At 71.0% G+C, this 56756-nt stretch carries 58 protein-coding genes and 2 pseudogenes (2 of these 60 cut by a window edge); 37 read left to right on the forward strand and 23 right to left on the reverse strand.

The window, feature by feature from the left end; genetic code table 11:
* From J4557_RS39010 to J4557_RS39040, 7 genes are all read left to right on the forward strand, one after another.
* On the forward strand, positions 1-524 hold the 3' portion of the coding sequence (locus J4557_RS39010; protein ID WP_208271842.1) for a WxL domain-containing protein. 796 nt of this gene lie to the left of the window's left edge; only the last 524 of its 1320 coding nucleotides appear in the window; the start codon falls outside the window, past its left edge; its stop codon occupies positions 522-524.
* 59 nt (positions 525-583) lie between these two features.
* Positions 584-1600, forward strand: a complete 1017-nt coding sequence (locus J4557_RS39015) for a DUF916 domain-containing protein (RefSeq protein WP_208271843.1) — start codon at positions 584-586, stop codon at positions 1598-1600.
* Positions 1597-2712, forward strand: coding sequence for a hypothetical protein (locus J4557_RS39020; protein WP_208271844.1), 1116 nt, complete (start codon positions 1597-1599; stop codon positions 2710-2712). The genes J4557_RS39015 and J4557_RS39020 overlap by 4 nt, the downstream gene beginning before the upstream one ends.
* A 549-nt stretch (positions 2713-3261) precedes the next feature.
* A complete protein-coding gene (locus J4557_RS51935; RefSeq protein WP_208271845.1) occupies positions 3262-4512 on the forward strand; it encodes a P-loop NTPase family protein in 1251 nt (416 codons plus the stop codon).
* Positions 4509-5081, forward strand: coding sequence for a neocarzinostatin apoprotein domain-containing protein (locus tag J4557_RS51940; RefSeq protein ID WP_208271846.1), 573 nt, complete (start codon positions 4509-4511; stop codon positions 5079-5081). Before J4557_RS51935 ends, J4557_RS51940 begins: the two co-directional genes overlap by 4 nt.
* 26 nt (positions 5082-5107) lie before the next feature.
* Positions 5108-5755, forward strand: coding sequence for a neocarzinostatin apoprotein domain-containing protein (locus tag J4557_RS39035; protein WP_243777060.1), 648 nt, complete (start codon positions 5108-5110; stop codon positions 5753-5755).
* Positions 5752-6672 carry an alpha/beta hydrolase family protein gene (locus tag J4557_RS39040; RefSeq protein WP_208271848.1) on the forward strand — a complete coding sequence of 307 codons (921 nt, stop codon included), beginning with the start codon at positions 5752-5754 and terminating at the stop codon, positions 6670-6672. The genes J4557_RS39035 and J4557_RS39040 overlap by 4 nt, the downstream gene beginning before the upstream one ends.
* Positions 6673-6745: 73 nt before the next feature.
* On the opposite strand, the gene J4557_RS39045 is transcribed toward J4557_RS39040, so the two are convergent.
* The 5 genes from J4557_RS39045 to J4557_RS39065 form a co-directional block, all read right to left on the reverse strand.
* On the reverse strand, positions 6746-7564 hold the full coding sequence (locus J4557_RS39045) for an NAD-dependent epimerase/dehydratase family protein (RefSeq protein ID WP_208271849.1): 819 nt from the start codon (positions 7562-7564) through the stop codon (positions 6746-6748).
* 30 nt (positions 7565-7594) lie between these two features.
* Positions 7595-8260, reverse strand: coding sequence for an isochorismatase family protein (locus tag J4557_RS39050; RefSeq protein WP_208271850.1), 666 nt, complete (start codon positions 8258-8260; stop codon positions 7595-7597).
* Positions 8261-8378: 118 nt separating this feature from the next.
* Positions 8379-9842 carry an FAD-dependent oxidoreductase gene (locus J4557_RS39055; protein ID WP_208271851.1) on the reverse strand — a complete coding sequence of 488 codons (1464 nt, stop codon included), beginning with the start codon at positions 9840-9842 and terminating at the stop codon, positions 8379-8381.
* A gap of 23 nt (positions 9843-9865) precedes the next feature.
* Complete coding sequence (locus tag J4557_RS39060) at positions 9866-11089, reverse strand: DUF4437 domain-containing protein (RefSeq protein WP_208271852.1); 1224 nt, start codon at positions 11087-11089, stop codon at positions 9866-9868.
* 29 nt (positions 11090-11118) lie between these two features.
* Positions 11119-12612 carry a class I adenylate-forming enzyme family protein gene (locus J4557_RS39065; protein WP_307800463.1) on the reverse strand — a complete coding sequence of 498 codons (1494 nt, stop codon included), beginning with the start codon at positions 12610-12612 and terminating at the stop codon, positions 11119-11121.
* Between the two features lie 132 nt (positions 12613-12744).
* Here J4557_RS39065 and J4557_RS39070 point away from each other — a divergent pair, with 132 nt between their 5' ends.
* The 16 genes from J4557_RS39070 to J4557_RS39145 all read left to right on the forward strand — a co-directional run bounded on the left by J4557_RS39070 (position 12745) and on the right by J4557_RS39145 (position 28739).
* Positions 12745-13551 carry a FadR/GntR family transcriptional regulator gene (locus J4557_RS39070; protein ID WP_208271853.1) on the forward strand — a complete coding sequence of 269 codons (807 nt, stop codon included), beginning with the start codon at positions 12745-12747 and terminating at the stop codon, positions 13549-13551.
* A 41-nt stretch (positions 13552-13592) separates the two neighbouring features.
* Complete coding sequence (locus J4557_RS39075; RefSeq protein WP_208271854.1) at positions 13593-14111, forward strand: MaoC family dehydratase; 519 nt, start codon at positions 13593-13595, stop codon at positions 14109-14111.
* Positions 14108-15091 carry an LLM class flavin-dependent oxidoreductase gene (locus J4557_RS39080; protein ID WP_208271855.1) on the forward strand — a complete coding sequence of 328 codons (984 nt, stop codon included), beginning with the start codon at positions 14108-14110 and terminating at the stop codon, positions 15089-15091. The genes J4557_RS39075 and J4557_RS39080 overlap by 4 nt, the downstream gene beginning before the upstream one ends.
* Positions 15088-16293 (forward strand): CaiB/BaiF CoA transferase family protein, encoded by a 1206-nt coding sequence (locus J4557_RS39085; protein ID WP_208271856.1) that lies wholly within the window; start codon positions 15088-15090, stop codon positions 16291-16293. Before J4557_RS39080 ends, J4557_RS39085 begins: the two co-directional genes overlap by 4 nt.
* Positions 16290-17621, forward strand: a complete 1332-nt coding sequence (locus tag J4557_RS39090) for an MmgE/PrpD family protein (protein WP_208271857.1) — start codon at positions 16290-16292, stop codon at positions 17619-17621. Before J4557_RS39085 ends, J4557_RS39090 begins: the two co-directional genes overlap by 4 nt.
* A gap of 17 nt (positions 17622-17638) precedes the next feature.
* Positions 17639-18691, forward strand: a complete 1053-nt coding sequence (locus J4557_RS39095; protein ID WP_208271858.1) for a Rid family hydrolase — start codon at positions 17639-17641, stop codon at positions 18689-18691.
* Positions 18688-19179, forward strand: a complete 492-nt coding sequence (locus J4557_RS39100) for an FAS1-like dehydratase domain-containing protein (RefSeq protein WP_208271859.1) — start codon at positions 18688-18690, stop codon at positions 19177-19179. Before J4557_RS39095 ends, J4557_RS39100 begins: the two co-directional genes overlap by 4 nt.
* Complete coding sequence (locus tag J4557_RS39105; protein WP_208271860.1) at positions 19176-19571, forward strand: MaoC family dehydratase; 396 nt, start codon at positions 19176-19178, stop codon at positions 19569-19571. Before J4557_RS39100 ends, J4557_RS39105 begins: the two co-directional genes overlap by 4 nt.
* The gene (locus J4557_RS39110) at positions 19568-20710 is read left to right on the forward strand and encodes an acetyl-CoA acetyltransferase (RefSeq protein WP_208271861.1); all 1143 of its coding nucleotides are present in this window, start codon (positions 19568-19570) and stop codon (positions 20708-20710) included. Before J4557_RS39105 ends, J4557_RS39110 begins: the two co-directional genes overlap by 4 nt.
* Positions 20707-21066 (forward strand): Zn-ribbon domain-containing OB-fold protein, encoded by a 360-nt coding sequence (locus J4557_RS39115; protein ID WP_208271862.1) that lies wholly within the window; start codon positions 20707-20709, stop codon positions 21064-21066. The genes J4557_RS39110 and J4557_RS39115 overlap by 4 nt, the downstream gene beginning before the upstream one ends.
* A complete protein-coding gene (locus J4557_RS39120; protein WP_208271863.1) occupies positions 21066-22220 on the forward strand; it encodes an acyl-CoA dehydrogenase family protein in 1155 nt (384 codons plus the stop codon). The genes J4557_RS39115 and J4557_RS39120 overlap by 1 nt, the downstream gene beginning before the upstream one ends.
* Positions 22217-23032, forward strand: a complete 816-nt coding sequence (locus J4557_RS39125; protein ID WP_208271864.1) for an HpcH/HpaI aldolase/citrate lyase family protein — start codon at positions 22217-22219, stop codon at positions 23030-23032. Before J4557_RS39120 ends, J4557_RS39125 begins: the two co-directional genes overlap by 4 nt.
* Before the next feature lie 432 nt (positions 23033-23464).
* Positions 23465-24400 carry a PDDEXK family nuclease gene (locus J4557_RS39130; protein WP_208271865.1) on the forward strand — a complete coding sequence of 312 codons (936 nt, stop codon included), beginning with the start codon at positions 23465-23467 and terminating at the stop codon, positions 24398-24400.
* 472 nt (positions 24401-24872) lie between these two features.
* Positions 24873-25253 carry a flavin reductase family protein gene (locus J4557_RS39135; RefSeq protein WP_208271866.1) on the forward strand — a complete coding sequence of 127 codons (381 nt, stop codon included), beginning with the start codon at positions 24873-24875 and terminating at the stop codon, positions 25251-25253.
* Positions 25254-26175: 922 nt separating this feature from the next.
* Positions 26176-26637, forward strand: coding sequence for a hypothetical protein (locus J4557_RS39140; protein ID WP_208271867.1), 462 nt, complete (start codon positions 26176-26178; stop codon positions 26635-26637).
* Positions 26638-26666: 29 nt separating this feature from the next.
* Positions 26667-28739 (forward strand): serine/threonine-protein kinase, encoded by a 2073-nt coding sequence (locus J4557_RS39145; RefSeq protein ID WP_208271868.1) that lies wholly within the window; start codon positions 26667-26669, stop codon positions 28737-28739.
* Positions 28740-28855: 116 nt separating this feature from the next.
* On the opposite strand, the gene J4557_RS39150 is transcribed toward J4557_RS39145, so the two are convergent.
* The 4 genes from J4557_RS39150 to J4557_RS39165 all read right to left on the reverse strand — a co-directional run bounded on the left by J4557_RS39150 (position 28856) and on the right by J4557_RS39165 (position 31493).
* Complete coding sequence (locus tag J4557_RS39150; RefSeq protein ID WP_208271869.1) at positions 28856-29503, reverse strand: integrase core domain-containing protein; 648 nt, start codon at positions 29501-29503, stop codon at positions 28856-28858.
* Entirely contained in the window at positions 29472-30005 is a 534-nt protein-coding gene (locus J4557_RS39155; protein WP_208271870.1) for a hypothetical protein, read from the reverse strand. Before J4557_RS39155 ends, J4557_RS39150 begins: the two co-directional genes overlap by 32 nt.
* Before the next feature lie 216 nt (positions 30006-30221).
* On the reverse strand, positions 30222-30488 hold the full coding sequence (locus J4557_RS39160) for a hypothetical protein (protein WP_208271871.1): 267 nt from the start codon (positions 30486-30488) through the stop codon (positions 30222-30224).
* 252 nt (positions 30489-30740) lie between these two features.
* On the reverse strand, positions 30741-31493 hold the full coding sequence (locus J4557_RS39165) for a DeoR/GlpR family DNA-binding transcription regulator (protein WP_208271872.1): 753 nt from the start codon (positions 31491-31493) through the stop codon (positions 30741-30743).
* 281 nt (positions 31494-31774) lie between these two features.
* On the opposite strand from J4557_RS39165, the gene J4557_RS39170 reads away from it, so the two are divergent.
* Entirely contained in the window at positions 31775-32899 is a 1125-nt protein-coding gene (locus J4557_RS39170) for a glycoside hydrolase family 76 protein (protein ID WP_208271873.1), read from the forward strand.
* A gap of 91 nt (positions 32900-32990) precedes the next feature.
* Here J4557_RS39170 and J4557_RS39175 read toward each other — a convergent pair whose 3' ends face one another.
* On the reverse strand, positions 32991-33137 hold the full coding sequence (locus J4557_RS39175; protein WP_208271874.1) for a hypothetical protein: 147 nt from the start codon (positions 33135-33137) through the stop codon (positions 32991-32993).
* 657 nt (positions 33138-33794) lie between these two features.
* Here J4557_RS39175 and J4557_RS39180 point away from each other — a divergent pair.
* From J4557_RS39180 to J4557_RS39195, 4 genes are all read left to right on the forward strand, one after another.
* Positions 33795-34010, forward strand: a complete 216-nt coding sequence (locus J4557_RS39180; RefSeq protein ID WP_208271875.1) for a hypothetical protein — start codon at positions 33795-33797, stop codon at positions 34008-34010.
* Positions 34007-34369 carry a NucA/NucB deoxyribonuclease domain-containing protein gene (locus tag J4557_RS39185; RefSeq protein ID WP_208271876.1) on the forward strand — a complete coding sequence of 121 codons (363 nt, stop codon included), beginning with the start codon at positions 34007-34009 and terminating at the stop codon, positions 34367-34369. Before J4557_RS39180 ends, J4557_RS39185 begins: the two co-directional genes overlap by 4 nt.
* Before the next feature lie 116 nt (positions 34370-34485).
* Positions 34486-34731 (forward strand): hypothetical protein, encoded by a 246-nt coding sequence (locus J4557_RS39190; RefSeq protein WP_208271877.1) that lies wholly within the window; start codon positions 34486-34488, stop codon positions 34729-34731.
* Between the two features lie 118 nt (positions 34732-34849).
* Positions 34850-35611 (forward strand): hypothetical protein, encoded by a 762-nt coding sequence (locus J4557_RS39195; protein ID WP_208271878.1) that lies wholly within the window; start codon positions 34850-34852, stop codon positions 35609-35611.
* A 554-nt stretch (positions 35612-36165) separates the two neighbouring features.
* On the opposite strand, the gene J4557_RS39200 is transcribed toward J4557_RS39195, so the two are convergent.
* The 4 genes from J4557_RS39200 to J4557_RS39215 form a co-directional block, all read right to left on the reverse strand.
* The gene (locus J4557_RS39200) at positions 36166-37416 is read right to left on the reverse strand and encodes an alpha/beta fold hydrolase (protein WP_208271879.1); all 1251 of its coding nucleotides are present in this window, start codon (positions 37414-37416) and stop codon (positions 36166-36168) included.
* Positions 37417-37472: 56 nt separating this feature from the next.
* Positions 37473-38498 carry an aldo/keto reductase gene (locus J4557_RS39205; RefSeq protein WP_208271880.1) on the reverse strand — a complete coding sequence of 342 codons (1026 nt, stop codon included), beginning with the start codon at positions 38496-38498 and terminating at the stop codon, positions 37473-37475.
* The gene (locus J4557_RS39210) at positions 38498-39388 is read right to left on the reverse strand and encodes an alpha/beta hydrolase (protein ID WP_208271881.1); all 891 of its coding nucleotides are present in this window, start codon (positions 39386-39388) and stop codon (positions 38498-38500) included. Before J4557_RS39210 ends, J4557_RS39205 begins: the two co-directional genes overlap by 1 nt.
* Before the next feature lie 258 nt (positions 39389-39646).
* Positions 39647-40252, reverse strand: coding sequence for a response regulator transcription factor (locus J4557_RS39215; RefSeq protein ID WP_208271882.1), 606 nt, complete (start codon positions 40250-40252; stop codon positions 39647-39649).
* Between the two features lie 218 nt (positions 40253-40470).
* Between J4557_RS39215 and J4557_RS39220 the strand changes: the two genes are divergently transcribed.
* A complete protein-coding gene (locus tag J4557_RS39220) occupies positions 40471-42414 on the forward strand; it encodes a sensor histidine kinase (RefSeq protein ID WP_208271883.1) in 1944 nt (647 codons plus the stop codon).
* A 780-nt stretch (positions 42415-43194) separates the two neighbouring features.
* Here J4557_RS39220 and J4557_RS50215 read toward each other — a convergent pair.
* The 3 genes and pseudogenes from J4557_RS50215 to J4557_RS39235 all read right to left on the reverse strand — a co-directional run.
* A pseudogene (locus J4557_RS50215) lies at positions 43195-43698 on the reverse strand (transposase family protein); the annotation flags it as partial.
* Positions 43699-44582: 884 nt separating this feature from the next.
* Positions 44583-45023, reverse strand: a complete 441-nt coding sequence (locus J4557_RS39230) for an SRPBCC family protein (protein ID WP_208271885.1) — start codon at positions 45021-45023, stop codon at positions 44583-44585.
* Positions 45013-45927: an N-acyl homoserine lactonase family protein gene (locus J4557_RS39235; protein WP_208271886.1), complete on the reverse strand. Its 915-nt coding sequence runs from the start codon at positions 45925-45927 to the stop codon at positions 45013-45015. The genes J4557_RS39230 and J4557_RS39235 overlap by 11 nt, the downstream gene beginning before the upstream one ends.
* 152 nt (positions 45928-46079) lie before the next feature.
* Between J4557_RS39235 and J4557_RS39240 the strand changes: the two genes are divergently transcribed.
* Entirely contained in the window at positions 46080-46541 is a 462-nt protein-coding gene (locus J4557_RS39240) for a MarR family winged helix-turn-helix transcriptional regulator (protein WP_208271887.1), read from the forward strand.
* A gap of 365 nt (positions 46542-46906) precedes the next feature.
* Positions 46907-47230: a hypothetical protein gene (locus J4557_RS50220; protein ID WP_243777046.1), complete on the forward strand. Its 324-nt coding sequence runs from the start codon at positions 46907-46909 to the stop codon at positions 47228-47230.
* 38 nt (positions 47231-47268) lie between these two features.
* Here the strand turns inward: J4557_RS50220 and J4557_RS52295 are convergent.
* Positions 47269-47349, reverse strand: a pseudogene (locus J4557_RS52295) (hypothetical protein); the annotation flags it as partial.
* Positions 47318-47620 carry a hypothetical protein gene (locus J4557_RS39250; protein WP_208271889.1) on the reverse strand — a complete coding sequence of 101 codons (303 nt, stop codon included), beginning with the start codon at positions 47618-47620 and terminating at the stop codon, positions 47318-47320. The gene J4557_RS39250 and the pseudogene J4557_RS52295, both read right to left, overlap by 32 nt.
* 267 nt (positions 47621-47887) lie before the next feature.
* Between J4557_RS39250 and J4557_RS39255 the strand changes: the two genes are divergently transcribed.
* The 6 genes from J4557_RS39255 to J4557_RS39280 all read left to right on the forward strand — a co-directional run bounded on the left by J4557_RS39255 (position 47888) and on the right by J4557_RS39280 (position 51839).
* A complete protein-coding gene (locus tag J4557_RS39255; protein ID WP_208271890.1) occupies positions 47888-48082 on the forward strand; it encodes a hypothetical protein in 195 nt (64 codons plus the stop codon).
* Positions 48083-48327: 245 nt separating this feature from the next.
* Entirely contained in the window at positions 48328-48636 is a 309-nt protein-coding gene (locus J4557_RS39260) for a hypothetical protein (protein ID WP_208271891.1), read from the forward strand.
* 724 nt (positions 48637-49360) lie between these two features.
* Complete coding sequence (locus J4557_RS39265) at positions 49361-49984, forward strand: TetR/AcrR family transcriptional regulator (protein WP_208271892.1); 624 nt, start codon at positions 49361-49363, stop codon at positions 49982-49984.
* A 57-nt stretch (positions 49985-50041) separates the two neighbouring features.
* Positions 50042-50323: a recombinase family protein gene (locus J4557_RS39270; protein WP_208271915.1), complete on the forward strand. Its 282-nt coding sequence runs from the start codon at positions 50042-50044 to the stop codon at positions 50321-50323.
* A gap of 244 nt (positions 50324-50567) precedes the next feature.
* Complete coding sequence (locus J4557_RS52300; protein WP_208271893.1) at positions 50568-51092, forward strand: transposase; 525 nt, start codon at positions 50568-50570, stop codon at positions 51090-51092.
* Positions 51093-51290: 198 nt separating this feature from the next.
* Positions 51291-51839, forward strand: coding sequence for an integrase core domain-containing protein (locus J4557_RS39280; protein ID WP_208271894.1), 549 nt, complete (start codon positions 51291-51293; stop codon positions 51837-51839).
* A 761-nt stretch (positions 51840-52600) separates the two neighbouring features.
* Here J4557_RS39280 and J4557_RS39285 read toward each other — a convergent pair.
* The 4 genes from J4557_RS39285 to J4557_RS39300 all read right to left on the reverse strand — a co-directional run.
* Positions 52601-54190 (reverse strand): class I adenylate-forming enzyme family protein, encoded by a 1590-nt coding sequence (locus tag J4557_RS39285; protein WP_208271895.1) that lies wholly within the window; start codon positions 54188-54190, stop codon positions 52601-52603.
* A gap of 62 nt (positions 54191-54252) precedes the next feature.
* The gene (locus J4557_RS39290; protein ID WP_307800464.1) at positions 54253-55053 is read right to left on the reverse strand and encodes an SAM-dependent methyltransferase; all 801 of its coding nucleotides are present in this window, start codon (positions 55051-55053) and stop codon (positions 54253-54255) included.
* 148 nt (positions 55054-55201) lie between these two features.
* Positions 55202-55975, reverse strand: a complete 774-nt coding sequence (locus J4557_RS39295) for an IclR family transcriptional regulator (RefSeq protein ID WP_208271896.1) — start codon at positions 55973-55975, stop codon at positions 55202-55204.
* Positions 55972-56756, reverse strand: partial view of a putative PEP-binding protein gene (locus J4557_RS39300; protein ID WP_208271897.1) — the final stretch only. The gene runs 931 nt beyond the window's last position; 785 of the gene's 1716 nt are visible here — the last part of the coding sequence; the start codon falls outside the window, past its right edge; the stop codon is at positions 55972-55974. Before J4557_RS39300 ends, J4557_RS39295 begins: the two co-directional genes overlap by 4 nt.

Below are 56756 nucleotides of genomic sequence, written 5' to 3' on the forward strand. Positions count from 1 at the left end.
TGACCGTCACCGCGAAGACGCAGCCGCCCACCGGCCAGTGCTCCGGCGCGCCCGCGGACCGGTGCGGCGAGCAGAAGATCAACCTGACCGTCGACGGCGGCCCGCTGACCATGTCGCAGGAGCCGGGCGAGGTCGACCTCACCCCCGTCACCCTCAACGGATCCGACCAGACCGCCACCGGGTCGCTGAAGAAGGTGCAGGTCATCGACGCGCGCGGCGGCACCACGGGCTGGTCCCTCACCGGCACGCTCACCGACTTCGGCTCCGCGGCGGGCACGAAGATCCCGGCCGGGAACCTCACCTGGACACCGGCCTGCACCGCCGCGTCCGGCTCCGGCACCGTGACCCCCGGCAGCGCCGGGCCGCTCGACACCACCACCGCGGCGACGCTGTGCAGCGCGCCCGACGGGGCCGGGCAGATCGTCGGCGGCACGTTCGGCGCCGGGGCCGGCGTCAGCCTCAAGGTCCCCGCCGCGACCGGCGCCGGCCGCTACACCGCCGTCCTCACCCTGACGCTGTCCTGACCGTCCCGAACCCCGCGGCCGGGCGCCCGCCCACCGCCCGGCTCGACTCGAGGTGACCGATGAGCCCCCGACACCGGATCGCCGCCGCGGCCGCGGCGGTCGGCCTGGCCGCCGCGCTGACCGCGCCCGGCCCTGCCGCCGCCGCGCCCGGCCGGGCGACCGGGAACGGGGCATGGTCGGTCGAGCCCGCGAACCGCAGCGGCGCCCCCGCCGCGCGCCCCTCGTTCGCCTTCGACGCGCCGCCCGGCGCGACCGTCCGCGACTCCGTGCGGATCAGCAACCTGACCGGTGCGCCCATCACCTTCCGGGTGTACGGGGCCGACGCCTACAACACGCCCCGCGACGCCGGGTTCGCGCTGCGCCCGCCCGAGGAGAGGCCGCGCGACGTCGGCGCCTGGATCTCCCTGAAGTCCTCGTCCCCGAAGATCCCCGCGCACGGTGCGAAGGAGATCCCGTTCACGCTGAAGGTCCCCGCCAACGCGACCCCCGGCGAGCACATCGGCGGCGTCGTCGCGCTGAACACCGCCATCGAGAGCGTCCAGCGCGACGGGGGCGCCCGCGTCGGGATCCGGCGGGCCGTGGCCGCCCGCGTCTACCTGCGCGTCGCCGGACCGCTGACGCCCGGCCTGCGCGCCGACGGCCTCGGCGTCGCCCGCACCGAGCCGCTCGTCCCGTTCGCGCGGCACGAGCGGGGGACGATCCGCTACACCGTCGTCAACACCGGCAACCAGCGGATCTCGCCGACCGCCCGCGTCCGGGCGACGGGCGTGTTCGGCCACGAGATCGAGCGGTGGCCCGACCAGCGCCTCCCGGAGATCCTGCCGGGCGAGCGCACCGAGATCACGCTGCCCTGGGACGACCCGCCCGCGCTGGACGCGGTCACCGTGCGGGTGGAGCTCGTCGCCGCCGGCGGCATCGACGTCCGCGCGCAGACCCGCTTCACCGCGGTGCCCTGGCCGGCGCTGCTCACGGTCGCGGGGATCGTCTTCGTCCTGTGGTCCGTGCTGCCCCGGCTGATCCGCCGCTGGCGGGAGCGCGCGGGCCTGGCGGCACGCGAGACGGGGGTCTTCCTGTGAGGCTCCGGTCGGCCGCCGTGCTCCTCGCCGCCGCCGCTGCCCTGTGCGGCCACCCCGTCCCCGCCGTCGCCGCCGCCGGGACGGCGCCACCCGGTGTGAGCGTCCAGCCCGGCAGGGCCGCCGCGGGCACGACCGCATGGGTGCGGGGCAGCGCGTGGACGCCGGGCACGACCGTCCAGGTCCAGATCTGCGGCGCCGACGCGGTGCACGGCTCGGCGGACTGCGACACCGAGCACGCCGTCACCGCGATGGTCGCCCCCACCGGGACGTTCGAGGCGGGCCTCACCGTGGGGGAGCCGCCCTCCGCGTGCCCGTGCGTCGTCCGCGCCGGCACTCTGCCGGGCGCCGTCGGGGCGCCGGTCACCGACACCGCGCCGTTCACCGTCGAGGGACACCCGACCGCGCGGATCGACCGAGGCGTCGCCCCGGTCCGCGCGGACGTGGTCGGCCTGGAGATCACCGGGAGCCCGGACCGCGGCGAACTCTTCGGCGGCCGGCCGCGGCGGACGCTGGTGCTGCGGATCCGCAACTCCGGCGCCGACCCCATCGAGAACGCCCCGCTGGTCGTCGGCTGGGGATCCGGCGGCACCCCGGACAGCCCGCTGGACGCGCCGGGGACCGGCACGCTGCGCCCCGGCCAGACGGCCACGTATCGGATCCCGGTGGTGCTGCCCCCGGCCGCCTTCGGCCACTTCGTGGTCGGCGGCCGTTACGCGGGGTCCGTCCCCTTCACGACCGGCTTCAACGCCTACCCGTGGGGGCTGCTCGGGGTGAACGCGCTGGCCGCGTTGCTGCTGCTCATCGGGATCCGGCTGACGCTCGGCCGCTGGGCCAGGGCGCGGCGCCGCCGGCGCCGCGCGTTCGGGCTCCCGGCGCACGGCGCCGTGGCCGCGGCTCATCGGCAGGCGGCCCCGCGCACCGCGCCCGCGGTGGAGCTCGCCGACGTCATCGGCTACCTGGACTCGGTGGCGCCGTCGCCGTCCGGGGCGTACGTGGTCGACCGCGACGAGCTGATCGGCTACCTCGAACGCCGGAGCGGCGAGACCCTGCAACCCGTCGACGTCGAAGCGCTGGACCGGTTCCTCGCCCTGCCCGAGGGGGAGGCGCGATGACGGTTCCGACCCCGCCTGCGCCCCGCCGCACGGCCGCCGGTGCGGCGCCCCGGCTCGCGGCGGCCGCGGCCGGGCCGCTGGCGGGCGGCACCGTGCTGCTCCTTTCGGACGCCCTCGGCGGCGTCGTGCGGGTCCCCGGCGATGTCGTGACCTATATGGCGCTCACCGCGCTCGTCCTCGCCTGCGCGGCGCTGGTCCCGGCGCTGTGGCTGTCCGGACGGCTGCGTCCGTACCGGGTGGCGGCCGTCGGCGGTGCGCTGGCCGGGGCCGTCGTCGCGCTGGCCGGGCTGGTCCCCGCCGTCCCCGTCTTCGCCACCGCCCTGATGGCCGCGGGGATCCTCGCGGCTCCGCTGCTCGCCGCGCCGAGAGCGAGCGCGCTCCGCACGCCCGGCGGCCTGGATCGCGACGCTCTCGCCCGCCGATCCGGGGACGGCGCTGGTCATCGCGGGGGTTTCGGCGGCCGTCCTCGCCGCGGCCGCCGTCGCCGTCCCGCACGCGCCGCCCGCCGCGTCCGGCGCGTCCGGTCGTCGCGCCGCCCGGGTGCGGGACGTGCTCGCCGAGCGCGACGTCCGGGCGGCCCTGCCCGTCTACCTGCTCACCGGATGGGCCGCCGGCGCCCCGCTCATGGGCGGGCTGCACCTGCTGACCTTCCGGTGGAACCTGATCGGCGCCGGCCCCGTCCGGTACCTGGCCTGGGCGCTGCTTCCGGCGGTCGCGCTGGTCGTCGTCGGGCACCGGACGGCCCGCGCCGCGCAGACCGTCCCCTGGCTGCTGCTCGCCGCGGCGGCCGCGCCGATGCTGATGGCGAGCGCTCCCGGACCGGTCCTGCTCGCCGCCGGTTTCACCGTCGCCCTGGCCGCGGCCTGCCTGGCCGTCGCCGCCCTCGACACCACCGTTCTCCGGCCGCTGCCAGATCCGCGCCATCTGGCGGCGGCCGGTCTCACGTGCGTTACCGCCGCGACCGGCGGGCTGGCCGGATACGGCTGCGCCGCCGCGCTGCGCGGGACCTGCGCCGAGGGCACCGCGCTGACGCTGACGGCGCTGCCGCCGATCCTCGGCGCACTCCTGGCGCTGCGCGTGTGCGGCCCGCAGATCGTGAAGCCGCCGCCGTTCCTGGACGTCAGAGCGCTGTCGGTGCCGCGTGGCCCGGTCAGGCTGTACCGGGTGGGCTTCCGGGTGGACGCGGGCGAGACCATCCTGCTGTCGGGCACCGGCGCGAGCGTGCTGCTGGCCGCGCTGGCCGGGCACACGCCGTGCAAGGGCAGGGTCGCGCTCGGCGGCGCCGACCTGACCGCGCTCGACGCCGGGCAGCGGACCACCCTCGGACTCTGCCACCTCGCCGGCCCCGACCCGCGCGCCCCCGGCGGGCTGCCGGTCGCGGCCGGGCTGGCGGCGCACGCCCGCGCGCTCGGACACGCCGATCCCGGCGCCGCCGCGCACTCCGTCCTGGACGTCTTCCCCCCGCTGCGCGGGCTCGCCGCCGACCCCGCCGGAACGCTCACCGACGCGCAACGCGGCCTGCTCTCGCTGGCCGAGGCGCTGCTCACCCGGCCCCGGCTCCTGCTGGTGGACGGTCTCGCGGGAGGCCCGTGCGCGGCGGCCGTCCCCGCGGTGCTGCGCCGGCTCTCCGCCACCGGCACCGCCGTGGTGGTCGCCGGTCCGGCCGCACCGGAGACGCTCGCGCTGGCCTGCCGCGCCTACACCGTCGAGCCCGGCCGCGTCACCGAAGTCCCCGTCCCGGCGCCCGGCGGCCCGCTGCGGCCACCGGTGGCGCGCAGCACCGGAGGTGCCGCCCAGTGATCGCGATCGTGCTCGCCGCGCTGGCGGTCTCCCCGCTCGCCCCGCCCGCCGGGGCGCCCGCCGCGGCGCGGCTCCAGGTCAGCCGCTCCACCGACCTCACCGAGGGCGAGACGATCACCGTCACCGGGAGCGGGTTCAGTCCCGGGCTGAGGTCCGTGGCGGTCGGGATGTGCCGGGAGGGCTACACCAACGGCCTCAAGGACTGCGACCTCGGCGGCGGCGCCACCTTCGTCAACATCGACGCCAAGGGCGACCTCCCCGAGGTCAGGCTGAAGGCCCGACCGAAGTTCAACGGCCTCGACTGCACGACCCGCCAGTGCGTCATCGGCGCCGGTCCGCTGCCGGGCACCGTCCCGCCCTCCGTCGTCACCGCCAACAGCGCGATCGTCCGCGTCGGCTTCAAGGGCTCGCCGTTCAAGGGCGGCGCCGCCGTCCGCGCGTCGGCGGCTCCGGCCGCCGGCGCGGGACCCGGCACGGGCGGCCCGTCGACGCCGCTCTGGGCCGCCACCGCCGGCCTGCTCGTGCTCGCCGGGGCCGCCGTCACCGTCGTCCAACGCCGCAGCAGATGACCGAAGGAGCAACGCCCGTGTCCCGAATGAGAAGGCGCGCCGGCGCCGTCGCCGCACTCGCCGGCGCCTGCGTGCTCGCGCTCGCACCGCCCGCGCTGGCCGCCCCGAAGATCACCGCCAGCAAGACCAGCGGGGTGAAGGCCGGCGACACGATCACCGTCCAGGTGACCGGCCTGACCCCCAACGAGACCTTCGTGACCCTCGGCGAGTGCAGGCCCGGGCCGAAGCTGCCCACCGACTGCGCCGCGCAGAGCACCGGGGGAGCGATCGTCGGCGCCTCCGACGCCCAGGGCAACTTCGTGACCCAGGCCAAGTCCAAGGACGCGAAGATCAAGCTCGTGGCCAAGGCCGGCGGCGCCACCTGCACGGCGAAGGCGGGCGCCTGCGTCATCGCCGTCACCGCGCCGGGCAACCAGGGGCCGAACACCGCCGAGATCCCGCTCACCTTCACCGGCGGCGGGAGCCCGGGCGGCGGCTCGGGCGGGGGGTCCGGCGGTTCCGGCGGCGGCTCGGGCGGCGGCTCGGGCGGCGGAGGATCCGGCGGCAACGGGGACCTGCCGTACACCGGCAGCCCCGACGGCCTGCCCACCTACGCGCTGGTCGCCTCGGCGCTGGTCATGGCGGGCGGCGCCGCCCTGCTGATCCTCCCGCGCCGCCGCAAGGGCCGCTCGTGAGGGCGGTCCGCGCCACGACCGCCGTGGCCGCCGCGTTAGCACTGGCCACGTCCGTCCTCCCGGCCGCCTCTGCCGCGGCCGACGAGGACGCGCCCATCGCCTTCGCGACCACCGTGAACGGCGACCCGGCGGACGTGTACGCGCCCGCCGCGTCCGACATCAGGACCGACCTGCCGGTGGCGTTGCTGCTGCAGGGCGCAAACGTGAGCAGGTCCGCGTACTCCGCCTACGCCCGCGCGGTCGCCGGATACGGATTCGTGGTGGTCGTGCCCGACCACCGGCGTGTCATCTACGGGCAGAGCGGCCTGTTTCCCGAAGAGGCCCAGGCGTCGTGGACCGTCGCATGGGCCCGCGACGAGGACGCGCGTGCCGCCTCACCGCTCAAGGGCAGGATCGACACCGGCTCCCTCGTCCTGCTCGGACACTCCTTCGGCGGCGCGGCCGGACTCGCCCTCACCACGGGCGCGTGCGCTCCGCCGTTCTGCGCCACGCCCGCCGCCGCGCCCGCCGAACTGAAGGGCGCGGCGTTCTTCGGCACCAACAACAGCCCGCCCGGGGGCTCCGGCAACCCGCCCGTCGCCAACACCGTCCCGGTCGCCCTCGTGCAGGGGACCGCGGACGGCCTGGCGGCGCCCGCGGCGGCGCAGGGAACCTACGAGGCGATCCAGGCGCAGCCGAAGATGCTGGTGTCCGTCACCGGCGCCAACCACTACGGGATCACCGACGCGCAGAACCCGGCCGGGGCCGCTCCCGATCCGTCCGCTCAGACGGTGACCCAGGAGACCAGCGTCAAGGCGTCCGCGCGCTGGAGCGCCATGTTCCTGCGCACCGTCCTCGGCGACGCGTGGTCGGGCGTCTGGCTGTGGGGCGTCGGCGACGCCGTGGACCCGTCCGTGACGGTCCAGCACGTCCGCTGACCCCCTCCCGTGGGCTTGTGGCGTGTCGCTCCTATGACCGTCCTCATGAGGGCGACACGCCACGCTCGACGTGTCAGTGGGCGAAGGCGAAGCCGGCCGCGCGCAGCTTGGCGGACGTCACCGGTACCTCCGGTGTCCGGATCTCGGCGCGGAAGGCCAGCTCCGGCAGGCCCTCGGCCTTGCAGATCTCCCCGAACGCCCCCGCGTTCGTCGGCGGGACCTCCGCGTCCGGGAAGGCGTTGTAGACGCCGGTCAGCCCCACGCTCACCACGTGGTCGAGGGCGGCGGCCGCGTCCCGGTAGTCGATCCGGTAGAGCAGCGCGTCGGCCGCGAACGGGACGCTCCCGCCGAGGTGCTCGTGGGCGAACCTCACGCGCGCCGGATAGTCGATGTCGCGGGGGTGGCCGTACACGTCGGGGATGCGCAGCACGGCGCCGCGCGGCGACGCCAGCACGGCCTGCTCCGCCGCTATGAAGGCGCGCGGCGAGGCGTCCTCGTCCGCGGTCGTCGGGGCGGTCTCGTCGATGACCGTCCCGCCGCCGGCGCCGTAGACCGACCCCGAACTGGTGAACACGACGCGGGGATGGACGGCGGCGGCGGTCCGCGCGGTGCCCGCGAGCGTGTCGGCGTACTCGGCGACCCGCTGGGCGGCGTCGAAGGAGCGCGACAGGCGCGGGCTCACGGTCAGCACCACGGCCTCCGCGCCGCGCGCCGCCTCGGCCAGGGCGTCCTGGTCCGAGCCGCGCAGGACGGCGACGTCCGAGCAGACCCCTTCCAGCTCACGGGTGCGCCCGGCGGACGTGGTCGTCCCGGTGACCTTGTGCCCGCGCGCCGTCCACCGGCGTGCCAGCTCCATCCCGACGTTCCCGCAGCCGACGATCAGGTACCGCACGGCGAACCTCCCATGGGAAACAGCGTTCCTTCAACGTGTCGCTCCGGGGCGACGGATCTTCGTGGCCCACCCGTCCAGCACCTGATCGGTGTCGTGGACGTCGGCGTACTTGGCGTCGAGGTCGAACAGCGCGGCCTCGTGCGGGCGCGGGTCGCGGTCGGCGACCGCGTCGGCGACGACGGTCGGACGCAGCCCGTGGCACAGCGCGTCCACGGCGGTGGCCCGGACACAGCCGCTGGTGCTGACGCCGGTGATCACGACGGAGTCGACGCGCAGCGCGGTGAGGGTGCTCGCGAGCGGCGTGCCGAAGAAGGCGCTGGGGTACTGCTTGCGCACCGTCAGGTCGCCCGGCTCCGGGACGAGCTCGTCCGGCGGCAGCGCCCAGGGCGACCCCTCGTCGAACAGCCGCAGGGCGGGCACCTTGCGGTAGAACAGGCCGCCGTCCACTCCGCCGGGCTTGAAGGACACGTAGGTGAACACCACCGGGTGGCCGTGCTCGCGGGCGGAGCACGCCAGCCGGGCGACACGGTCGACGATCGCCGGTGCGGGCGCGGCGTAGAGAGGGCTTTCGGGGGAGAGGTAGGCGCGCACCAGGTCGACGACGAGGAGCGCCGGCCTGTCGCCGGGGCCCAGCCGCCCGCCGAAGCCGGCCTCGCGGTAGTCGTCGGCGAGGTCCGCCGCGGCGTCCTCACCCATCGGACCGGAGCCCCGTGCCGCGTCCGGAACCGGCCGGGGCGGTGTGCCGGATCATGTCGAGGTACCTCCGGGCTCGATCGTCGGCCGCCACCGAGGCGGCCGCTGCACTACGGGAAGCTCATCCATCGGCCGCACCGCGCGGCGGACCCGGCGTGTCCCGGCACGTCGGCGCCAGGCGGCGGCCCAGCAGGCGGCCGAACGCGAGGGCCGGGGTGATGAGCATGCCGCCGCAGAAGCTGTTGCCGCAGGTGGCGGCGGCGCCGATCAGCTCGCCGATCGCGTGGACGCCGTCCATCACGGTGCCGTCGGCGCGCCGCACCCGCAGGTCCCCGTCCACGTCCACCCCCGCGAAGGTGATCAGCGTGATGCCGTGGTTCTCGATCGCGAAGAACGGGGGCTCCGCGATGGGAGCGGGCAGGTGGGTGCGGCCGAACTCGGCGTCGCGGCCCGCGGCGACGGCCGCGTTGTAGCGGTCGACGGTGGCCGACAGGCCGCCCGGGTCGATGCCGGCGAGCGCGGCGAGCCCGGCCAGGTCGCCCGCGGTGTGGACGCCGGTCCGCGTCCCGGCCTTCGCCAGCACGTCCGCAGGGCTCCAGCCGACGACCATCGGGACGGAGCACAGCCGCGCCCTGTCGTCGAAGACGGTCCAGAAGGATCCGTCGGTGGACGCGGCGAGGGCGCGCTCCTTGCGGTCGATGCTGCGCTCGTCCTCGGCGACGAACCGGCGCCCGGCGCGGTCGACGTAGATCTCCCACGGGAGCCGCTCGGCGGCGGTCAGCAGCGGACGGTCGCCGGGGTACGCCCGGCCCGGCGCGGTCGGGTGCGGGAGCCCGCCGAAGGTCGGCAGGTACCGGCCGCGCCCGCCGACGCCCGCGCCCGCCTCGCGCGCGATGACGAGCCCGTCGCCGGTGGACGTGCGGTACGCCGCGCTGACGAGGGTCGCCCCCTCGATCTCCTCGAACAGCGCCTTGTCGGACGCGAACCCCCCGGTGGCGAGCACGACCGCGGGGGCGGCCACCGCGACCTCGTCGGCGCCGTCGCGCAGGACCGTGACGTCCGGCATGCGGCCGGGACGCTCGCCGAGGCCGATCGCCGGGCTGCCGAGCCACAGCTCGACCCGTCCGGCGGCGATCTGCTCGTCCAGGAGGCGCCGGAGGACGGCCAGGATGGACAGCCCGGCGTCCCTGCCGTAGTAGGTGCGGGGGACGCCGTACGGTTCGTGGCCGTAGACGAGCCGGGGCGACTCGGGCGCGAAGTCGAACCCGTGGTCGTCGAGCCAGTCGACGGTCCCGGGCGCGTGGCGCGCGGCGAGCGCGGCCAGGTCCGGGCGGGCGGTGCCGCCGCTGATCCGGTCGATGTCGGCCAGGTGCGCCGCGACGGAGTCCTCTATGCCGCGCTCGCGCTGCCGGCGGGTGCCGCCCGCGGACATGTGCCCGCCGCTGATGTGCAGGGTGCCGCCGATCCGGGAGTCCTTCTCCACCAGCAGGACCCGGGCGCCGCGCGCCGCGGCCTCGACGGCGCAGGGGATGCCGCCGGTGCCGGCTCCGACGACGACGAGGTCGTACCGCCGGTCCGCGGGCACGCTCGCTCCCTCCTCCCGGGCGGTCACATGCCGTCGCCGTTCCAGCGGCCGGCGGTGCGGCTGCGGACGGGGCGGCTGGACAGGATCGGGGCGGGGATCGGGTCGCCCTTCTTCCAGGCGCGGCCGGCGCCCGGGACGTGGGCGAGGGCGTCGGTGCGCTCGTCGGGGTGTTCGAGGGAGCGCGGGTCGGCGCCCCAGTCGGCGTGCACCGGGCCGTGCTCGTGGTCATGGCCGTCGTGGTCGCCGTGGCCGCCCTGGAGGCGGGCGGCGTCCAGCGCCTTGGCGATCGCGATGAGGCTCTTGTCCGTGCCGGTGCCGTGCTGCACGTACTCCTCGTCGATCTCGCCTCGTTCACGCTGGTACTCGACGGAGGCGCGCAGGTCGGCGAGGTCGCGTTCGCTGCGGCCGGGCGACCCGGCGCCCAGGTCGTGGGAGGACGCCGACCACCGCATGCGGGTCCCTCCCGGGCCCCAGTTGATGGCCTCGCCGCCCCAGCGGACCCATTCGCTCTGGGTGTACCAGTTGAACAGCTCGCCGTCGGAGCGCAGCAGCCAGGTCGCGCCCCCTTCCAGGCTGGTGAAGTGGCCGTGCTTCACGCGGGCCGGGCGGAAGAAGTAGGTGCCGAGGTCCAGCGTGCCGAAGTTGTACTCCATGTGGCCCTGGACGGTGTACGCCTCCTCGTAGCACGGGTGGTGCGCGAGGCGGTGGTCGGTCCAGCCCTCCTGGGCGTGGACGAGCCGGCTGTAGAAGCCGGTCACCGGGTCGACGTGCAGGTACTTGATGAACATGCCGGGCATCGGGCCGGGGTTGGGGACGGCGTCCCACGCCATGGCCTCGCTGTCGAGGACGATGACGTCCTCGCGAGTGTCCTTCCAGCGCGGCGCCCTGGTGCTCTCGACCGGGTCGAAGCCGGCGTCGCCGTACTCGCGGTAGTGCAGGATCCGGGTGCCCTCGCCGAACGTGATGGCCTCGGTCGGGACGCCCTTGGGCGCGTAGACGTAGCCGCCCTTGCCGATCTCCTTGCCGTTGTAGGTCATCGATCCTTCGAGCACGTGGTACTCGGTGTCGGCGTGGTGGATGCCGGGGCCGCGGCCCCAGTCGGTGTGGAAGTCGACGCGCAGCGAGCACGAGCCGTCCTCCTCGTCCACCGACAAGCGGCGCTCGCTGGCCCGGCCCTCGCCGCCGGCGAGTTCGGCGGCGTGCCAGATGTAGTCGTCTTCCTGGATGAGTTCGACGTGGGGTCGCACAGGGCACCTCTTCCGGGTTGCGGGAGCGGTCAGCGGTCGCGGAGCTCGCGCTTGAGGACCTTGCCGGCGGCGTTGCGGGGGAGAGCGGGGAGGAACTCGACGCTGCGGGGCACCTTCGGGCCGGACAGCCGCTCGCGGCAGTGCGCCTCCAGCGCCGCCGCGTCGACGGACGCGCCGGGACCGGCGACGACGAACGCGGTGACGCGCTCGCCCCACAGCTCGTCCGGCCGCCCGACGACCGCGCAGTCGGCGACGCCGGGGAAGGTGCGCAGGACGTCCTCGACCTCGCGCGGCGCGATGTTCACCCCACCGGAAATGATCATGTCCTTCTTGCGGTCCACCACGTAGAGGAACCCGTCCTCGTCGCTGACGACGATGTCGCCGCTGGTGAGGAAGCCGTCCTCGGTCGTGCAGCCGCCGGTGGCGCCGTCGTCGCGCAGGTAGCCGTTCATGAGGAAGGGGGAGCGGCTGAACAGCTCGCCGCGCTCGCCCGGTCCGACCGGGACGCCCGCCGGGTCCACGACCCGGACCTCGGTCATGTACCAGGGCTGGCCGACCGAGCCGGTCCGGCCGGCGTCGGACGGCCGGCAGTTGCTGACGATCCCGGCCTCGGTGGACCCGTACAGTTCGTGCACCCCGGCGTGCGGGAAGGCGTCCATGACCCAGTCCTTCAGGACGGCCGGCAGCGCCGCGGCGTTGAAGTACAGGGTGTCGAGGCTGGACGCGTCGTAGCGGCCGAGCGCGCCGGACGCGCGGAGCGTCTGCGCGTGGGTCGGCACGAGGAACACCGACTGGGCGCGGTGCCGTTCGGCGAGCGCGAGCATCCGCTCCGGGTCCCATTCGGGCAGCATGACCACGGTGCCGCCGGTGACGACGGGCGCGTAGTCGAAGACCATCCCGGCGCCGTGGTAGATCGGCGCTACGGCGAGGCTGACGCGGCGGGCGCCGAGACCCCATTCCATGGCGGACAGGTAGCACATGAGCGTCCGGGCGCGGTGGCTGCTGAGGACGCCCTTGGGCTTTCCGGTCGTGCCGGAGGTGTAGTAGAGGCAGCAGGGGGCGTTCTCGCCGACGGGCGCCATCGGGTCGGCGGCCCGCGCCGACTCGAGCGCCTTCTCGTAGGAGCCGGCGCCCGTCCCGCCGATGCGCAGGACGACCTCGACCGGGACCGGCGGCTCGGTGTCGGAGATGTGGGCGCGGGCGCCGGAGTGCTCCAGGACGAAGGACTCCTCGGCGTCGGTGAGCCTGGTCCCGACGGGGACGAGCACCAGCCCCGCCTTGGCCGCGGCGGCGATGACCTCGGGGTACTCCAGCCGGTTGCCGAGCCTGACGGCGACGCGGTCGCCGGGGCGCAGCCCGCCCGCGAGCAGGGCCTGCGCGAGCCGGCTGGCGCGCTCGTCCAGGGCCCGGTAGGTGAGCGTGCGGTCGCCGTCGACGACCGCGGCGGCGTGCGGCGCGGAGGCGGCGAACTCGCGCACGCCGCCCGCCATCGTGAGCGGGGCTCCGCCGGGGAGGAGTGCCACGCACCCACCTCCGTGTTCCGCATTCAGAAACTTGGTTTCGTTCTGGGATACCCGAGAGCTTGCCCGGTGCCCGTGCGGCGCGTCAATGCCCGGCTCCGGGAAAGTCCGACCTTTGCCGGTACGATGCCGTGCGTGACCGCCGAGGAGCCCGCCGGCCGGCCCGCCGCTCCCGTGCCGGCGTACGCCGAGATCGCGGCCGGGCTGCGCGCGCGGATCCTCGCCGGCGAGTTCCGGCCGGGCGACCGGCTGCCCGTCGAGCCCGACCTGTCGGCCGAGCACGGCGTCAGCCGCGGCACCGTCCGGGAGGCGCTGCGGCTGCTGGCCAGCCAGAACCTGGTCACCACCACGCGCGGCGTCGCCGGCGGGAGCTTCGTGTCGCATCCGCGCCCCGACCAGATCACCGAGTACCTGGCGACCAGCCTCAACCTGCTCGCCCTGGACGACCGGGTCACGGTCGACCAGCTGCTGGAGATCCGGGAGATGCTGGAGGTGCCCGCCGCCGGGCTCGCCGCCGCCCGCGGGGGCGAGGGCGGCCGGGCCGAGCTGCGCGGCTCCCTGTTCGACCCGGGCGGGCTCGACCCGGCGGAGATCTTCGCGCCGAACCGGCACTTCCACACCGTGCTGCTGAGGATGGCCGGCAACCCGTTCCTGGAGGTCGTCGCGCAGCCGGTGTTCCGGGTGCTCGACGAGCGGTTCCTGCGCGAGAACGCGCCGCCGCGGTTCTGGCACGGCGTCGACCGCGACCACCGGGAGATCCTGTCCCGCGTCGAGGCGCGGGACGAGGCGGGCGCGCGGGAGGCGTGCCGGGCGCATCTGGAGAACCTGCGCGAGACCTACACCGCGATCGACCGGACCCGCCCTGGTGGGGACGGACCGATGGCGGGAGACCGATCGGCCGCCCGCGACGGAGGGGTTGACGGCAAAAAGTCCGACCTTTAGCTTCGGGGCAGCCCCGCACCGGGGCGACCGGAGGAGGCCGGATGACCGTCCACGAAGCCCGGATCGGCCGGTACTACGAGGACTTCGCCGTCGGCGACGTGTTCCAGCACCCGTTCGGCCGCACCATCGGCGAGAGCGACAACACCTGGTTCACGCTGCTGACGCTGAACACCAACCAGAACCACTACAACGCCGACTTCGCCGCCCGCTCCCCGACGGGCAGGGTCATCGTGAACTCGGGCCTGACGGTCGCGCTCGTCCTCGGCCTGTCGGTGATCGACATCAGCCAGACCGCGCTGCTGAACCTCGGCTGGACCGACATCACACTCACCCACCCGGTGTTCGTCGGCGACACCCTCTACGCCGAGTCGCTGATCACCGGCATGCGGGAGTCGGCGTCCCGGCCCTACGCCGGCATCGTCACCGCCGACACCCGCGGCCTGAACCAGGACGGCGACGAGGTCGTCTCGTGGACGCGCACCGTCATGGTCTACAAGCGGGACGCCCCCCACGACAAGAAGTACTTCCCCGAGGCCAAGTCCGGGCCGATGACGGCATGAGGATCACCTACGGGCCGTGGGGCGAGACCCTCGCCGAGCTGGTCGAGGCCGCGCGGGCCGCCGAGGACGCCGGCGCGGAGGCCGTGTGGCTCCCCGAACTGCACCGCAGCGCGACCGTCCCGGCGGCGGCGGTCGCCGCCGGAACCCGCCGCGCCCAGGTCGGCACGGCGATCGCGCTGGCCTTCGCCCGCAGCCCGATGACCACCGCGCTGGAGGCCCTCGACCTCGCCGAGCTGTCCGGCGGACGCTTCGTCCTCGGCCTCGGCACCGGCGTGAAGCGGCTCAACGAGGACTGGCACGGCGTGCGCTGGGAGCGCCCGGCCGCGCGGCTCCGCGAGACCGTCGCGATCATCCGGCACTTCGCCGCGCACGCCGCGTCCGGCGAGCCGATGACCGTCGAAGGGGAGCTGGCGAGCCTGCGGGTGCGCGGCTACCGGCGGCCCTTCCCCGCCACTCCGTTCCCCGTCTACCTCGCCGGGACGGGCCCGGTCATGACGAGGCTGGCCGGGGATGTCGCCGACGGCTGGATCTCGCACGAGCTGTGCTCGCCTGGGTGGCTGCGCGAGGGCGCCCTGCCGCTGCTGCGCCCCGGCATGGACATCGTCGTGTCGGCGGCCTGCTCCATCGACGACGACCCGGCGGAGGCGCGCCGGCGTGCCGCGGGGGTCGCCGGGTTCTACGCGTCGGTCCGCACCTACGCCGATTTCTTCGCCTTCCACGACCTCGCCGCCGAGCGGAACGCGGTGGCCGAGGCCTTCCGCGCCGGAGCGCGCGCCGACGGCCTCGCCGCCGCCGTGCCCGACCGGATGGTCGACGCGCTCACCCTCAGCGGCACCGCCGGGCAGGTCGCCGACCGCATCGCCGACTACGCCGGGCACGCCACGACGATCAAGCTGACGCCCCCCGTGCACGGGCTCGCCCCCGCGGAGATCCGCACCGCGCAGGCCCGGATCATCGACCTGATCAAGGAGCTGGCATGAGGCCGCTGGAGGACGTGCGGATCGTCTCGCTGGAGCAGTACGGCGCGGGCCCGTTCGGCTCGCTGCACCTGGCCGACCTCGGCGCCGAGATCATCAAGATCGAGGACCCGCGGACCGGCGGCGACGTCGGCCGCTACGTCCCCCCGTACGCCGACGGCGAGGACTCGCTGTTCCACGAGGCGTTCAACCGCAACAAGCGGTCGGTGTCGCTCGACCTGTCCACCGAGGCGGGCCGGACGGTGTTCGAGGAGCTCGTCCGGGTCTCCGACGCGGTCTACTCCAACCTGCGCGGCGACGTGCCCGCCAAGCTGCGCATCACCTACGACGACCTCAAGCACCTCAACCCGCGGATCGTGTGCTGCTCGCTTACCGGCTTCGGCATGACCGGCCCGCGCTCGAAGGAGCCCGGCTACGACTACATCCTGCAGGGCCTCGCCGGCTGGATGGACCTGACCGGCGAGCCGGACGGGCCGCCCGCCAAGTCCGGGCTGTCCCTCGTCGACTACTCCGGCGGCTACGTGGCCGTGCTGTCGCTGCTGGCCGCCCTGCACGCCGCCCGCCGCGACGGCGCCGGGATGGACTGCGACGTCTCGCTGTACGACACGGCGATCTCCATGCTCACCTACCCGGGCGTCTGGCACCTCAACGCCGGGTTCGTCCCGTCCCGCACCCGGCACTCCGCGCACCCGTCACTGGTGCCGTTCCAGAACTTCCGCGCCAAGGACGGCTGGCTCGTCGTCGGCTGCGCGAAGGAGAAGTTCTGGCGGCGGCTCACCACCGTCCTCGGCCGTCCGGACCTGGCGGGCGACCCGCGCTTCGCGACGTTCGCGGACCGGCAGAGCAACGCCTGCGACCTGCTCGACCTGCTCGAACCGCTGTTCCTGACGCGGACGGTCGCCGAATGGCTGGAGCCCCTCTACGCCGCGTCCATCCCGTGCGGGCCGGTCAACGACGTCGCCGCAGCGCTCGCCGAACCGCACACCGCCGCCCGCGGCCTCGTCGTCGAGACCGGCCACCCCCGCTACGGGACGGTGAAGAACCTCGCCTCGCCGGTCCGGGCCGGCGACCGGCCGCCCGCCTACAGGCGCGCCCCGCAGCGCGGTGAGGACCTCGCCCACGTCACCGCCGAAGTCCTCGGCTACACCGCCGAACGCGTCGCCGAACTCGCCGCCGCGGGCGCCTTCGGCCCGGTGCCCGCGTGACGGCCGCCCGCGCACTGGCGGAATGGGCGCTCGGGCTCACCCATGGGGACGTGCCGGAACCCGTGCGGCGCGCCGCGCTCCGGCACGTCCTGGACGGTCTCGGCTGCGCGGTCGCCGCATCCCGCCGGAACGCCGCCGACGCCGCCGTCCTGACCGCGCTGGAGCTGGGCGGCGGACGTCCCGAGGCGACCATCATCGGGCAGCCCGCCGGCCAGGGCCGCGTGACGAGGGCCGAGGCGGCGTTCGCCAACGGCGTCCTGATGCACGCGCTCGACTTCGACGACACCCACGCGGGCGGGCTCGTGCATGCGTCGGCGCCGGTCCTGCCCGTAGCGCTCGCCGAAGCGGAAGGGCTCGGGCTCGGCGGACCCGACCTTCTGCTCGGCGCCATGGTGGGGTTGGAGGTCATCTGCCGGCTCGGTGCCGCGGCCCCGCACGGCTTCCACGCCCGCGGCCTGCACGCCACCGCCGCCTGCGGGGTGCTCGCCGCCGCGCTCACCGCGTCCCGGATGCGCGGGCTGACCATCGGCGAGACCGTCCACGCCCTCGGCATCGCCGGGAGCCAGGCCGGCGGCCTGCTGGAGTTCCTCAACACCGGCGCGTCCACCAAACAGCTGCACGCCGGCTTCGCCGCGCGCGCGGGAGTGCTCGCCGCGACCCTCGCGTCCCACGGCGCGACCGGGCCCGGCACGGTGATCGAGGGCGAGCACGGCCTGTACGGGGCGCTGCTCGGCCGCCGCGTCGAACCGGCGGCGGTCGCGGACGGGCTCGGCGAGCGGTGGGAGCTGACCCGGATCACCGTCAAGCCGTATCCCGCCTGCCAGCTCCTGCACGCCCAGCTCGACGCCGCCCGCGGCCTGCACGGCGCCGGGGTCGAGAGCATCACCGCCGAGGTGCACCCGGACGCCGCGCCGATCGTCTGCGCGCCCGGCAGGGAGCGGCCCCGCACGCCCTACGACGCGAAGTTCAGCCTGCCCTGGAGCGTGGCCGCCATGGTGATCGACGGCTCGGTGACCACCGCGACCTACGACGCGATCGACCGTCCCGAGGTGCTCGACCTCGCCGGCCGCGTCCGCACCGAGGTCGTCGACTTCGGCGGCGCCGCCGCCGACCAGCCGGGACGGCTCCGCGCCGTCACCCGCGACGGCCGCGAGATCCGCGCCGAGGTCCCGCGCAGCGGCGGCGGCCCGGACGATCCCGGCATCGACCGGACCGTCCGGGAGAAGGCCCTCGCGAACCTGGGCGACCCCGGGCACGTGACCGAGATCCTGGCCCTGCCCGACCGCACGTCGACCCGGCCGCTGCTCGCGGTCCTGGAGGCGCGGTGACCAGCAACGGAGGAAGCATGACCTTACGGTTGTCCGCCTGTGCCGGGACGGTCCGGGGCGCCTACGGGCGGGCCCTCGCGGAGCTGGCGAAGGCCGGTGCGGGGCCGGGCGACGTCGTCCATGTCGTGGAGTACGCCACCGGGACCGCGCTCGCGACGTACGCCGAGGTCGACGCGGCCCGGCGGGACGCGCTCGGCGCCCACCGCGCGCCGGTCGCGACGGTGGCCGTCGAAGCGCTGCCCGGCGGCGAGGACCTGGCCGTCGAGCTCACCGCCTTCCCCGGCGGCGGCGAGCTGATCGAGGCCGCGCTCGACGACGGCATGCACCGCGGCACGGTCCGCGTCGCCGGCGGCACCGTCTACCTCCCGAGCCTCCACCCGCGCGGCGGCGACTTCCGCTCCCAGTACCGGCAGTGCCTCGAACAGGCCGCCGACCTGCTGAAAGCCGCGGGGCTCGGGCTCGGTGCGCTCGTCCAGACGACCGACTACACGGCGAGCGCGACCCGGTCGGAGTACCCGCGCTGCGGCCGGGTCCGCAAGGAACTCCTCGGCACCGGGGACGGGGTGTACCCCGGCGCCGCCGGCATCATCGTCGACCGGCCGGTCGTGCCGGGCGCGATGGTGTCGCTGGACGCGATCGCGTCGACCGCGACGCTGAAGACCGTCAACCCCGGCTGGAAGCGGTACGACACGCTCACCTACAAGCCGGGCGTCGCGGCGGGCGGCACCCTGTTCATGTCGGGGTTCGGGGCGCTCGAACCCGCCACCCAGAAGGGCATCTTCGACGGCGACCTGCTCGCCCAGGCCGAGTACGTCTACGCCTCCATCGCGGCGACGCTCCGCGAGGCGGGCCTCGGCGACCGGCCGCCCTACGGCGGCGTCGTCCGGCTCGTCGAGTACCTCACCCCGGACGCCGTCGCCGGCTACGGAGACGTCGCCGAGATCCGCCACAGGTACTTCGGCGACTCCCCGGCGCTGTCCTCGGTGGTGTGCTCGGCCCTGCTGCGCCCCGACTTCATGATCGAGGTCGTCCCGACGGCGGTGCTCGCCCCGGCGGGAGAGAGCGCATGAGCCTGCTGACCGAGGAGATGAAGGCGCTCATCGGGAGCGAGGTCGTCTACACGGCGCCGGAGGAGCTCGGGCGCGCGTCGATCCGGTACTTCGCGCAGGCCGTCGGCGACGGCAACCCGCTCTACACCGATGACGCCTACGCGCGCGAGCACGGGTACGGCGGCGTCATCGCCCCGCCCACGCTCATCATGGAGACGAACCAGTACACCGGCCTGCCGCGCGGCGACGACGGGTACGCCGGGCACCTGTGGCATCTGGACGTCCCCGGCACGCGGCTGGTGCGCGGCGGCAACTCCTACGCGTTCCACCGTCCCGTCCGCCCGGACGACGTCATCACCGCGACCTGGCGGATCAGCGACATCACCGAGCGGGTCAACGGCAGGGGGCAGGCGATGCTCATCGTCACCTCCACCGCCGCCTACACCGACCAGCGCGGCGAACCGCTCGCCACCAACGAGGAGACGCTGATCTACGTGGAGATCGCATGACGGCCGTCGCGGTGGGGGACGCGGTCCCCGAGCTGGTGCGGCGCATCGAGCTCGCCGACATGATCGCCTACGCGGGCGCGACGTGGGACTGGCAGCGCATGCACTACGACCCCGCGTTCCTCGAACAGCGCAGGCTCCCCGCACCCGTCGTGGACGGCCAGGTGTTCGGCGCGCTGCTCGCCGAGCAGGTGCAGGACTGGCTCGGCCCGTCCGCGGGGCTGGCGACCCTCCGGTTCCGGTTCAAGAACCTGGTGTTCGCGAACGAGACCGTCCGCTGCACCGGGACCGTCACGGCGGTGGACGGCGGCCTGGTGACCATCGAGCAGCAGGTCGAGGTGGTGGAGGACGGTCGCATCGCCGTCGCCCCCGCCGGCTGCGAGGTGCGGCTGTGACGGTCGCGATCGCCGGCGCCGCCGAGTCCGACCTCGGCGTCACCGGCGCGTCCGTCCTCGCCCTCCACGCGCAGGCGATCACCCGCGCGCTGGACGACGCCGGGCTCGCGCTCCGCGACGTCGACGGCGTCGCGACCACCGGCGTCTCCCGGTTCTCCGCCACCCAGCTGGCCGACTACCTGGGCGTCCGGCCGTCCTGGACGGACTCGACGTTCGCCGGGGGATCGGCGTTCGAGATGTTCGTCGCCCGCGCCGCGCAGGCCATCGACGCGGGGCAGTGCCGCACCGTCCTCATCGCGTTCGCGTCGAACCAGCGGTCCGCGCGGTCGCGGTCGCTCGGCGGCGCCGCCGACCCGCACACCCCCGAGGCGATCTTCGAGTCGCCGTACGCGCCGCTGTACCCGATCTCGTACTACGCGATGGCCGCGCAGCGCTACCTGCACGCCTACAAGGCCGACCGCGAGCAGATCGCCGAGGTCGCCGTCGCCGCGCGGGAATGGGCGCTGCGCAACCCGAAGGCGTTCCGGTACGGCGCGGGACCGCTCACCGCCGGGGATGTCCTCGACGCGCCGATGATCTCGACGCCGCTGACGTCCGCCGACTGCTGCCTCGTCACCGACGGCGGCGGCGCCGTCGTCCTCACCTCGCTGGAACGCGCCCGCGACCTGCGGCGGCCGCCGGTCGTCGTCCTCGGCTACGGCGAGTCCACCACCAACACCAGCATGACCTCGGCCGACGACCTGCTGCGCCCCGGCTCATTCGACTCCGGACGCCGCGCGTTCGCGATGGCCGGGCTGGGACCGTCCGACGTGGACGTCACCGAGGTCTACGACTCCTTCACCATCACCGTCCTGCTGACCCTCGAAGGGCTCGGGTTCTGCCCGCCCGGCGAGGCCGCCGGATTCGTCGCCGGCGGCCGGACCCGCCCCGGCGGCGCCTTCCCCCTGAACACCAACGGCGGCGGCCTGTCCTACTGCCATCCCGGGCAGTACGGGCTGCTGCTGCTCGTCGAGGCCGTCCGGCAGCTGCGCGGCGAATGCGGCGACCGGCAGGTCCGCGGCGCCGAGGTCGCGCTCGCGCACGGAACCGGCGGCATCCTGTCCAGCCACGCCACCGTCCTGCTGGGAGCCGACCGGTGATCGAGAACCGGTGGTGGGACGCCACCCGGGACCGGCGCCTGGTCGTCCAGCGTTGCCCCTGCGGCCACGCGCAGCACTACCCGCGCGAACTGTGCACCCGCTGCGGCGGCACCGACCTGGAGTTCGCCGACGCCTCCGGTCGCGGCACCGTCGACTCGTTCACCGTCGTGCACCGCGCCCCGTCCCCGGACGCCGAGGTGCCCTACACCGTCGCGCGGGTCCGGCTCGCCGAAGGCCCGATCATCCTCACCCACCTGGACGGCCCCGGCCCCTGGACCTGCGACGAGCCGGTCCGGCTCGGCTGGCGGCCCCTCCCGGACGGCCGCCACCTCCCCGTCTTCACCAAGGACGCCTGATGGACTTCGAACTCACCGAAGAGCAGCGCCTCTTCCGCGACACCCTCCGCGACTTCGTCGACCGCGAGATCCGGCCCGTCGCCCGGGAATGGGAGGCCGCCGACCGGTACCCGGCCGAGATCGTCGAGACGATGAAGGGGCTCGGCCTGTTCGGGCTGACCGTCCCCGAGGAGTACGGCGGCCTCGGCGCCGACATGGTCTCCTTCGCCCTCGTCTTCGAGGAGATCTCCAAGGGCTGGATGGGCATCGCCGGCATCCTCGGCAGCCACTCGCTGTCCTGCTGGATGATCGCCCGGCACGGCACCGCTGAGCAGAAGGCCCGGTTCCTGCCCGACCTCGCCGCCGGCCGCCGCCGCACCGGCATCGCCCTCACCGAACCCGGCGCCGGCACCGACCTGCAGGGCATCGCCACCACCGCGCGCCGCGACGGCGGCCACTACGTGATCGACGGGCGCAAGACCTGGATCACCAACGCCCGGCACGCCGGCCCGCTGCCCGTGCTGGTCAAGACCGACCCGTCCGCCTCGCCCGTGCACCGCGGCATGTCCGTCCTGCTCGTCGAGGACGGCTTCGAGGTGCTGCGCGACCTGCCCAAACTCGGCTACAAGGGCACCGAGTCCTGCGAGATCGTGTTCGACGGCGTCCGCGTCCCCGCCGGGAACCTGCTCGGCGGCGCCGAGGGGCGCGGCATGCAGCAGGTGCTGTCCGGCCTGGAGACCGGCCGCATCAACGTCGCCGCCCGGTCCCTCGGCATCGCGCAGGCCGCCTACGACGAGGCGCTGCGGTACGCGGCGCGGCGCGAGGCGTTCGGCCGCCCGATCCAGGACTTCCAGGCGATCCAGCTCAAGATCGCGGACATGGCGATCAAGGTGCAGGCCGCCCGCCTGCTGGTCTACTGGGCCGCGTCCCGCGCCGACGCGGGCGACCGCGTCGACATGCACGCGGGCATGGCCAAGACCTTCGCCAGCGAGGCCGCCGTCGACTGCGCCCTCGCCTCGATGCAGGTCCACGGCGGCTACGGCTACTCCAAGGAGTTCACCGTCGAGCGCCTCTACCGGGACGCGCCGCTGATGAGCATCGGCGAGGGCACCAACGACATCATGCGCACCGTCATCGCCAAGGCGCTGACCTCCGGTCAGGAGACCGTCGGGTGAGGACGACCGCGCTCTACGTCCCGGGCGACCGCCCGGACCGCCTCGCCAAGGCCCTGACGCTCGGCGCCGACGAACTGATCGTCGACCTGGAGGACGCGGTCCCCCTCGCCGCCAAGGCGGAGACCCGCACCGCCGTCGCGGCCTGGCTCCGCACGCTGCCCGCCGACCGGCCGCACGTCACCGTCCGCATCAATCCCGGCGAACTCGGCCGCGCCGATGCCCGCGCGGTCGCCGGCCCCGGTCTCGACGGCCTGTGCGCCGCCAAGGTCGAAAGCGCGGACGACCTGCACGCCCTCGACACCGCCCTCGCGGGCGCGCCCGGCGTCCCCGTCGTCCCGCTGCTGGAGTCCGCGGCGGCGATCCTGGCGGCACCCGGGATCGCCGTCGCGCCGCGGGTCGCCGGCCTCCAGATCGGCGAGGCCGACCTGGCCGCCGACCTCGGTGTCACCCCCGGCCCGGACGAGTCCGAGCTGCTCTGGGCCAGGTCCCAGGTGGTCGCGGCGTCCGCCGCCGCCGGCCTCCGCCCGCCGATCGCTCCGGTCTCCACCGAGTTCCGCGACCTCGACGCGTTCCGCGCGACCACGCTGCGCCTCAAGCGGCTCGGCTTCCGCGGCCGCGCCTGCATCCACCCGGCCCAGCTCCCGGTCGCCGCAGAGGTCTTCACTCCGACACCGTCCGAGCTGGATCGGGCCCGCGCCCTGCTCGCCCGCCACGAGGCCGCCCTGGCCTCCGGCTCCGCCGTGTTCGTCGGCGAGGACGGCCGCCTGGTCGACGAGGCCGTCGTCCGCGCCGCCCGCACCCTCCTCACCTGACCCGCGGCGTGGGGCGTGGCCGCCAGGGAATCGATATCACCGCGGGCTGCTACTGGTGGCGGCTGTGGTTCGCGGGAAGCCCGGTCCAGGAATGGGAGGACCCTCTCGAGCCGTACGACGGCGTCTACGGGCAATGGTCCTACCTGCAGGGCGATCACTATCCTGACGGGGCCAGCAACCCCTATTCGTCCCCGCCGGGATATGAGAGGCGATGGGACGTCGCAACGGGCGGCGCGGCGACGACGTGGGGATCGTCGCTCGAACGGCTCCATGCCGGGTCCTGCTGAGGGACCCGGTCGCAAGCCGGTTCGGCAGCGGTGTTCGCTCATGAGGTCGTGAACCGCATTCGGATCGGCCTCCCACGGTGGAAACGGCTCCAGGTTTCGATGCGTATTCGGTGCGCGGTGAAATCTGAGGAGCGGAGTTGCCGCGGTGGTGGGGATCTGGCGTGAGACCGGCGGCGGTCTGGTGGCTTTGCGGCCCGAGCCGTTCGAGCGGGAACAGGTCCTGCACGACAGCATCGAGCACGGTGCGGCGATGCTCCCGCTCCCGGGCCAGCCGACGGTGGTGCTGCTGGGTCGGGAAGTGCAGCTGGGCAACGGCTATGCGGACCTGATCGCGATCGAGGCCGAGACCGGACGGCCCGTGGTGATCGAGGCCAAGCTCGCTTCCAACGCCGACCGCCGGCAGGTGCTCACGCAGACGCTCGGCTACGCCTCTTACCTGTTCGGGCTCTCTGCCGATGCCTTCGAGCGACTCTTGCGGCCTCAACCTGGCCAGGGGCGGTCACGCCTCGATCGCGGAGGCGGTCGTCGCCGAAGTCGGCGACGGCTCCGTGGACGCCGAGTCGTTCAACGCGCAGATGGCGCAGGCCCTGGAGGAGGGGGCGGTTCCGGTGCGTGGTGGTGCTGGACGCCGCTCCGGCGGATCGTCATCGACTGGGGCGTGCAGACCGCGGCATGGGCCGACGAGTACGGCCTCGACGAGGTGTACTTCACCGAGCACCACACGCTCGGCTTGTGGCGCATCGAGGGCAAGTACTGGAACGCCGACATGCCCGCGTTCGACGAGCATCTTTCCGGTCCCCGCCTCAAGCTCGTGCGAGACGGCGGGCCCGAATTCCTGATGACCGGCATGCAGCCGAACTCCCCGACGCTGGCCGAGGCCGGGCGGCGCGGCATCAGCCCGGTCAGCCAGGCCGTGCACGCCGACCTCGTGCGCATGCACGGGGACACCTACGCCACCGCGCCGTCGCGGGCCGACTGGCGCATCGTGCGCGACTGGTTCGTCGCCGACACCGACGAGGCCCGTGAACTGGCGTTGAACGGTTCGCTGGCGAAGATCGGCGCATACACATCGCGGTCCTGAAATCGATCGGGATCGCCGAGCTGCTGGCCGGTCCGAACGCCGGCGCCGAGACCCTCACGCCGGAGTGGTGGCTCGACGAGTTCGCACTCGTCGGCTCGCCCGAGACCGTCGTACGGAAGATCCGCGACCTCTATGAGCACGTCGGCGGCTTCGGGACGCTCATCGGCGCCTCGCACGCCAGAACCGACGCCAAGGCCTGGCGCCGTAGCTGGGAGCTGACAGGTTCGCAGGTCGCGCCGCTCGCAGCCGACCCGATCGGTGCCTGAGCTCGGAAAACGACTCGGGATCGGCGGGTGCCGACAGCGTCGGTACACGCGTTGCAGCGACCGAGATCGCTTGGAGGAACAGAGATGCCCCAGGAACAAGAGAACAACGCTCTCGACGGCAGAACCCTGAGAAACGCCTTCGGGAAGTTCCCGACGGGGTGGTCGCGGTATGGTGCGCTCGACGGCGACGAACCGGTCGGGATGACATGCCCGTATCCCTCGACCCGCCGCTGCTCAGCGTCTGCATCCAAAACGGCTCGAACACCTGGCCGCGGCTGCGCGAGTGCGGCGCCATGGGAGTCAGCGTGCTCAGCCGGGAACAGAAGGAGTACGTGCAGCGGCTGCCGTCGAAGGAGGGCGATCGCTTCTTGGGAGTCGGCATGCAGGCGCTGCCCTCCGGTGCCGTGGTGCTCGAGGAGACGCACGCCTGGTTCGACTGTGTGCTGGAAGCAGAGCACCCCGCCGGCGACCACACCATCGTCGTGCTCCGAATCCTCACGTTGCACGTCGAGAACGGGGCCGAGGGACCCGATGGTCTTCTTCAGCAGCGGCTTCCGCGGCATCCGCCATCACGGAGGCCGACCTGACTCCACCCACCAGTTCGACCTGCCGATCCCAGCCACCAAGAAGAGGTTCTGAGGTCCCAGCGGGAGGGCCCCGTCGCCCACTCGGGGGTGAATACGGCACCGGAGTCCCGTACGGCTTCCCAGATCGAGGCGCAGCTCCGCTAGGTCAGCAGATCAACCCGAGCGACCGAGTGGCCGACCAGGCCCCTGCCGGATGCTTGGAGGCAACCGGGGGAGTCTCGGGATCAGCCGGACTGGATGTCTCCGAAGCTCGCGGAGGGGTGACTGTCGGGCGGCCTGGAGGCGGATAGATGCGCCGCTGAGGCTGGCGGCGGACGAACCTGCTACTCACGGCGGGGCGTTGGCTCGTCGCTTGTGGCTGATGGTGCTGCGGCCCGGCCGCCGGCGTTGGTGGTCGATGGTGCTCCGGATCGGATGAGGATCACAGGGGAGCGGTGGGACCGGACGTGTGAACATCCGGTGGGCTGGAGCGGGCCGGGGCCGGTTCTTCTGGTCCTGTGTGAACCGGGTGAGTGCCGCCAGAGGCGGCTGGGTTCACTAACGAACGGCTAACAAGCGATCGAGAGGTCGGTCCTCCGTGCGGAGGAAACGGCCTCTGAGCTGGTACTTCTCTGTCGGGACGGCGGGATTTGAACCCACGACCCCTTGATCCCCAGGCGCGGAAGACCAGTCGATCAAGGTCGATGGGAGACGATCGGGAGCTTCTCACCTGCAGAAACACCCTGGGGGAGTCGCGGCGGGTCCGGGGGAGTCCACCAACGGTGACTCCCCAATTGGCTCCCCCGTAGCTCCCCTCAAATCTGCGGGGTGTTCCACGACGAATAAGATCGTCGTCGGCGGCGAAGGCCGCTGCAGGGTCAGTCGCCCGTGGTCCGTGCCGATGGAGTGGACTGCCAGGCGTTAGCGCCCGCCACCTGGATGGATGCGGATGCTGACGGGCGGCTCCCAGGAGCTCGACACCCTGCGGATTAAAAGTCCGAAACTGCCGTACCGGAGCGGCCTGCCCAGTGTCGGCCGGTGTCGATCCGTCCGCATCGAGCCCGATTCTCGTACCGCACGGTGCCGCCGCGTGCCGATCCGGTTCGGAACCGCCGAGCCGACACCGAGCGTGGGGAATCCGAGCTGGGGCTACCGGCGGGTGCACGGTGAGTTGCTGGTGCTCGGTGTCAAGGTCGCGGCCTCCACTATCTGGGAGATGCTCACCGATGCCGGTATCGATCCGGCACCTGACCGTTCCGCCACCGCGTGGGCCGGGTTCCTGCGTCCCCAGGCCGGTGGGCTGCTGACCAGCCGTGTTGTGCTCCCGCTGAACCGCTTCGCTGGAGACCGTCTCCGAACAAGGCACAGGTTTCAGGCGTCGACCTCTACGGTGGGCGCTGCCTAGGGCGTTAGAGCGGACGGTTCGGAGGCCGGGTGCGTGCGGGCGAGGAGTTGGTGGGCCGGTACCGGCTGGTGGAGTTGCTGGGCTGGGGGGCGATGGGTGAGGTGTGGCGCGCCACCGACCCGCATCTCGAGCGCGATGTCGCAGTGAAGACGATGCTGGCGAACTGGGCCGGCGAGGCCCAGCACGCTGCGATGGTCCGGTTCCGGCGCGAGGGCAGGGCCGCGGCACGGTTGAACCATCCGCACATCGCCGCGGTGCATGACGTCGGCGAGCACGCCGGGCAGCCGTTTCTGGTGCTGGAGTTGCTGCCCGGCCCGGACCTGGCCGGCCTCCTCGAGCGGCACCCGGGCGGGCTGCCGGTCGAGCAGGCGCTGGAGTACGGTGCTCAGGCGGCTGAGGGGCTGGCGGCCGCGCACGAGGCCGGGATCGTGCACCGGGACGTCAAGCCTTCCAACCTGGTACTGGACAGGCACGGCAAGGTGAAAGTCTGCGACTTCGGCATCGCGCGCCTGGAAGGTGCCACCGCCGGCCTGTCGGCCACCGGCCGCGGCTTCGGCACCCCGCACTACATGCCGCCCGAGCAGATCAACGGGGACCCCGTCACCCCTGCTGCCGACGTCTATTCCCTTGGGGCGACCCTGTTCCACCTGCTGACCGGACGGGTGGTGTTCACCGGCGACAACCTGATGGCCATCGTGGGGCAGCACCTGCACAAGCCACCCCCTGCTGCCAGTAGCCTCCGTCCGAGTCTCCCCGCGACGGTGGACACCTTCCTGGCCGCACTTCTCGCCAAGACCCCAGCCGACCGCCCGCGCACCAGCCGCGTTCCTCACCGCCTACGCGACCTGACCACCCGCTACGGCAAGGCGAGCACCTTGCTCGACGAGGCCGAGCACGCGGCCGACAGCATCACCGATCCCGAAGCCAAGGCGTGGGCGTTGCAGGGAGTGGCGGGGGCGATGGCGGCTGTTGACCCGGCCCGGTCTGGTGCGCTGCTCGATGAGTCCGCGCAGACCGCTCGCACCGTCACCGGCAGATTCGGGGGAGCAGAGAGGGCATTGCGGGGGGCGGCGAAGACGGCCGCTGCCGTCGACCACGCCCAGGCCGAACGGATTGCCCGCACTATCACCGATCCTCGCAGCCAAGCAGAGGCGTTGCTGGAGGTGGCGGCGGTGATAGCGGCTGTTGCCCCGGCCAGAGCCCGGTCGCTGCTCGCCGAGACCGAACAGATCGCCGGCACCCTCACCGACTCCGGCGCGCAGGGGGCTTTGCTGGGCTGGGCGGCGCTGGTGATGGTGGCCGTCGACTTGTCCGAGGCTGAGAGGATCACCCGTGCCATCACCGATGCTGCCATGCAGGCGCACACGTTAGGGGCGATAGCGGAAACGATGGCGGCCGAGGACCCGATCGAGGCCGAACGCATTGCCCGCACCATCACCGACCCCGACGAACAGGCGGAGGCTTTGGGACGGGTGGCGAAGACGGTGGCGGCCGTTGACCTGGCCCGGTCCCGTGCCCTGCTCGCCGAGGCCCAGCAGATCGCCCGCACCATCACCGACCCCAAAACGCAGGTATGGGTGTTGGCGGAGTTGGCGATGGCGGCGGCGGACGTCGACCCGGCCCGGTCCCGTGCCCTGCTCGCCGAGGCCGGCCAGATCGCAGATGCCGTCGGTCCGCACGCGAAGGGGGTGGTGGCGAGAGCGGTGGCGGCCCTTGATCCCGGTCAGGCCGAGGGCATCGCCCGTTCCATCACCGATCCCCACGCTCAGGCGTTTGCGTTGCGGCAGATGGCCGGGGTGATGGCCCCCGCCGATCCGGCCCGGGCTGAGAGGCTCGCCCATTCCATCGCCGACCTCCACCTGCAGGCGTGGGCGTTGCGGGAGGTCGCGGCCGAGACGGCGGCCGTTGACCGGGACGGGGCGCAGAGGATCGCCCGTTCCATCACCGACCCCCACTTCCAGGGTTGGGCGTTGCGGGAGGTGGCGGTACAGGTGGCGGCCGTCGACCCTGCCCAAGCCGAAGGCATCGCCCGCACCATCGCCGACCCGGCACACAAGGCAGTGGTCCTGTCGGCGATCGCTCGCGCGATCCTGACCACGTGACGTTCGGAAGCAGGCGTTTCAGGCGGTGACCGCTATGCGGATTCGCCGTGTGGGGCTTCAATATCTGGATTCTGGCTTTGACCTGGAGTTCCGTGTCGCTTCAGAGGTGGTGATCGCTATGCGGCGTTGCGGTATTCGTTGATCACACAGCCGAGGAGTCGTGTCTGGCGGATGGCGCTGTTGCTGCTGATGGGAGTCGGTTCGGGTGGGGGAGTAGGAGGTCGTTGTCCCAGGGAGCGATGCGGACGGTGACCATTGAAATGATCGGCGTAGATCCTGAGCACGGCTTCCAGATGGCGTCGGGAGAAGATCAGTAACCGGTCGGTGCACGCGCGGCGGGCGCTGCCGACCCACCGCTCGGCGAAGGCGTTTGCTCGTGGGCTTTGCGGTGGTGTCCGCAGGACGGTGATGCCGGCCGTTGCGAAGACGGCTTCGAAGGCGTCGGTGAGTTTGGTGTCCCGGTCGCGGACGAGAAAGCGGAAACGCTGAGCGCTCTGGTCCAGGTCCATCAGCAGGTTCCGGGCCTGCGGCGTCACCCAGGCGCCCGGCGGGTTGCGGGTGGCGCGCAGCACGTGGACCCGGCGGCGCAGCTGCAACACCCCAAGCTGATGACGTAACACCAGGATCTTGGCGTCCTTGGCCGTATCCCCACGGAGCCGAAGCAGCATCACGCCCAACGAGTTGCGCGTCAGGCCATACAACAGCGACCACACCATGGCGACCCAGCATTGCTCATGCCGAAAAACCACATCCATGCAGGTCATGCGGCATGCCGGTACTGGTTGAGGATTCCACCGAGACGTTGGTGTCTTCGTACGTGCAACTCTTCGATCTGGTCGGGGTCGGTGATCGGCGACGGCAGCGGAGTGTACGGGCGAGCGTTGGAAATGCCCCGGTGCGGCCGGTGCTCGTTGTAGAAGGTCTCGAACTCGCGCAGCGTGTGGAGCAGGTGGCGTTGGTTCCGATCAGGGTCCGGTCCAGCAGGTCGCGGCGGCAGGTCTGCACCCAACGTTCCATGATCGGGTTCATCCGTGGCATTCGCACCCCGGTGAGCATGATCTTGATGCCCGCGTCGGCCGGGACCGTGTCGAACAGTTCAGGGAACTTGCCGCCGCGGTCCCGGATCAACCACCGCGCCCGGCACCCGGCATCCTCCAGATCCATGACCAGGTTCCTTGCGGCCTGCGTCACCCACGCGGCCGTTGGATGGGCGGTCGCGCCGAGGACGCGGATCCGGCGGGTGCGGTGCTCGATCACGGCCAGCACGTACAGGCGGGTCCCAGCCAGGGTGACGGTCTCCAGGCCGTGGAGGCGCCGACCTTCACCCCGAGGACCAGCAACTCGCCGTGCACCCGCCTGTACCCCCGGGTTCGGGTTCTCATGAACCAGGCGCAGCACCAGCTTTCGGATGGAACGCACGGTCGGCGGCACGGCCCGGCCGTTTTCGGCCTGGACCGGGCAGCATGCCGGCGCCGGACAAGGTCACGGTGCCAACGCAACACCGCCTCCGGACGCACCAGCAACCGCATCCCGCGAAGCGCCTCGGGTGTCAGACGGTGCAGCCGCCGCCAGGAACGCCCGGCCGGGCCCGGTGAACCGCACCTTCTCTCCGCTCAGCTGACGTTCCAGTACCGCGAGCTGATGACGCAGCACCAGAATCTCGGTGTCTTTGTCCTGATCACTCATCGGAACCAGGCGCATCATCGCGAAGGTGTTCGGCGCCGTCAGGTAGGCCAGCCGCAACAGCACAGCCGACCATCATGGCGCGGTGAGCGCCTCCCGTACGGCCGTTCGCAGCTGAACGACCAGCAGCGCTGCACCCTTAATCGATCACCAGCCGCATGGGCTCTCACCTGCGTAGACGACATTTTCGGCACCCGCAGAGCTCCACGCCCTCATCGCGGCGACGTGGCACAACAGTCCCTCACCGACGACCGCCCGGTCCGGCTCCCGGAAAGCGACGTCTGAACGGCCGCAGTGGTTCAGCGGACGCCGAGCACCTCACACCTCCAGCACCTGCACTCCGGCATCCGCGAGAGCCGCCCCCGTGTCCGGATCGACCGGAGCGTTCGTGATGACCACGTCCAGGTCGGTGGCATCGCAGACCTTCGCCATGCCGGTGCCCGGGAACTTGCCGGCGTCGGCGACGAGGACCACCTGCCCGCTGGCTGCGATCATGGCTCGTTTGACCGGTACCTCGACCACCGTCGTGTCCATGACGGTTCCGGTCGGCCGTATCCCGCTGGTGCCGAGGACGAGCCGGTCCGCGTGGATCTGCCGCAGGTTGTCCTCCGTCAGGTAGCCCACCAGCGACCGGTAGTCACGGCGCAGCATGCCGCCGAGAACGACGAGTTGGACGTGCTGGTCGTCGGCCAGCGTCTCGACCACCGGGAGGCTGCTGGTGACGACCGTCAGCGCCCGGCCCCGCAGGTGCCGCGCCACCATGTGCGCGGTCGTGCCGATGTCGAGCAGCACGGTCTCGCCGTCCTGGATCAGCTCGGCGCAGCGCAGCGCGACGGCGTCCTTCTCGGCGGGCCGGACCTCGGCGACGTCCGTGAAGGGGTCGTCATGGCCCTCGACCGGCATCGCACCGCCGTGCACCCGTTTGAGCAGGCCCTCCTCGTCGAGCTTTTGCAGATCGCGGCGTATGGTCGCGAGGCTCGCCGCCAAGCGCTCGGCCAGCGTCTCCACCGTCACCGGCCCTTCGGAGCGCAGGACGCGGAGGATCAGCTCATGGCGTCGGTCCCGGAGCATGCGTCGACCGTACTCGCGCAAGACCGATCACCACCAGACATTCTCCATCACGCTCCTGCGCGTCGGCTCTCGTGGGCGCACGAGCCGACGCGCGCTCCCCACCTGCCCGCCGTCACGGCGAACCAATCGACGCCTCCGACAATTTCAATCAAGAGCGCTCACATGTGTGAACGATCCTGCCGACTCTTGCGCGTCTCGTCCCACCGGGGCACAATTCAGCGCACTGCCCGCCCGGGCGGAGGCCATGGGCCGGGACGCCTCGTTGCCATGGAGGGTGCGCGATGACCGGACTGAAGCGACGTACGGGAAAGGGTCTGGTCTCCCTCGTGACGGGCGCCGTGCTGGCGTTCGCCGTGGGCACGTCCGCCGCAAGCGCGGACGCGGGCGAGAACAGGACCGCGCGGGCCCGTGCCACATCGGCCGTCGACGCGATGATGGGGTTCTACGACCAGGCGAGCGGACGCTGGCAGCCCGAGAGCCCCTGGTGGCAGTCGGGCAACGCGCTCCAAGCGCTCCTCGACTACATGGCGCGGACCCGCTCGACCCGCTACCTGCCCCAGGTGAAGAACACCATCGAACTCCAGCGCAAGCCGCTGCCCTGGTGGCCGCAGGGCGGCGGCGAGTTCCGCGCGGACTCCACCGACGACACCGGCTGGTGGGCGCTGGCGATGGTCCGCATGTACGACCTGACCCGCGACACCAGGTACCTGAAGATCGCCGAGACCGACGAGGCGTACATGCGCCAGTACTGGGATGACACCTGCGGCGGCGGCATCTGGTGGGACCTGCCCGGGAAGACCTACAAGAACGCCATCAGCAACGAGCTCTACCTCAAACTGGCCGCCTCCCTGCACAACCGGATCCCGGGCGACACCGAGTACCTCGCCCACGCGCGCCAGACCTGGCGCTGGTTCGCCCGCAGCGGGATGATCAACGGATCCCACCTGGTCAACGACGGCCTGGCGACGCAGAGCGGAAACTGCGGCAACAACGGCGGCACCACCTGGACGTACAACCAGGGCGTGATCCTGGGCGGCCTGACGGAGTTGCACCGCGCCACCGGCGACCCGTCCCTGCTCGCCACCGCCCGGCGGATCGCCGACGCCGTGACCACCGACCCGGGCCTGTCACCGCGCGGAATCCTCACCGAACCCTGCGAGGCCGCCGCCACGTGCAACTCCGACCAGGCGGCGTTCAAGGGCATCTTCGCGCGGAACCTCGCCGAACTCGACCGCGCGCTCCCCGGCCACCCGTACCGGAACTACCTGACGACCCAGGCCCGCTCCGCCTTCACCTACGACCGGAACAACGCCGACCAGTACGGCCTGCGCTGGACGGGCCCGTTCGACCAGGCCGACATCGCCCGCCAGGAGTCCGCCGTAAGCCTGCTCACCGCCGTCCTGTAACCACTGAGCGAACGGGACTCGCCCGCCGACGACGACGTCGCCACATCCGCCACGCCATGTGAACACCGGCCGGCGGATGCGGCGATGGCGTTCAGGTGCCCGCGCTGGTCAGCAGCCCGTCGATGAGCTGTGCAAAGGTCTCGCGATGGGCGCGACGGTGTCCACGGTCGGCCAGGTACTGCATGGTCATGCCGTCGATGATCACGACGAACCCGCGCGCGAGCGATAGCGGGGTCATGCGCTTGCAGGAGCTCGGAGAGCAACGAGTGACTGCCACGCCTCTGGATTCAGTAGTTTCTCGATGACACAGTGTGCTCACACCCCGTTACTTCAATCTCGAAGGGGTTCGATGCACAGCTCCCTGTCCGCAAGATCTGGGCGGGTACGCCGGACGATCGCGCTGCTCGGGCTGGTCACGCTGACGCTCGGCGTGCTTGCTCCCGTAGCTTCGGCGGTCCCGCCGCGCCGCGCGGCGCCCTCCGCCGACGTCGCCTCCACCGGCCTCCGCCGCACGTCTCCCTCGCCCGGTCCCAACCGGGCGACCGGCCCAGGCGGGCACACCCGCCAGGCCACGGCCGTCTGGGACGCGCCTACCCCAACCCGAGGCCATGCGCAGGCCCGAGGTCCTGCGCAGTCCGCGGCTGCCTGCGCGGATGACGCGGTTCACCGACTGTGAGACTCGGACCGGCCGGGTGCTGTGGCTGGTCGACGGCGTACCGCAGGGTGAAGCCGACTACCGCTCCACGCTGGAGCTGACCAACAAGGCCAACTCCGCGGCGTTCACCGTGAAGTTGACCCTCCAGGTCCATCCTCAAGCCTGCCCGCGGGGTCGGGGGCAGACTTCGAGCCCGACTGCGACCACCCCTGCGCCACCAACAGCCCCCTGTCGGGTTCGATGGCCGCCGGCGCCAGCTACAGGGGCACCTTCTCCTGCACCGACACCACCACCTCCCACCACGAACCGCAGCTGACCGTCACCATCACCCCGCGCATCCCCGAAGCCGACACGGTCGAGCCGGGACGCGGCGTCCTGCAGATCAGGGTCCGCTGCGACGACGAGTTCGAGGGCCTGCTGGCCGGCTGCGTCAACCCGCCTATATCTCGACCATGACGACGATGACCCAGCTGCCCGACATCGCCAACAACATCCGTGGCATTCAGGCCCGCGGCGGCTACGGCGTGCCAGGCAAACCGGCCTTCGCGCTGCATCGCGAAGCCGACCCGGCCGAGCAACGCGAAACCCGCGAGGAAGCCTTCAACATCCGGGCCACCGGACCCCGCCCGGCCGGCAAGTCCTGCGACGAGTACCCCTTCGCCTCCACCAAGGAAGGCGGCAACGCCCTGCCCGCCCTCTACCACGGCTGGGCCTTCGTCCCCGCCGACCAGCAGAACCGCCAAGCAGGCTTTGTCGCCGGCTTCTACAAACAGAACCGCGTCATCGACAACGACCCCTTCCACGTCCGAGTCTAGCCCGTGGCAAGTCCAGGCATCGGCGCCGGCGCCGGCCAATGACCGCACCTGATGGATCTCCCGTCGCTCGCTCGCAGGGCGCGGCGGCGGGAGACCGTCCAGGCAGGAACGTGGATATGAAGGCACCCCAGGAGCCCCCGCGCCTGGTGACGCTACCGGTCAGCGACTGGCTACAGGTCGACGCGGTGCTCGACAACGAGGTCTCTCTTGAAACCGGCGACGATCAGGCCGCCGAGCTGATCCTGCGCATCCGTGAGACCGGATGGGCGCAACTGCCCGACTGGCCCACCGAGCCCTGCCTGCCGAAAATTACGTCCGTGCAGGTGAGACCTGCAGGGCGTGGGTTCTGGTGCGGGGCTTGATCGGTTCGCAGCGACGGGGCGTGGCGAGGCGGTCATAGCGAGATGATGAGCGGCTGTGCTGTCGCGATTGGCCTACTTGACCGTGCCGAACACCTTCGCGGCCCTCCGACCTCTCCCGATGACCGATCGGGACAAGAACGCCGAGATCTTGGTGTTGCGGCATCAGATCGCCGTGCTGGAGCGCCGGCTGGCCGGGAAGAGGATGCGGTTCACTGCGGCGGACCGGGCGCTTCTGGCGGCGTTGCTGCACCGGTTGCCTCTCGTGGCGTTGCGGCGGATGCGGCTGTTGGTACGGCCGGACACGGTCTTGCGCTGGCACCGCGACCTGGTCGCGGGCCAGCACGCCGCCCGATCCAAACCCAACCGGCCGGGTCGCCCACCGACCGTCCGTTCCATCCGCACGCTGGTACTTCGGCTGGTGCGGGAGAACCCGGGCCGGGGCTACCGGCGGGTGCACGGCGAGTTGCTGGTGCTCGGCGTCAAGTTGGCTGCCTCTACCGTCGGGGAGATCCTCAAGGACGCCGGCGTCGATCCGGCTCCTGAGCGTTCCACCACGACCTGGGCCGGTTTCCTGCGCTCCCAGGCCAAGGTGCTGCTGGCGTGTGACTTCCTGGAGACCGTGACCCTCACCGGCGCCCGCATGTACGTGCTGGCGGTCATCGAACATCACACCCGCCGCGACCAGCGGCACCTGCTCCACGCCCTCCGTGAGTTCGAGACCTTCTACAACCAGCATCGGCCTCACCAGAGCATCGCCAACGCACGCCCGTTGAAGCCGCTGCCTCCACCGATCACCGAACCAGACCAGATCGCCCACCTGAACATCCGAAGAAGACAACGGCTGGGCGGAATCCTCAATGAGTACGAACATGCCGCTTGACCTGCACGAATGAAGTTTTCGGCAGGGACAGGGTCGAGACCAACCTCGTTGGATATTCGGTCGTTGCTACCGGGCCCTACGAAGAGTGACGGCCGCCGCGGCGCCGCACGACGATCACTCTCATCAAGATCCAGCCGCAGCGCCCTCCGGACTGCACTCGGCGCAGTCGGTCACACCGTGCGCACGACACAAATCCAGCCACGATCAGCCTGGCCGCAACCTCATGACACCGACCGACCCGGTCGGCCGACCAGTCTCGGGATCGTAGGTCGGCACTGAAGCTTTCCCGCTGCACTGCCCCAACCCACTGCTGGCCAGCACCGGGGTGGGCCAGTGGGTGCGCGTGGTTGGACACCTTGCCCAACGCGCCGGAGGGCACCCCATGGGCACATCGAGCACCCGGGGCCCTTCGCCTGCTCCCCGCGCACGCGGGGATGGTCCCGCGCGATGAGCGGCTGCGCTCTTGCGACTGGCCTACTTGACCGTGACCCACACGTTCGCGCTACTGGAAAGGCAGGTTCGGCACCCCGAGAGCCTCCACCACATGGTGGACTTCAGCGGGCGGCGAAGCGGGCGCCTACCCAGTCGAGGATGTCAGGCATCGCGCCGTCGTCGATGCCGGTCGCAGCGCCATAGGTGTCGTGCTCGAGGCCGTCGTAGACGCGGTAGGTGACCTCGGAGCCCACACGGCGGAGTCTGGCGGCGACCTCGGCGTTGACCGATGCGGGAGTGACGGTGTCCGCGCCGCCCTGCAGGAACAGCACCGGGCCCGCGACGCGCTGCTGGCCGAGGCTGTTGTCACGCAGGTATCGGGTGAACTGCGGGTCGCTGTAGTAGCCCGGCTGGACCAGCGTCAACTTGGTCAGATCTCCGTACACCGCGGTGACCACGCCCAGGCAGCCTCCCCGGACGGCGTCCAGGCGGGCCAGGGCCAGGGGAGTCAGCAGATGTCCGACGTCGATCTTCGGGTTGCTGTTTGCGGCGCCCTGGGCGAGCAGCGGGGCGAACCCGCCGTACGGGACGGTCGTGGCGACGTGGGCGGCCAGCGTAGGCAGGTCGGCTGCGGGCGAGGTGACGACTGCGCCCCGGTAGCCCGGCTCCGGGCGCTTCAGTTGGCGTTCGGCAAAGCCGAGTGCGGCACCGCCGCCCTGAGAGTGTCCCCAAAGCACCCAGTCGCCTGACAGACCGGGGACCGCCTGGCGCGCGGAGCGCACCGCCCCGGCGATGTCCTCGGCCTCGGCGGTCTTGTTCACCAGTTCCGGCCGGCCGGTTGTTCCTAGGCCCGCGTAGTCCGGGGCGACGACCACGTACCCCTGCTCCAGGAATCGGAGGATCTGATCGCCGTGGTACAGGTCGCGCATCAGCGATGGTGCGCAGTCGACCCCGATTCCACTCGCGCCATGCGCATCCACGACCACGTGCCAACCGCCCGCCGGGCGCGGGCGGTCCTGCGGCACCAGGGCGACGCCGGAGACCGCCACGTCCCGGCCCCGAGAGGTACGGGAGTGGTAGAGCACGCGGACGGCCTTGACCGGCTTGTTCGCCACAAAGTAGTCGGAGGTGGTCTCCGCGCGGATCAGGGCTCCGACCGGAGCCCATGGCAGCGGGCTGGGCGCATCGTAGAAGGGGGTGCGGGGTAGGGAATTCTGCCGCTGCGCGGTCCAGGCCCAGTCGATCTGGCAGGCCTGGTCGCAGTCGTCGGCATGCGCGCCGGCCGCAGGCACGGTGGTCAGAACGGCACCGACCGCGGCGGCTGCCGACAGCAGGTGGACTCTCGTCAGGAAGGCGTGACGCATGAACTTCATGTGGAGATTCCTCTTCATTGTCTCCGTCAGCGGACGGGACAGATGAGCGGTCAGGCTCATCCGGCCCGGCGGCCGTCGACCTGCTTTCCGCTGGACCCATAGACGAAGTCGGCCGTGGTCTCCGCGATGAATTCCATCGGGAAGCCCAATTCGATCGCGCTGGCCTTGTCCAATCGGGCCACCGCGTCTTCGGGCAGTTCCAAGTCGATCGCGGCGAGATTGTCGGTCAGCTGGCCAAGGTTGCGGGCGCCGAGGATCGGGTGGATCGAGGGCCGGCGTGCCCGCGTCCAGGCGATGGCGACCTGCGAAGAGGACGCACCGATTTCGTCCGCCACGGCGTCCACCGTGCGCGCGATGGTCAGGTCGTGTTCGGAGACGGTGGAGCGGTCGACCCGGGAGGGGCCGTCGGTGCCGGACCGCGTGAACTTGCCGGACAGGACGCCGGCGCCAAGCGGCGACCACGCGGCCACCGACAGTTCCAGAGCCGCGGCCATGGGCAGCAGTTCCCGTTCGATGTCGCGCTGGATGAGGCTATAGGGCAGTTGGAGACCGGCGAACTGCGTCCACCCACGGAACTCTGCGATGGTGTTGGCGCGAGCGACCAGCCAGGCGGGCGCGTCGGAGATCCCGACGTACAGCACCTTGCCCGCCCGCACGAGATCGTCGAGGGCCCGCATGGTCTCCTCGATGGGAGTGTTGGGGTCCCAGGTGTGCACCCACAGCAGGTCGATATGGTCGGTGTCCAACCTTTGCAGGCTGGCCTCCACCGAACGGACCAGGTTCTTACGGTGGTTGCCGCTCGCGTTGGGGTCGGTGCCGTCCATGGTCAGCGTGTACTTCGTGGAGAGAACGAAGCGGTCGCGGTCGGCGCCGAGCAGGTCTCCGACGATCCGCTCACTGCTGCCCTCGGTGTACCGGTTGGCCGTGTCGATCACGTTCCCGCCCGCCTCCGCATAGGCGGTGAACATCTTGCGACACTCCTCGACGGAGGCGCCCCACCCCCAGTCCTTCCCGAAGGTCATGGTGCCCAGGAAGGCTTCGGACACCCGTAGCCCGGTGCGACCGAGCAGCCGGTATCGCATCACATGCTCCTGTCGAAGAAGGAGACGGCCCGGTCGATGGCCGGCAGTACGTAGCCGTCGTCGTCGTACAACTCGATGTGGTTGCCGGTGTCGAGCAGCAGGAGTTCCTTGGGTTCGGGCGCTGCCGCGAAGGCGGCCTCAGCGTCGGTCACGGGAATGGCCTGGTCACCGCTTCCGTGCACGATCAGCAGGGGAGCGGTGACGAGCGGCAGGAAGGAGTCGACGTCCAGCGTCAGCTCTTGGAGCACCGAAAGCGCGGTGCAGCGGTTCCGCCAACCGGGGCGGGCGCCCCGCTCCGTCCCGTAGTACTCGAACGGTTCCGGGCCCGGGTTCCCCGCGGGCATGCCCGCGGGGTTGACCGCGGGCCAGTACTCGATCTCGCCGGTGGTGAACTCCCGCTGCGCTATCTGCGCGAACTGGGTCATCAGCGCCGCGAAGTTCGCTGCGCCGAACCGATCACGGATCAGCACGGGGCTGTTGTAGGCAGCCGCGATCAGGGCCACGGCTTTGACCCGGGGATCGAACGCGGCGAGTTGCACTGAGTAGATCCCTCCGAGGCACACCCCGCACAGCGCGACCTTCTCAGCGTCGACCTCAGGTCGGGCCGCCAGGAAGCTCACCGCGTTGCGCAGGTCGGACACCTTCGCGGACGCGTCCTCGTGCTGGCGCGGTTCGCCCTCGCTGCCGCCCCAGTTGCGGTGGTCGAAGGCCAGGGCGACGTATCCGCGCTGCGCGAACCGCTCCGCGTAGTAGCCGGTGACCTGTTCCTTCACCCCGGCGAACGGGCCGGTCAGCACCACCGCGCCGCGCCCGGTCCCGGCATCGGGCAGGTGGAGGTCACCCACCAGCCGGTACCCGTCGCCACTGAACTCGACCTTCTCAATCGGCATGACGAAATCCCCTTGTGCTCGTGGCAGGTCGGCGTTGCCCTCGTCCTCGACGCTTCTGGCCGCACCGTGCGCAAAAACGCCACCGGGCTTGCTGCCGCGGCTATGCAGTTGTTGCCGCTGCGGAGAAGCTTTTCAAGCACGACATGTCGCTCGATAGCGCGTGCATCATCTGTTGGGATGTGAATTTTTCATACGGATCACCGGACGTGCGTGGGCACGCTCAGCGGCGACCACCTGCTGGAGGCGTCCCTTCCGGGCTCAGATCCAGCCGGCCTCGCTCGCGATCCTGATGGCGTCGACGCGGTTCCGGGCGTCCAGTTTCATCACCGTCGACGTCAGGTAATTGCGGACGGTCCCCGGTGTGAGGAAGAGGTGTTCGGCGATCTCAACAGGGGAGGCACCCGAGGCCGACATGCGGAGCACCATCGTCTCCCGCTGCGACAGGGGGCTTGCCGGCGCCTCCAGCGCCGCGGCCGTGAGCGCCGGGTCCAGTACCCGGCCGCCTGAGGCGACGATCCTGATCGCACCGGCCAGCTCGGCTGGCCGTACATCCTTGGGCAGGAACCCTGCCACCTGAGCGGTGAGCGCCCGGCGGAGGTGGCCCGGCCGGTTCAGACCCGTCAGGATCAGCACGCGGCACCCGGGCAGCCGCTCGCGGAGCCCTTCAGCGGCTGCCAGGCCGTCCACCTCGGGCAGGTCGATGTCGAGCACGGCCACGTCAGGACGGACTTCCAGTGCGGTCGGCACGATGAGCGCGCCCGAGGCGAGCTCCGCGACCACCTGGAGGTCGGCTTCCAATGAGAGCAGTTCCACCAGCGCCGAACGCAGCAGCGCCACGTCCTCGGCAAGCAGAATCCTGATCACGCCGAACAGTATCTCGTCGTCTGGCCTCCCAGGGCGTCGGCGGTCATCCCCTCCGGTCGTCCTCGGCCTCGAGCGCGAGGAAGACGGCGCCGGGTGGCCCTTGAAGAGCTTCGAGCCAGGGAAGGAGCGGCGGCGAACCGCAGGTGGTGGTGGTGGGCTGCCGCCACTAACGTCGGTCTTGATCACATTTTGTGATGCCAGCGGCATGGGAGAGACGGGTGCTGGGGATCTCGGCTTCTGCGGCGGTGGAGGACGATCCGGTGGACGACGGGTCGAACGACGTTGGGGATTCGCAGATGCGGTTGGTGCGGTTGATGATGTGGACCGCACTCGGTTTGATCATGGCCAACCGACTGCTGGCCGCGCGGGAGCAGGGGCTGGCATGGTCGGTCGCGCTCGTCACCATGGCTCCCTACCCGCCGCTGGTGGCGCTGCTGGCCGGGCCGCGTCGCCGCCGGGTCCGAGGCGGCCTGCTGGTGGCCCTCGTGCTGCTGTACACGGTGCCGTTCGCCGTCGCGGGGATGCACTGGGACTGGCTGCCGTGGCCGCTGGCGGTCGCGGCGCTGTGCTCCTTCCGAGCGCGGGTGGCCTGGCCTCTGTTCGGGCTCGTGCTGGTCACCACGGACGTGGCCGGAATGTGGGCCGGCGACGACGCACTGTTGGCGATCACCAGGACGCAGAAGACCGCCAACGACGGCCTGATCATCTTCGGGCTGTACGCCCTGTCGGTGATGGTGGCCAGGCTGAATGCGGCACAGGGGGATCTGGCGCGGTTGGAGCTGCTACAGGAACGGCTGCGGCTCGGCGGAGAACTGGGCACGGTCGTCGGCGCGCGCTTGCGGGCCCTCTTGGAGCAGCTCGCGCAAGCCGTCGACGCCGAGCGGAAGGTCGTGCGGGACCGGCTCGGCGAGGCCATCGACACCGTCCGGCAGGTGCTGGCCGACATCCGCGCGACGGCCGCCGACTACCGCGTCTCGCCCTCTCTGCCGACGCCGATCGAATCGCCGAAGGTGGCGCGCCTCACCCTCGCCGCGTTGTACATCTGTGACGCGTCTCTCCAGCTGACCGGGTCGGTGATGGTCTACCACCGGCCATGGACGCTGCTCCTGACGGTGCCGTTGGTGTGCGCGGCCGGAGCGGTCCTGCTGTTGATGAAGCCGTCAAGAAAGCAGATGGTCCTCCTCGGGCTGCTGCTGGGAGTCCCCGCCATGCCGTTCGGCTGGCTGCTCTGGGAGCTCAGCGGCATCAGCAACATGTGGCCCTTCCTTCTCGGCCTTGTGCTCACCCGCATGCGGCCACCGCGCTCCTTGTTGATCACTGGTGCGGCGGTGGCGCTGTACGTCACCTTCTTCTTCTACCCGCCGCCGCTGCCCAACCTCGAGGGGATGGCGGCGTATCTGGTATCGATGGCCATCCTCACATGGGTTTCCTACGGTCTGATCCGGCTGTCGAATCTCGTGGTGCTGCTGCACCAGGCCCAGCGGGACCTGGCCCGCGAGGCCCTCACCCGCGAGCGCACCCGTATCTCGCGTGACCTGCACGATCTGCTGTCCTTCAGCCTTTCGGCAGTGGCGCTCAGGGGAGAACTGTGCGAGCGGCTGCTGGAGACCGACCCCGCCCGCGCCCGCGCCGAACTGGCCGCGCTGCCCGGACTGGTCGAACGTGCACTGGCCGAACTGGACTCGGTGGCCCACGCCACCGTGGGGCTGTCCCTTGGCCAGGAGTTGACCGCGGCGTACGCCGTCCTGGAGGCCGCCGGCATACGAGCCGCCGTCACCGTCCAGACCGGCCCCCTGCCACCCGAGGTGGACACCGCGATCGCCGCGGTGCTGCGTGAGGCGGTCACCAATGTCGTACGACACAGCACCGCCCGCACCTGTCTCATCACGATCAACCCTGCAGGCCCGACGGTCCGACTGCGCGTCGTCAATGACGGAGCCGCCGAGCCCCCGACCGCAATTCCGAAATCAGGTCCCGGCGGATCGGGACTGACCGGCTTGGCCGAACGCACCGGGGGGCGACTCAAAGCCGGATCACAAGCAGGCGGTCGCTTCGAGCTGGTCGCCGAGTTCGCCACAGACCCTCGCGGAACCGGCGGTGGTGGCGTTCCGGCCTTGCGCCAGGTGCCGGGCTCGCCGCCGTCATGCGGTACTACGATCTGAACTAGATCGTCTCCGGCCATGCCCGGGCCGCATCGAGATCCTGGGTGCGGATCCGGCTGCCCCTATGTCTGCCGACGACCACGTCCGTGCAGGTGGGAAGTGCAGGGAGCGGGCTCTGGCGGTCGCAGGGACAGGCCGCGGTGAGGCGGTCGTCGCGAGATGATGAGCGGTTGTGCTGCTGCGACTGGCCTACTTGACGGTGACGAATGCGTTCGCGGTGCAGAGTCTGCGTCCGATGACCGATCGGGACGAGGACGCTGAGATCTTGGTGCTGCGGCATCAGGTCGCCGTGCCGGAGCGCCGGCTGGGGAAGAGGATGCGGTTCGCTGCGGGGACCGGGCGCTTGCGATGGCGTTGCTGCACTTCATGGAGACCGTGACCCTCACCGGCGCCCGCATGTACGCGCTAGCGGTCATCGAACACCACAGCCGCCGGATCCGCGTCCTGGGCGCCACCGCCCATCCGACCGCCTCGTGGCTGATGCAGGCGGCCCGGAACCTGGTTATTGGCCTGGAGGACGCCAGTTGCCGGGCATGGTTCCTGATCCGTGACCGCGGCGGCAAGTTCCCCGAGTTGTTCGACGCGGCCCTGGTCGATGCCGGCATCCGGGTGGTGCCCACCGGAGTGCGGATGCCGAGGATGACCTCGGTGATGGAACGGTGAGTGCAGACCTGCCGCCGTGAATTGCTCGAACGGACTCTGATCTGGAACCAGCGGCATCCGCTCCATGCCCTTCGTAAGTTCGAGATCTTCTACAACGAGCATCGGCCTCATCTTGTGCAGTGCGCGCAGGATGCCCCACACACGGGTGGCGGTCAGATCGTGGATCTTGCCGGGCATCGCCCCCAAGGTCCACAGGACCGTCCCGTCCGGACCGGCGATCACCTGCACGTTCATCCCGTGCACCCGATGCTTGCCGGAGAAGTGGGGGTGGTCGGCCTTCATCCGGTCGGTGTGGATCAGCGTGCCGTTCAGGACCAGGTGCGTCAGCCCGTCGGTGTCGACCTTGCGCAACGCGGCCCGCAGCTTGGGGGAACGTGCCGACAGCAGCGCGACGATCTCCTCGACGTAGCGCCAGGCGGTGGCCACCGACACCCCGAAACCCGCAGCGGCCTCGGCGAACGTCTCACCCTTGCGCAGGTGCACCAGCACCAGCAGCGACTGCTGGCCGGGGTTCGGCAGCCGCCACCGAGACCTGATCGCTCCGCGATGGCGACGGACGATTCCCGCCACGTAGTTCAGCGTCGGACGCGACAAATCCACAGCGGCACGGTAGAACAGCATGCAGAGAAGCCCCTGCTGAGATGGTGTGGTGATCAACCCGTCTCAGCAGGGGCCTCTCTGCATCTGCGGGCGTTCCGTCAACTCGCGATCATGGTGTGATCACCCCATCCCGCCCCAGGATGAAAAAGGGTCACTGTCGTCCACGGACATCCCGTTCTCCTTCTTCTTGATCATCCATCTCGAAGGATCTACGCGGTGGCCGTCTCACGTCACGACGCCATGCTCTTCACCAGCGGGAACTCGAACACCACCTCCGTGGACGCAACCAAGGGACAAGGCCGATTTCTTGATCGTTATCTGGAGTTCCGGCAGGCTCGTCAGAGCGCGCCTGACGGGCCTCCGCAATGTCGGGCAGCGGATCGGCTTCTTTCGGGTTGACGATCATGGGCAATCTCCGGTGTGTGATGTAGGGGTGGCAACCTCGGGCACTGGCAGGCCGCGCCCGCTTCCCAGGCCTGCCGGTGCCCGAGGCCGCCGTCGGCGGGGTCGATAGCGAGCATTAACAGACCTCGGCGGTAGCGCCTACCGTCGAGGTCAGAGCCCCTACCGGCCCCCTCTACCCAGGGCCTACCGAGGTAGGGGCCGACGCCCGCGAAGCGTCGCCGGAGAAGACTCCGCTACCACCAACACTGCAGCTCAGGCCGGTAACAGCGTGCGCCCGACTGCCTGCAGAGGCCCAAGGAGAGCTGGGGCAGCACTGTCTGGAGTGCGGGAGCCCATGACGGCGGTGGAGTCGGTCGCCTCGTGGGCCCACGGCCGGCACGGGCGGCGCGCCGCCTGCCAAGCCGAGCATCTGGTCCAAGCCGCCGACACCGCAGACCAGGACTGACAGGCGTCAGCCTTTCCTCGCGGGTCGGCCGGCTACAGGGGCGGGCATGGTTATCTTAGGAGGATTCGAGTAGTTGCTTGAGGACGTGCAGGTTCTTCTTCATTCCCCGTTCGAAGAGGCGCTCGGCGATGCCGCCGAGGTGTGCGGCGGGGCCGGGTAGGCCTGCTCCACTGATCTGTCCGGTGAGGGTCAGCCGGGTGCCGTCGGGTATCGGTTCGATCCGGTAGTCGTAGCGGAACGGCGTTGGTCCGCTGGTCGAGGAGAACGCGACCTCTTCGCCGGAGGTGTAGGCGGTCACCTCGACGTCGTTGTGGGCCGGGCCGCCCGGCAGTGAGCGGACCATGTGGAATCGTGCGGCCTTCCCGGTCGTGGCGGCGGTCGTGGCGGTGACGCGCTCGACCGCCCCGTACCAGCGGGGCATGGTGCGGAAGTCGGCGACGTAGGCGAACACCGCGGCGGCCGGACGGCGGATGTCGAGTGAGATCTCAAAGCTCATGACCGTCTCCTGCCTGGGGCGTGGGGAGTTGATGTCCAGGGCGGGGGGCAAGGGCGGCGGTCAGCCGCCGGCCAGCGGCGGGGTCGTGCGCGGGCAGGACGACCAGCCCGGGGAGCCGTGTGCGGAGCTGGTTGACCATCTGTGTCGCCGCGCGCATCTGCCGCTTGCTGCCGACGCCGGGGAGCTTGCCTTCGGCCAGGAGTCCGTCGTCGTAGGTGAGGTCGCCGACCATGAGCAGCGGCGGGCGGCCCGGGCGCCGCACGAGCATCGAGATCGAGCCTGGCGTGTGGCCTGGGGTGGGCAGCAGGACCAAGCTGCCGTCGCCGAACAGGTCGTGTCCGCTGCGGAAGGGGGCGAGCGCGGGGTCGGCCAGGTCCTCCATCGCGACGCGCTTCCAGCGCAGGCCGGGCAGGTTGATGTGGTCGGTCAGCAGGCCGCGGGCCTCGGGTAGCGGTCGGTGCAGTGAGTCCCACTCCGGGCGGCTGACGATGATCTCAGAACGGCCGAGCAGTGGGAGGCCCCCGATGTGGTCCTGGTGGAGATGGGAGATGACGGCGGTACCGACGTCCTCGATGGCGAGTCCGAGCCCGCGCAGCCCGGCGGCCAGCGTCTCGTCAGGGCCGACGTCGAACTTGGCGAGCCGCGAGTAGACCAGGCCGTTGACTCCGCCGGGGAAGTAGCCGGAATCGGTGACCGAGGCGCGGTCCTGACCGGTGTCGAACAGCACGATGCCTTCGCGGTGCTCGACGACGTAGACGTTGATGGGCCGCGGGGACGTCCAGCGGCGGGAGGTGGCCAGCCACAGGTAGGTGTTCTTGTGGGTGGGGCCGACATGCTCGGGCCGGATCGTGACGGTGCCGGTGCTGATGACCGACACTCCGGTGATGGGGTCGAAGGTGTTCACGCTGCCTCCCTGTGATTGCGTTACACGACATTAGATGACACGACATCCAGCTTTGGCAAGAGGTTTCACGGAAATAGGTGTCGCAACATACGTGTCGTGTAACCTGGGCACTTGGAAGGTTGCGGTGGGAGAGGGGTTTGACCGTGAGACCGGTGGAAGAGCTGCGGTATCTGATCCTTGCCCTCCAGCGGGAGGGTAACCGGATCCTGGCCGCGCAGTTGCGGCCGCTCGGGCTGACCCCGTCTCAAGCCGAGGTGTTGCGGGTGCTGCACGACCACCAGCCGCTCACCCTGTCGGCCCTCGGTCACCTGCTGGTCTGCGAGACCACCGCCAGCCCCAGCCGCCTGGTGGACCGGCTCGTAGGGCAGGAGCTCGTCGAGCGGACCATCGACCCAGACGACCGCAGGTATGTCACGCTGACCCTCACTCCGCAGGGACGGCGGCTGGAGCGCCGGGTGGTGACCGCCGAGAACCACATGCACGGTGTCCTTGAGGACCTTGTCGCCGGCCAGTCGCTCCAGGAGACCCTTCACCTGCTGCGCACGATGGCGGACGAGTTTCCCGCCGGCCAGGCCCTGGCCCGCCGTCGAGGCGACCCCATCCCAGCGGACTGAACCGCCCAGCGCCCTGCTCGTCGTGGGGCATGCCGCGACTCCTCGCCATCAGCACCAGCCGCGCCGACCTCGGCACCGAATACCGCGTCAGCCACTCCACCATCCACCGCATCATCCACGGGCCGCCGTCCGCGCAGGGCTGGCGACCGGCGCGCGACCGGCCTGCGCCGAATCCCCGGAGAGCGAAGGATGCCGTGTTCGTCTGGGCTTCGTGTAGGACGGCTGAACACCGCCTTGTTGGCCGCCGTCCGATCTGTTGGCCCGCGAGGAGGATCGGACCGGGTTGTGGCGGTAGCCCGGCCGGGTTGACGACGGTTCGGTGACGGCGGGCCCAGCGTGATTGGTGGGATTCTACGTTCCTGGGCATGCCAGTTGATGTCCTGGTGGATGAGCAGGTCGCCCGGTACCGGTGGTTCCGCGGTGAAGTGACGGTCGGTGACTTTTTTGATCGGTGGTGTGCGTCGGACAATCTGTCTCGGCCCAAGACCGTTTATGAGCATTCCTGGGAGATCCGTGACCTTGCGCTTGCCGAAATCTCCGTCCGCGCAGGTCAGGCAGCATTCTCGTACTCGTTGTGGATCCCGCCCCGACGTTGCCTTCTTCGGATGCTCAGGTGGGCGATCTGGTTCGGGTCGGTGATCGCTAAAGGCGGCGGCTTCAAGGGGCGCGCGGTGGCGATGCCCTGGTGAGGGCGATGCTCGTTGTAGAAGGTCTCGAACTCACGGAGCGTGTGGAGCAGGTGCCGTTGGTTCCAGATCAACGTGCGGTCGAGGAGCTCACGGCGGCAGGTCTGCACCCACCGCTCCATGACCGCGCATCCTCGGCATCTGCACCCCGGTCAGCACCACCCGGACGCTGGCATCGGCCCGGACGGCGTCGACCAGGTCAGGAAACTCGCGGTCGCGGTCGCGGATCAGGAACCGTGCCCGGCAGCCGGCGTCCCGAAAGTCCATGACCGGGTTCCGGGCCGCCTGCGACACCCGAGCTGCGGTCAGATGAGCGGTAACGCCAAGAACCCAGATGTGGCGGGTGTGATCGATGACCGTGAGCACGTAACTGCGGGCGCGGGTGAGGGGCACGGTCTCCAGCGACTTACAGCTATCCCGCAATCTGGCGCTCCAGCACGGCGATCTGATGCCGCAGCACCAAGATTTCAGTGTCCTTCTCCCGATCGATCTTCGGGAGCAGGCGCAGCACCGAACGTGTTCGCCACGGTCAGGTAGGCCAGCCGAAAGAGGACGACCGTTCAGCATCTCGCGCCGAACGCCGTGCCGTTGCCTGCTCTGGAACTGACCAAGCCCCGCATCGGAGCCCGCCACCCTCTTATGCCTCTCACCTGCACGGACGTGGTTTTCGGCAGGCACAAGGGCGGAGACGCCGACAAGGCCCGGGTGCTGGAGATCGGCGACCTGGACGCCGAGACGCCGCCGGCGCAAGGATGGTGGATCGACCAGCTCGCGCGGTGGGCGTCCGAGCGCAGCCCGAAGGACCGGGTGGCCGCCGTGGTGACCCTCGCCGCCCCCGAGCTCAAGGGTGACTAGCTGGTCGGCGTCGCCGAGATCGCCGAGATCGCCGCCTCGACCCTGCGCGCCTATATCTCCTGGGAGGAGAACGACGTCCCGCAGCCCCAGGCGACTCTGAACGGCCGCAGCGCCTGGCTCCGGCCGGTCGCCGAGGAATGGGCCGAGCAACGCCGCCGCTCCCGCGATGGCCTGACTGGGACGTCGCCGGCGGCCTGCGCTCGATCGTCCCAGTGCCGGACCTGGCCGACACTGTCCGACAGGCGATGTTGCACGAGTTCGCCATCGGCAAGCAGTTCCACCACGCCACCAGCGACCCCGGCGACGAGAACTACCGGTACTTCGGGATCGCGCTGCCCGTCGCCAGGATGCTCGACTGGCTCGTCCGCCACGAACCCGGCACAGCCGGTCACACGATTGAGGAGATCATCGGCGAGGCCGACCGGGCGCTCGGCATCCCCCGCCGGGTCGCCGAACGGACCATCACCATGGCCCTCACCGACGGCTCCGTGGGCCCCGAAGCCCGCCGCGAGTTCCTCGACCGCGTTCTGGTCCTCGAAGCTAATCGCGACTGACAGTGCCGCCCAGGGGCTGGATGATCGCACCAGGAAGGACAGACGACTGTGGCCATGACGCTCGGGGGGCCTCTGGCGATGTTGACGCAGGTGAGAAGACGGGTCACGGCTGGACGTGGACGTACAACGTGCTCAAGGAGCTGACCGCGAGCGGGGTGCTGAAGGAGCCGCGGGCCGGCGGCAACAAGACCTGGATGATCGTCGACCTGGCGCCGCTCGACGACGGCGCGCTCGTTCCCGCCTGACGCTCCACCCGCTCGCCCGGCACTCGGGGCGTCCCGCACTCGCGGGGCTGCCTCGCCGTCATGACGCGACGCTTTCGGGTCGCGCAGGTGCGGCTGCGTGTGGGAGCGAACGCGCGCCCGCGATGATCTTGTCACGCAGGTGTCACGGGCACGTGTCACGCGCGCGTCATGACACCCCTGCGTCACGGGTGCGCTGACCTGTAACTACCTCCCCCCGGCCCCTCCTCGTGACAGCGCCGACGTCACGCATGATCAACGTTCCTCGGCAGCGACGGCGTAGGTGACCGCCAGACCGTCTATCTGACCGTCAGCGCCGATGGCGGCAGCAACGTCTACGCCGACGGCTGGACCTGCCGGGACTGCGATGACATCTACGACCCGCAGATCTGCCGTATTCCGGTGACACCTCCAGGAGAGCCGGAACGGCGCTGGTCGGGGGCGGGATTCAACTGCGCGGACCGTGCTCTTATGCTGGAAACATGAGGGGTGAGGATCTGGAAGACGCCCGAATTCTCGACGTGGCCACCAGGCTGTTCGCCGGGCTTGGTTTCGACAGCACCTCGATGACGATGATCGCCGAGTCGAGCGGGATCACCCCGGACGCCCTGACCGCCAAGGTGGGCACCAAGACAGAGCTGTACACAGCGGTCATAGGCCGCGCCCGGCAGTTGGTGCGGGATCGCCTGGCGAAGATTCCGGCCGTCCTCGACCCACCGACCAGGCAAGGTCTCGCCCGAACCATTGACATCACTCTGGACGCCTACGCCGACAACCCACTGATGTTGAAGCTGTGGCTGCAGCACAGGATCGGGGATGCCAGCGATCTGGGGGACGTAGAAGGGCAAGCCCTCCTGCCCGGGTACAGCTGGTACGCCAACCTCCTGCGTGATGCGGCACCGGAGGATCTGGACATCGACTACATCCTCACGGCAATCAGGTGGTTGATAGAGGGCTTCCTGTCTGGTGGCATCATCCACAGCGACCCCGAGCAGCACCCCGGACATCCCCAGGGCCTGCACCGCACCGCCTCAGACCTGGAAGACTTCCGCGCCTTCCTCAAACAGGCCATGCACCGGCTGCTGCCACTCCCCGAAGAGTTCTGATCCCAAAGCGCAGGCCCCCGCCCGGCGGCCGCCGTCGAGCCGTCCGCGCACGCGCGGATCGGGTATGCCCGCGCCTCCACCGTCCGCCAGTGCCTGGACACCCAGCTCGACTTGCTCAAGGACGCGGGCGTCACGCGGATCTTCTTCGAGAAGGTCTCCACCCGCGCCAGGACGTGGCCCGCGCTCGACAAGGCCGTCGCCCTGGCCCGAGAGATGCGGGCCTCCGGGGTCGCGGTCACCCTCGTGGTGCACGAGCACAAGCGGCTCGGCCGCGCCATCGAACTGGCCGCGCTGGCCGAGCAGCCGAAGGCTTCGGGCATCGGGCTGGAGTTCCTCTAGCCGGCGAATTGCAGGGCTCGCACGACCCGTCGGGGATCTGTTCACCGTGCTGGCCGCCCTGGCGGGCAGGGAACCGAGTACATCCGCGACCGCACCCTGGAAAGCCACGAATCGGCCCGCAGCCGCGGCAAGACCATCGGCGGCGCCGGCGTCACCGCCGACGCCATGCTGTCGCACGCCCTGCACCTGCACGGCTAGGGAGTGTCCCGTAGATCTTGATCTTTGGGTTCTGTAGACCGGCCGGGTGGATGTTGATGCGTGCCTGAAGCGCCATGATCTGACTGATGCCGAGTGGGAGCTGCTGGCCCCGCTTCCGCCCGCGCATCCGCGGCAGGGACACCGATGGAACGATCACCGCACCATGATCAACGGGGTGATGTTCCGGAGCCGGGCGGGCTGTACCTGGCGGGACCTGCCGCTCAGTACGGGAACTGGAAGATGGCCTATGACCGGCATCGCCGCTGGTCACTGGACGGGACGTGGGAAGAGATCGTCGATCGGCTTGCGAGCTGGGGCCGATGAGGCCGAGGCCGAGGAATGGACGGTCAGCGCTGATTCGACCATCTTCCGCGCCCACCAGCACGCGGCCGGCGCTCGCCATGTCCCGGCCGCTGATGCGCCACAGGCTAATGACAAGAATCCCGATGCCGGTCCGGGTGGTGAGGCGCTGGGGCGTTCTCGTGGCGGGTTGAGCACGAAGATCCACATGGGGAGCCGACCGCCGGTGCCGGCCGATCGCCCGGATCCTCAGCCCCGGCCAGCACAGTGATTCACCGCGTTTCATCCCGCTGATGGATCAGATCCGCATCGCCCGGCGTGGGCCTGGCCGGCCGCGGACGCGGCCTTGTGCCTGCCGGAAACTACGTCCGTGCAGGTGGGACGTGCAGAGAGTGGGCTCTGGCGTAGGGCTTGATTAGTCGCAGGGATGGGCCGCGGCGAGGCGGTCGTCGCGGGATGATGTGCGGCTGTGCTGTTGCCACTTGCCTACTTGACCGCCGCGAACGCGTTCGCGGTGCTGCGTCTGCTTCCGATGACCGATCGGGACAAGGACGCCGAGCTCCGCATGTACGTGCTGGCGGTCATCGAGCACCACACCCGCCGCATCCGGGTTCTGGGCGCCACCGCCCACCCGACCGCAGCGTGGGCGACCCAAGCGGTGCGGAACCTGGTCATGGATCTGGAGGATGCCGGCTGCCGGGCACGGTTCTTGATCCGTGACCGGGACGCCAAGTTCCCTGAGCTGCTCGACGTGGTCCTGGCCGATGCCGGTATCCGGGTGGTGCTGACCGGGGTGCGGATGCCAAGGATGAACGCGGTGATGGAGCGGTGGGTGCAGACCTGCCGCCGTGAACTGCTCGACCGGACACTGATCTGGAACCAGCGTCACCTGCTCCACGCCCTCCGCGAGTTCGAGACCTTCTACAACCAGCATCGGCCTCACCAGGGCATCACCAACGCACGCCCGCTACAGCCGCTGCCTTCAGCGATCATTGAACCGAACCAGATCGCGACCTGAACATCCGAAGAAGGCAACGGCCGGGAGGGATTCTCAACGAGTACGAACATGCTGCTTGACCTGCGCGGACGAGGTTCTCGGCAGGGACACGGCTTCGAAGACGTTGAAGCCTGCGGCGGTCACGGGGTCGGCGTTGCCGGCGGGGATGATGATCCCGAGTTAGTGACTGTGCACGGTCGGCGATGGGGGAGCGGTCGTCGGCGCAGGGGTGTCGCTTGCTCTGTCAGGGCGTCGAGCACGATGTCGCGCAGTGGCTGGATCAGCTGGGCGTGCCGCGCCTGTTCCGGTTGGGCCAGCAGGAGCAGAACCGCGCCGGTCGTGGACGCCTCGATGGCCACCACGGCCGCCTCGACAGGTACACGGAGCAGGCCTCGCGCGTTCGCGCGTGCCGTGCAGGATGGCCCGGTTCTCCGTTGCCGCCGGGGGACGGTGGCCCGGCCGCATGTTTCCGTGCAAACGTGTTCGGGTGATCGCGGTGACCAACGCCGTGCTGTCGCTGCTGCGGCGGTAGCCGGAGCCACGCGTCGTCAACGTCTGCAGCCACGCCGCCTCGTTGACGATCTTCAGTGACCCGGCCGGCCCGATGGCGTCGCTGCTGCCGTCGGCGGCGTGCTCGCCGTCCAAGAGCGCGCTGAACGCGCTGACCGTGCGGTACGCGAACGAGCTGCGCAAGGACGGCGTGCTCGTCAACGCGGACGGCCAGACGGCGGCTTCTTCGGCGAGGAGGGCCCGATCCCCTGCTGACCGCGGGCGCGGGCCCTTCAGGCGCGGCGCGGTGACGGGGTCCGGCGCTCTCCAGCGAGGTAGCGCTCCTTGAGCAGGGACTTGTGGATCTTGCCGACCGGGGTCAGCGGCACTTCGGTGGTGATGACGAACTGGCGGGGCACCTTGTAGCCGGCCAGCCGATCCCTGCAGTAGGCGGTGAGCTCTTCGGCGGTGGGCGGCTCGCCGTCCTGCCGCGGCACCACGTAGAACCGTCCGACCTCGCCGAGGACCTCGTCGGGCACTCCGATCCCGGCGGCCAGCGCGACCTTGGGGTGCGCGGTCAGCAGGTTCTCGATCTCCACGGGATAGACGTTGAATCCGCCCTGGAGGTACATCTCCTTCTTGCGGCCGCACAGGACCAGGTGTCCGTCCGGCTCCATCCTGACCACGTCGCCGGTGGCCAGCCAGCCGTCGCGGTGGAACACCTCGGCCGTCTCCTCCGGCATGTCCCAGTACCCGGCGGCCACGCAGGCCCCGCGGATGTGGAGCTCGCCGGTCTCCCCGGGCGGGAGGGCCGCCCCATCCGGTCCGGTCACCCGGGCCTCGAAATCCCCGATCACCCTGCCGAGCGTGCGCGAGACCGTCTCCGGAGGGTCGTCCAAAGGTGAGAGCACGCAGGCGCCCGACGACTCCGACAGGCCGTAAAGCCCATGCAGCGAAGCCTGAGGGAAGCCACGCCGAATCGCCTCGACCAACGCGGGCTCCACGTTCGATCCGCCCGCCACGCAGGTCCGCACCGAGGACAGGTCGCGGGAGGCGAAGGTCTCGTGGCCGAGCATCAGCACGAACATCGTCGGCACCGCGCTCAGGAACGTGACCCGGTGCCGCTCGATGGCGCGCAGCGCCCCGTCCGGGCTGAACGCGGGTAGCAGCGCCACCGCGGCGCCGCTGACCAGCGCGGCCATGATGGTGCAGGTCAGGCCGCCGACATGGTTGAAGGGCAGGTGCCCGAGCAGCACATCGGCGTCGTCGGTCCCGAAGTGGGCGGCTTGCGCCGACGCCGAGGCCAGGATGCTGCGGTGGGTGATGACCGCGCCTTTGGGGCGCCCGGTCGTTCCCGATGTGTAGAGGATCATCAGGGGGTCGTCGGGGGTCACGCTCCTGCGTGCATCGGCCAGTGCGGACGGGGCGGGCGGCGCCGCCGTCAGTTCGTCGAAGGTGCCGCTGCCCGCGAATCCGTCGCCGAAGAAGACATGGTCGGTCACCCCGGGCGCCTGTTCCCGGAAACCTTCGAAGAAGGCGGCGAAGTCGAAGCCGCCCGCGGTGTCCACGCTGATAACGGTGCGGGCGCCGCTCTGACCGAGCATGTACGACAGTTCACTTTCGCGGTAGCGAACGTTCAGCGGGACGACGATGGCGCCGATCCGGGCCGCGGCGAAGAAGACGGCCAGCCACTGCGGCGTGTTCAAGCCCAGCAGCGCGATGCGGTCGCCATGCGCGACCCCGCGCGCCAGCAGCCCGGTCGCGACACGGTCGGTCAGCTCATCGAAGGCCGCGAAGGTCGTGGTCTCATCGCCATTGTGCAAGAACGCCTTATCCCTGGTGGCCGCGTTCTCCAGGACCACCCCGACCGTCGTCGCCCGCATGACGTCCTCCCAGACCGATGATCGCTCGACCACCAAATGGTCGGTCCCTGCGCCGCCGGTTGTCAGTTCTTGCGGCCGATTCCTCCGTAGAACCAGGTCCGCTTGGCCTCCTCGGCGCTCACCGGGTGTTCGGGACGCCACAGCGGGGCCCAGACCAGGCCCGGTTCGGCCAGTTCGAAGTCGCCGAACAGGCCGGTCACCTGGGCGTGGGTGCGCGGCGTCCCCGGCGCCGAGGTCTGCCTGTACACCTCGACGACCCTGGCGACGACGTCGGGGATGCCGTCGGCCGAGGCATGGGTGAGCGCCAGGTGGCTGCCCGACGGCAGGGCGGCACGCAGTTCGGCCATGATGCCGGGCGGATCGTCCTCGTCGGAGATGAAATGAAGGACTGCCACCAGCAGGAGCCCCACGGGCCGGTCGAAGTCCAGAAGCTTGATCTCCGGGTGCTCCAGGACGTCCCGCGGCTCGCGCACATCGGCATGGATCATCCTGGTGGTGTCCGAGCCGGCGAGCAGCGCCCGCCCGTGGGCGACGACCTGCTTGTCGTAATCCACATAGACGACCCGGGCGCGGGGATTGACCGCCTGAGCGATCTGGTGGACGTTCTGCTGCGTGGGCAGACCCGTGCCGATGTCGAGGAACTGGTCGATGCCCTGCGACGCCATGTAGCGCACCGCGCGCTGGAGGAACGACCTGTTCCCATTGATGGTGGTCAGCAGCGTCGGGTCGGCTTCGATCGCTTCCTCGGCGCGGCGCCGATCCGCCTCGTAGTTGTCCTTCCCGCCGAGGTAGTAGTCGTACATTCGCGCGATGCTGGGCACATCTGGATCGAAGCCTCTGACGGCCTGAGGCCGTTCGCCCACCTTCTACTCCTCGACAGAGAGGGTGCTGATTTTGATCATTGTAATGCCATGCCGGATAGTCGGTTCAAGAGGGCGCCTGCGGAGACGGGGCGAGGGCGTCCAGGATCGTTGTGTGACGAACTGCTCCATCCGGGCAGGTCAGTCAGGCCTAGCCCGCGGCCCGGCGAGTGTAGCCCCGGCCGGCACCGAGGTCGCGGGAAAGATTGCGGGCGGTCTCTCGCACGGCGACGGCGATGGCCTCCCGCGTGCCCTTGGCCAGGAGGCGTTCGACCGCCCCCACGACGCCGATGGCACCCGCGACCTCACCCGACCGGTCAAGGACCGGGGCGGCGATGCCCGCGTCGCCCAGAGCGCACTCCTGATCCTCGATGGCGTACCCGGTGCGCCGAACATCCGCGAGCTGCTCGCCGAGAGTCACCGGATCCGTCAGGCTCGCCCCGGTCAGGACGGCCAGCTTCCCGTTCAGCAGGTCCGCCTCTACGGGCTCGGGGCCGAAAGCCACGATCGCCTTGCCCAGGGCGCAGGTGTTCCACGGGATGGTCGCGCCGACCTCGAGGATCTGGACCGCTCCCTCAGGGCGGAACACGTGGTGGACGACCAGGACATGATCACCTGCGCGGACCCCGACCCATACCGCTTCCTTGACCCGGGTCGCGAGCCCGTCGGCCCAGGTCAACGAGCGGGTGCGCAGCTCGTGGCCGTCCAGGTAGGCGTTGCCCAGATAGACGAGGCCGGGACCGAGGGCGTATTTGCTGGACTCGTGGTCCTGGACCACCAGGCCCTCCGACTCCAGGGTCCGCAGCATCGAGTGGGCCGTCGGCTTGGCCACCTCGATCCGCTCGGCCAGCTCGGTCACGCCCAGCCGCCCCGATCGCGCGAGCTCCCGCAGGATCTGGACAGCACGCTGTACCGACTGGATCACAAACCCGCTCCGTTCGGCATTGCTGAATGGCCTTCCGAAATCGAGCCTATCGTTTGGTTCCTTGCCCATACGAGCTGCCCCACCTGCTGGACCGTGTGGCATTCGAGCGCCTCGGCCGCGAGTCGAGTGCACTCGTCACGCCGCAGCCGCCGAATCCGGTAGCGGACCTCGTCGACGCGGGCGGGCGCGACCGACAGCACGTCGATACCCAGACCCACCAGGAGCGGGATCACGGTCGGATGCGCGGCGGCGTCCCCGCACACCGAGACCTGCCGCCGGTGACGGTGGGCGGCCTCCACCGTACGGGCGATCGCGGCCAGCACGAAGGGATGCGCGGCCATCTCGGGCGCGGCCGCGGGGTCACGGCGGTCGAGCTCGAGGACCTGGCAGGTCAAGTCGTTGCTCCCGATGGACAGGAAAGCGGACTCCGCGGCCAGCTCGCCGGCCCGCTCGACGGCCTCGACGAGCTCGATCATGACTCCGAGCGGCGGCGGCTCGATCCCGAGGGCCTCGGCGGCGGAGTTCAGGAGCTTCCGGCAGGCCCGCAGCTCACCGGTGGAGGCGACCATGGGGATCATGATGCGAAGATCGGTGCCGACCGGTGCGGCAGAGAGAATCGCACGGAACTGGTCGGCGAAGGCGGCAGGCTCGGCGAGCATGAGCGGCAGCCCTCGGCCGAGCCGCTCTCCCTGCCGCCCGGCGGCGAGGAACGGCGGGAGCTTGTCGTCGGCGAAGTCCAGAGTCCGTACGGTGACGGGCCTGCCCGTGAGCTCCCGCAGGA

Source organism: Actinomadura nitritigenes (genome assembly GCF_017573545.1).
Lineage (GTDB): Bacteria > Actinomycetota > Actinomycetes > Streptosporangiales > Streptosporangiaceae > Spirillospora > Spirillospora nitritigenes.

Coding starts and splice junctions, on each gene's coding strand:
- J4557_RS39015 (WP_208271843.1), top strand. CDS start 584: ATGAGCCCCCGACACCGGATCGCCGCCGCGGCCGCGGCGGTCGGCCTG.
- J4557_RS39035 (WP_243777060.1), top strand. CDS start 5,108: ATGAGAAGGCGCGCCGGCGCCGTCGCCGCACTCGCCGGCGCCTGCGTG.
- J4557_RS39050 (WP_208271850.1), bottom strand. CDS start 8,260: ATGGGTGAGGACGCCGCGGCGGACCTCGCCGACGACTACCGCGAGGCC.
- J4557_RS39075 (WP_208271854.1), top strand. CDS start 13,593: ATGACCGTCCACGAAGCCCGGATCGGCCGGTACTACGAGGACTTCGCC.
- J4557_RS39080 (WP_208271855.1), top strand. CDS start 14,108: ATGAGGATCACCTACGGGCCGTGGGGCGAGACCCTCGCCGAGCTGGTC.
- J4557_RS39085 (WP_208271856.1), top strand. CDS start 15,088: ATGAGGCCGCTGGAGGACGTGCGGATCGTCTCGCTGGAGCAGTACGGC.
- J4557_RS39095 (WP_208271858.1), top strand. CDS start 17,639: ATGACCTTACGGTTGTCCGCCTGTGCCGGGACGGTCCGGGGCGCCTAC.
- J4557_RS39100 (WP_208271859.1), top strand. CDS start 18,688: ATGAGCCTGCTGACCGAGGAGATGAAGGCGCTCATCGGGAGCGAGGTC.
- J4557_RS39105 (WP_208271860.1), top strand. CDS start 19,176: ATGACGGCCGTCGCGGTGGGGGACGCGGTCCCCGAGCTGGTGCGGCGC.
- J4557_RS39120 (WP_208271863.1), top strand. CDS start 21,066: ATGGACTTCGAACTCACCGAAGAGCAGCGCCTCTTCCGCGACACCCTC.
- J4557_RS39135 (WP_208271866.1), top strand. CDS start 24,873: ATGCCCGTATCCCTCGACCCGCCGCTGCTCAGCGTCTGCATCCAAAAC.
- J4557_RS39140 (WP_208271867.1), top strand. CDS start 26,176: ATGCGGATGCTGACGGGCGGCTCCCAGGAGCTCGACACCCTGCGGATT.
- J4557_RS39150 (WP_208271869.1), bottom strand. CDS start 29,503: ATGACCTGCATGGATGTGGTTTTTCGGCATGAGCAATGCTGGGTCGCC.
- J4557_RS39165 (WP_208271872.1), bottom strand. CDS start 31,493: ATGCTCCGGGACCGACGCCATGAGCTGATCCTCCGCGTCCTGCGCTCC.
- J4557_RS39170 (WP_208271873.1), top strand. CDS start 31,775: ATGACCGGACTGAAGCGACGTACGGGAAAGGGTCTGGTCTCCCTCGTG.
- J4557_RS39175 (WP_208271874.1), bottom strand. CDS start 33,137: ATGACCCCGCTATCGCTCGCGCGCGGGTTCGTCGTGATCATCGACGGC.
- J4557_RS39180 (WP_208271875.1), top strand. CDS start 33,795: ATGGCCGCCGGCGCCAGCTACAGGGGCACCTTCTCCTGCACCGACACC.
- J4557_RS39185 (WP_208271876.1), top strand. CDS start 34,007: ATGACGACGATGACCCAGCTGCCCGACATCGCCAACAACATCCGTGGC.
- J4557_RS39190 (WP_208271877.1), top strand. CDS start 34,486: ATGAAGGCACCCCAGGAGCCCCCGCGCCTGGTGACGCTACCGGTCAGC.
- J4557_RS39195 (WP_208271878.1), top strand. CDS start 34,850: ATGACCGATCGGGACAAGAACGCCGAGATCTTGGTGTTGCGGCATCAG.
- J4557_RS39200 (WP_208271879.1), bottom strand. CDS start 37,416: ATGAAGTTCATGCGTCACGCCTTCCTGACGAGAGTCCACCTGCTGTCG.
- J4557_RS39205 (WP_208271880.1), bottom strand. CDS start 38,498: ATGCGATACCGGCTGCTCGGTCGCACCGGGCTACGGGTGTCCGAAGCC.
- J4557_RS39210 (WP_208271881.1), bottom strand. CDS start 39,388: ATGCCGATTGAGAAGGTCGAGTTCAGTGGCGACGGGTACCGGCTGGTG.
- J4557_RS39230 (WP_208271885.1), bottom strand. CDS start 45,023: ATGAGCTTTGAGATCTCACTCGACATCCGCCGTCCGGCCGCCGCGGTG.
- J4557_RS50220 (WP_243777046.1), top strand. CDS start 46,907: ATGCCAGTTGATGTCCTGGTGGATGAGCAGGTCGCCCGGTACCGGTGG.
- J4557_RS39260 (WP_208271891.1), top strand. CDS start 48,328: ATGTTGCACGAGTTCGCCATCGGCAAGCAGTTCCACCACGCCACCAGC.
- J4557_RS39265 (WP_208271892.1), top strand. CDS start 49,361: ATGAGGGGTGAGGATCTGGAAGACGCCCGAATTCTCGACGTGGCCACC.
- J4557_RS39285 (WP_208271895.1), bottom strand. CDS start 54,190: ATGCGGGCGACGACGGTCGGGGTGGTCCTGGAGAACGCGGCCACCAGG.